Annotated in this window: 55 protein-coding genes and 1 tRNA gene (2 of these 56 only partly in view); 30 read left to right on the forward strand and 26 right to left on the reverse strand. The window is 59.9% G+C overall.

The window, feature by feature from the left end; genetic code table 11:
* The 3 genes in view from glgC to AS026_RS31140 are tightly spaced (at most 20 nt apart) and all read right to left on the reverse strand, a layout consistent with a single transcriptional unit that may run on beyond the window.
* Positions 1-1,248, reverse strand: the 5' portion of a protein-coding gene (gene glgC / locus AS026_RS31130; protein WP_018856600.1) for a glucose-1-phosphate adenylyltransferase. It extends 15 nt beyond the left edge of the window; the window shows 1,248 of its 1,263 coding nt (coding positions 1-1,248); it begins with the start codon at positions 1,246-1,248; its stop codon lies beyond the left edge, outside the window.
* A gap of 20 nt (positions 1,249-1,268) precedes the next feature.
* Positions 1,269-3,476 carry a 1,4-alpha-glucan branching protein GlgB gene (glgB, locus tag AS026_RS31135; RefSeq protein ID WP_062374405.1) on the reverse strand — a complete coding sequence of 736 codons (2,208 nt, stop codon included), beginning with the start codon at positions 3,474-3,476 and terminating at the stop codon, positions 1,269-1,271.
* Positions 3,473-5,935, reverse strand: coding sequence for a glycogen/starch/alpha-glucan phosphorylase (locus AS026_RS31140; RefSeq protein ID WP_062374407.1), 2,463 nt, complete (start codon positions 5,933-5,935; stop codon positions 3,473-3,475). The genes glgB and AS026_RS31140 overlap by 4 nt, the downstream gene beginning before the upstream one ends.
* Positions 5,936-5,973: 38 nt before the next feature.
* Here AS026_RS31140 and AS026_RS41795 point away from each other — a divergent pair, with 38 nt between their 5' ends.
* Positions 5,974-6,414 (forward strand): hypothetical protein, encoded by a 441-nt coding sequence (locus AS026_RS41795; protein WP_131815355.1) that lies wholly within the window; start codon positions 5,974-5,976, stop codon positions 6,412-6,414.
* Here the strand turns inward: AS026_RS41795 and AS026_RS31145 are convergent.
* The 5 genes from AS026_RS31145 to AS026_RS31165 all read right to left on the reverse strand — a co-directional run bounded on the left by AS026_RS31145 (position 6,398) and on the right by AS026_RS31165 (position 15,201).
* Positions 6,398-7,285: a transglutaminase family protein gene (locus AS026_RS31145; protein ID WP_062374409.1), complete on the reverse strand. Its 888-nt coding sequence runs from the start codon at positions 7,283-7,285 to the stop codon at positions 6,398-6,400. The two genes, AS026_RS41795 and AS026_RS31145, sit on opposite strands and share 17 nt — an antisense overlap.
* The gene (locus tag AS026_RS31150; RefSeq protein WP_062374411.1) at positions 7,282-9,699 is read right to left on the reverse strand and encodes a circularly permuted type 2 ATP-grasp protein; all 2,418 of its coding nucleotides are present in this window, start codon (positions 9,697-9,699) and stop codon (positions 7,282-7,284) included. Before AS026_RS31150 ends, AS026_RS31145 begins: the two co-directional genes overlap by 4 nt.
* Before the next feature lie 13 nt (positions 9,700-9,712).
* A complete protein-coding gene (locus AS026_RS31155) occupies positions 9,713-13,033 on the reverse strand; it encodes a transglutaminase family protein (protein ID WP_062374413.1) in 3,321 nt (1,106 codons plus the stop codon).
* Positions 13,034-13,144: 111 nt separating this feature from the next.
* Positions 13,145-14,527 (reverse strand): sensor histidine kinase, encoded by a 1,383-nt coding sequence (locus AS026_RS31160; RefSeq protein ID WP_062374414.1) that lies wholly within the window; start codon positions 14,525-14,527, stop codon positions 13,145-13,147.
* On the reverse strand, positions 14,524-15,201 hold the full coding sequence (locus AS026_RS31165; protein WP_025658939.1) for a response regulator: 678 nt from the start codon (positions 15,199-15,201) through the stop codon (positions 14,524-14,526). The genes AS026_RS31160 and AS026_RS31165 overlap by 4 nt, the downstream gene beginning before the upstream one ends.
* 170 nt (positions 15,202-15,371) lie before the next feature.
* On the opposite strand from AS026_RS31165, the gene AS026_RS31170 reads away from it, so the two are divergent.
* The gene (locus AS026_RS31170; RefSeq protein WP_205634499.1) at positions 15,372-16,439 is read left to right on the forward strand and encodes an ABC transporter substrate-binding protein; all 1,068 of its coding nucleotides are present in this window, start codon (positions 15,372-15,374) and stop codon (positions 16,437-16,439) included.
* Positions 16,440-16,454: 15 nt separating this feature from the next.
* On the opposite strand, the gene AS026_RS31175 is transcribed toward AS026_RS31170, so the two are convergent.
* Entirely contained in the window at positions 16,455-16,643 is a 189-nt protein-coding gene (locus AS026_RS31175) for a hypothetical protein (protein ID WP_025658941.1), read from the reverse strand.
* 315 nt (positions 16,644-16,958) lie between these two features.
* Between AS026_RS31175 and AS026_RS31180 the strand changes: the two genes are divergently transcribed.
* From AS026_RS31180 to AS026_RS31190, 3 genes are read left to right on the forward strand one after another with little or no spacing between them, the layout of a single operon-like run.
* Complete coding sequence (locus AS026_RS31180) at positions 16,959-17,903, forward strand: Bug family tripartite tricarboxylate transporter substrate binding protein (protein ID WP_025658942.1); 945 nt, start codon at positions 16,959-16,961, stop codon at positions 17,901-17,903.
* Positions 17,900-18,391: a tripartite tricarboxylate transporter TctB family protein gene (locus tag AS026_RS31185; RefSeq protein WP_018856612.1), complete on the forward strand. Its 492-nt coding sequence runs from the start codon at positions 17,900-17,902 to the stop codon at positions 18,389-18,391. Before AS026_RS31180 ends, AS026_RS31185 begins: the two co-directional genes overlap by 4 nt.
* An 11-nt stretch (positions 18,392-18,402) precedes the next feature.
* The gene (locus AS026_RS31190) at positions 18,403-19,920 is read left to right on the forward strand and encodes a tripartite tricarboxylate transporter permease (RefSeq protein ID WP_018856613.1); all 1,518 of its coding nucleotides are present in this window, start codon (positions 18,403-18,405) and stop codon (positions 19,918-19,920) included.
* Positions 19,921-20,130: 210 nt separating this feature from the next.
* Here AS026_RS31190 and AS026_RS31195 read toward each other — a convergent pair whose 3' ends face one another.
* Positions 20,131-20,568, reverse strand: a complete 438-nt coding sequence (locus tag AS026_RS31195; RefSeq protein ID WP_245307694.1) for a GNAT family N-acetyltransferase — start codon at positions 20,566-20,568, stop codon at positions 20,131-20,133.
* 215 nt (positions 20,569-20,783) lie between these two features.
* Here AS026_RS31195 and AS026_RS42505 point away from each other — a divergent pair, with 215 nt between their 5' ends.
* Complete coding sequence (locus AS026_RS42505) at positions 20,784-20,951, forward strand: hypothetical protein (RefSeq protein WP_018856614.1); 168 nt, start codon at positions 20,784-20,786, stop codon at positions 20,949-20,951.
* A gap of 125 nt (positions 20,952-21,076) precedes the next feature.
* Here the strand turns inward: AS026_RS42505 and AS026_RS31200 are convergent, their stop codons facing one another.
* Complete coding sequence (locus tag AS026_RS31200; RefSeq protein WP_025658943.1) at positions 21,077-22,168, reverse strand: DUF475 domain-containing protein; 1,092 nt, start codon at positions 22,166-22,168, stop codon at positions 21,077-21,079.
* A 356-nt stretch (positions 22,169-22,524) separates the two neighbouring features.
* Between AS026_RS31200 and AS026_RS31205 the strand changes: the two genes are divergently transcribed.
* The 3 genes from AS026_RS31205 to AS026_RS31215 all read left to right on the forward strand — a co-directional run bounded on the left by AS026_RS31205 (position 22,525) and on the right by AS026_RS31215 (position 23,838).
* Positions 22,525-22,770, forward strand: a complete 246-nt coding sequence (locus AS026_RS31205; RefSeq protein WP_018856616.1) for a hypothetical protein — start codon at positions 22,525-22,527, stop codon at positions 22,768-22,770.
* Positions 22,771-22,817: 47 nt separating this feature from the next.
* Positions 22,818-23,003, forward strand: a complete 186-nt coding sequence (locus AS026_RS31210) for a hypothetical protein (protein WP_018856617.1) — start codon at positions 22,818-22,820, stop codon at positions 23,001-23,003.
* Between the two features lie 136 nt (positions 23,004-23,139).
* Entirely contained in the window at positions 23,140-23,838 is a 699-nt protein-coding gene (locus AS026_RS31215) for a hypothetical protein (RefSeq protein WP_018856618.1), read from the forward strand.
* 24 nt (positions 23,839-23,862) lie between these two features.
* Here AS026_RS31215 and AS026_RS31220 read toward each other — a convergent pair whose 3' ends face one another.
* Positions 23,863-24,342 (reverse strand): hypothetical protein, encoded by a 480-nt coding sequence (locus AS026_RS31220; RefSeq protein ID WP_018856619.1) that lies wholly within the window; start codon positions 24,340-24,342, stop codon positions 23,863-23,865.
* A gap of 246 nt (positions 24,343-24,588) precedes the next feature.
* Here AS026_RS31220 and AS026_RS31225 point away from each other — a divergent pair, with 246 nt between their 5' ends.
* Together AS026_RS31225 and AS026_RS31230 are read left to right on the forward strand one after the other, a co-directional pair.
* Positions 24,589-24,810 (forward strand): hypothetical protein, encoded by a 222-nt coding sequence (locus tag AS026_RS31225; protein ID WP_025658946.1) that lies wholly within the window; start codon positions 24,589-24,591, stop codon positions 24,808-24,810.
* Positions 24,811-24,955: 145 nt separating this feature from the next.
* Positions 24,956-25,276, forward strand: coding sequence for a hypothetical protein (locus tag AS026_RS31230; RefSeq protein ID WP_025658947.1), 321 nt, complete (start codon positions 24,956-24,958; stop codon positions 25,274-25,276).
* Positions 25,277-25,402: 126 nt separating this feature from the next.
* Here AS026_RS31230 and AS026_RS31235 read toward each other — a convergent pair.
* Positions 25,403-25,477: transfer RNA gene (locus AS026_RS31235), tRNA-Val, on the reverse strand.
* An 83-nt stretch (positions 25,478-25,560) separates the two neighbouring features.
* Complete coding sequence (cpdR1, locus tag AS026_RS31240) at positions 25,561-25,923, reverse strand: response regulator CpdR1 (RefSeq protein ID WP_007527565.1); 363 nt, start codon at positions 25,921-25,923, stop codon at positions 25,561-25,563.
* A 188-nt stretch (positions 25,924-26,111) separates the two neighbouring features.
* On the opposite strand from cpdR1, the gene AS026_RS31245 reads away from it, so the two are divergent.
* Entirely contained in the window at positions 26,112-26,993 is an 882-nt protein-coding gene (locus tag AS026_RS31245; protein ID WP_025658948.1) for an N-formylglutamate amidohydrolase, read from the forward strand.
* A gap of 242 nt (positions 26,994-27,235) precedes the next feature.
* Positions 27,236-28,009 (forward strand): histidinol-phosphatase, encoded by a 774-nt coding sequence (gene hisN / locus AS026_RS31250; protein ID WP_026372158.1) that lies wholly within the window; start codon positions 27,236-27,238, stop codon positions 28,007-28,009.
* A 42-nt stretch (positions 28,010-28,051) separates the two neighbouring features.
* Here the strand turns inward: hisN and AS026_RS31255 are convergent, their stop codons facing one another.
* Entirely contained in the window at positions 28,052-29,026 is a 975-nt protein-coding gene (locus AS026_RS31255) for an alpha/beta fold hydrolase (RefSeq protein ID WP_062374418.1), read from the reverse strand.
* Positions 29,027-29,490: 464 nt separating this feature from the next.
* On the opposite strand from AS026_RS31255, the gene AS026_RS31260 reads away from it, so the two are divergent.
* Positions 29,491-29,958 (forward strand): Hsp20 family protein, encoded by a 468-nt coding sequence (locus AS026_RS31260; RefSeq protein ID WP_018859904.1) that lies wholly within the window; start codon positions 29,491-29,493, stop codon positions 29,956-29,958.
* 71 nt (positions 29,959-30,029) lie between these two features.
* Here AS026_RS31260 and AS026_RS31265 read toward each other — a convergent pair whose 3' ends face one another.
* Positions 30,030-31,034, reverse strand: a complete 1,005-nt coding sequence (locus AS026_RS31265) for a bile acid:sodium symporter family protein (RefSeq protein ID WP_018859905.1) — start codon at positions 31,032-31,034, stop codon at positions 30,030-30,032.
* A 91-nt stretch (positions 31,035-31,125) separates the two neighbouring features.
* Between AS026_RS31265 and AS026_RS31270 the strand changes: the two genes are divergently transcribed.
* On the forward strand, positions 31,126-31,983 hold the full coding sequence (locus tag AS026_RS31270) for a LysR substrate-binding domain-containing protein (RefSeq protein ID WP_018859906.1): 858 nt from the start codon (positions 31,126-31,128) through the stop codon (positions 31,981-31,983).
* 16 nt (positions 31,984-31,999) lie between these two features.
* On the opposite strand, the gene AS026_RS31275 is transcribed toward AS026_RS31270, so the two are convergent.
* Positions 32,000-32,497 carry a GNAT family N-acetyltransferase gene (locus tag AS026_RS31275; protein WP_025658952.1) on the reverse strand — a complete coding sequence of 166 codons (498 nt, stop codon included), beginning with the start codon at positions 32,495-32,497 and terminating at the stop codon, positions 32,000-32,002.
* Between the two features lie 269 nt (positions 32,498-32,766).
* Between AS026_RS31275 and AS026_RS44065 the strand changes: the two genes are divergently transcribed.
* On the forward strand, positions 32,767-32,895 hold the full coding sequence (locus AS026_RS44065; protein ID WP_019280707.1) for a hypothetical protein: 129 nt from the start codon (positions 32,767-32,769) through the stop codon (positions 32,893-32,895).
* Positions 32,896-32,905: 10 nt separating this feature from the next.
* On the opposite strand, the gene AS026_RS31280 is transcribed toward AS026_RS44065, so the two are convergent.
* Positions 32,906-33,955, reverse strand: coding sequence for a threonine aldolase family protein (locus tag AS026_RS31280; RefSeq protein ID WP_062374420.1), 1,050 nt, complete (start codon positions 33,953-33,955; stop codon positions 32,906-32,908).
* Between the two features lie 540 nt (positions 33,956-34,495).
* On the opposite strand from AS026_RS31280, the gene gltB reads away from it, so the two are divergent.
* Positions 34,496-39,217 carry a glutamate synthase large subunit gene (gene gltB, locus AS026_RS31285; RefSeq protein ID WP_062374421.1) on the forward strand — a complete coding sequence of 1,574 codons (4,722 nt, stop codon included), beginning with the start codon at positions 34,496-34,498 and terminating at the stop codon, positions 39,215-39,217.
* A 222-nt stretch (positions 39,218-39,439) separates the two neighbouring features.
* Positions 39,440-40,894, forward strand: a complete 1,455-nt coding sequence (locus tag AS026_RS31290; RefSeq protein WP_026372160.1) for a glutamate synthase subunit beta — start codon at positions 39,440-39,442, stop codon at positions 40,892-40,894.
* A 118-nt stretch (positions 40,895-41,012) separates the two neighbouring features.
* Here AS026_RS31290 and AS026_RS31295 read toward each other — a convergent pair whose 3' ends face one another.
* Together AS026_RS31295 and AS026_RS31300 are read right to left on the reverse strand one after the other, a co-directional pair.
* A complete protein-coding gene (locus AS026_RS31295; protein ID WP_062374424.1) occupies positions 41,013-42,245 on the reverse strand; it encodes an SGNH/GDSL hydrolase family protein in 1,233 nt (410 codons plus the stop codon).
* Between the two features lie 61 nt (positions 42,246-42,306).
* Positions 42,307-43,530 carry a lytic murein transglycosylase gene (locus tag AS026_RS31300; RefSeq protein WP_018859913.1) on the reverse strand — a complete coding sequence of 408 codons (1,224 nt, stop codon included), beginning with the start codon at positions 43,528-43,530 and terminating at the stop codon, positions 42,307-42,309.
* A 199-nt stretch (positions 43,531-43,729) separates the two neighbouring features.
* Between AS026_RS31300 and galU the strand changes: the two genes are divergently transcribed.
* A complete protein-coding gene (galU, locus tag AS026_RS31305; protein WP_007797839.1) occupies positions 43,730-44,617 on the forward strand; it encodes a UTP--glucose-1-phosphate uridylyltransferase GalU in 888 nt (295 codons plus the stop codon).
* Between the two features lie 65 nt (positions 44,618-44,682).
* Here the strand turns inward: galU and AS026_RS31310 are convergent, their stop codons facing one another.
* The gene (locus AS026_RS31310) at positions 44,683-46,206 is read right to left on the reverse strand and encodes an outer membrane beta-barrel protein (RefSeq protein ID WP_062374426.1); all 1,524 of its coding nucleotides are present in this window, start codon (positions 46,204-46,206) and stop codon (positions 44,683-44,685) included.
* Positions 46,207-46,460: 254 nt separating this feature from the next.
* On the opposite strand from AS026_RS31310, the gene AS026_RS42510 reads away from it, so the two are divergent.
* Together AS026_RS42510 and AS026_RS31315 are read left to right on the forward strand one after the other, a co-directional pair.
* Complete coding sequence (locus tag AS026_RS42510; RefSeq protein WP_167354924.1) at positions 46,461-46,598, forward strand: hypothetical protein; 138 nt, start codon at positions 46,461-46,463, stop codon at positions 46,596-46,598.
* Entirely contained in the window at positions 46,595-46,927 is a 333-nt protein-coding gene (locus tag AS026_RS31315; RefSeq protein WP_062374428.1) for a DUF2958 domain-containing protein, read from the forward strand. The genes AS026_RS42510 and AS026_RS31315 overlap by 4 nt, the downstream gene beginning before the upstream one ends.
* Before the next feature lie 38 nt (positions 46,928-46,965).
* On the opposite strand, the gene AS026_RS31320 is transcribed toward AS026_RS31315, so the two are convergent.
* From AS026_RS31320 to AS026_RS43770, 3 genes are all read right to left on the reverse strand, one after another.
* Positions 46,966-47,283 (reverse strand): hypothetical protein, encoded by a 318-nt coding sequence (locus AS026_RS31320; RefSeq protein ID WP_131815356.1) that lies wholly within the window; start codon positions 47,281-47,283, stop codon positions 46,966-46,968.
* A 125-nt stretch (positions 47,284-47,408) separates the two neighbouring features.
* Entirely contained in the window at positions 47,409-48,194 is a 786-nt protein-coding gene (locus AS026_RS31325) for a hypothetical protein (RefSeq protein ID WP_062374432.1), read from the reverse strand.
* Between the two features lie 516 nt (positions 48,195-48,710).
* Positions 48,711-49,142, reverse strand: coding sequence for a hypothetical protein (locus AS026_RS43770; RefSeq protein WP_245307696.1), 432 nt, complete (start codon positions 49,140-49,142; stop codon positions 48,711-48,713).
* 102 nt (positions 49,143-49,244) lie between these two features.
* On the opposite strand from AS026_RS43770, the gene AS026_RS31335 reads away from it, so the two are divergent.
* Both AS026_RS31335 and AS026_RS31340 read left to right on the forward strand, forming a co-directional pair.
* A complete protein-coding gene (locus AS026_RS31335; RefSeq protein WP_062374434.1) occupies positions 49,245-49,595 on the forward strand; it encodes a hypothetical protein in 351 nt (116 codons plus the stop codon).
* Between the two features lie 57 nt (positions 49,596-49,652).
* Positions 49,653-50,786 (forward strand): hypothetical protein, encoded by a 1,134-nt coding sequence (locus AS026_RS31340; RefSeq protein WP_062374437.1) that lies wholly within the window; start codon positions 49,653-49,655, stop codon positions 50,784-50,786.
* A 94-nt stretch (positions 50,787-50,880) separates the two neighbouring features.
* Here AS026_RS31340 and AS026_RS31345 read toward each other — a convergent pair whose 3' ends face one another.
* Positions 50,881-51,150 carry a sunset domain-containing protein gene (locus AS026_RS31345; protein ID WP_062374439.1) on the reverse strand — a complete coding sequence of 90 codons (270 nt, stop codon included), beginning with the start codon at positions 51,148-51,150 and terminating at the stop codon, positions 50,881-50,883.
* 151 nt (positions 51,151-51,301) lie between these two features.
* Here AS026_RS31345 and AS026_RS31350 point away from each other — a divergent pair, with 151 nt between their 5' ends.
* Entirely contained in the window at positions 51,302-51,547 is a 246-nt protein-coding gene (locus tag AS026_RS31350) for a hypothetical protein (RefSeq protein ID WP_062374441.1), read from the forward strand.
* A gap of 373 nt (positions 51,548-51,920) precedes the next feature.
* Here AS026_RS31350 and AS026_RS31355 read toward each other — a convergent pair whose 3' ends face one another.
* A complete protein-coding gene (locus AS026_RS31355; RefSeq protein WP_062374444.1) occupies positions 51,921-53,015 on the reverse strand; it encodes a hypothetical protein in 1,095 nt (364 codons plus the stop codon).
* Between the two features lie 252 nt (positions 53,016-53,267).
* On the opposite strand from AS026_RS31355, the gene AS026_RS31360 reads away from it, so the two are divergent.
* The 6 genes from AS026_RS31360 to AS026_RS31385 form a co-directional block, all read left to right on the forward strand.
* Positions 53,268-53,876: an NUMOD3 domain-containing DNA-binding protein gene (locus AS026_RS31360; protein WP_062374447.1), complete on the forward strand. Its 609-nt coding sequence runs from the start codon at positions 53,268-53,270 to the stop codon at positions 53,874-53,876.
* Between the two features lie 15 nt (positions 53,877-53,891).
* Positions 53,892-54,353 (forward strand): hypothetical protein, encoded by a 462-nt coding sequence (locus AS026_RS31365; protein WP_062374450.1) that lies wholly within the window; start codon positions 53,892-53,894, stop codon positions 54,351-54,353.
* Between the two features lie 9 nt (positions 54,354-54,362).
* Positions 54,363-54,704, forward strand: a complete 342-nt coding sequence (locus tag AS026_RS31370; protein WP_131815357.1) for a hypothetical protein — start codon at positions 54,363-54,365, stop codon at positions 54,702-54,704.
* Complete coding sequence (locus tag AS026_RS31375) at positions 54,701-54,925, forward strand: hypothetical protein (protein WP_062374455.1); 225 nt, start codon at positions 54,701-54,703, stop codon at positions 54,923-54,925. Before AS026_RS31370 ends, AS026_RS31375 begins: the two co-directional genes overlap by 4 nt.
* A gap of 780 nt (positions 54,926-55,705) precedes the next feature.
* Positions 55,706-55,993, forward strand: coding sequence for a hypothetical protein (locus AS026_RS31380; RefSeq protein WP_062374459.1), 288 nt, complete (start codon positions 55,706-55,708; stop codon positions 55,991-55,993).
* A 25-nt stretch (positions 55,994-56,018) separates the two neighbouring features.
* Positions 56,019-56,320 carry the 5' portion of a GDSL-type esterase/lipase family protein gene (locus tag AS026_RS31385; RefSeq protein ID WP_062374461.1) on the forward strand. It continues 1,807 nt past the right edge of the window, so the window shows 302 of its 2,109 coding nt (coding positions 1-302); it begins with the start codon at positions 56,019-56,021; the stop codon falls past the right edge of the window.

Raw genomic sequence — 56,320 nt, forward strand, 5'->3', positions numbered from 1 at the left:
GTCGATCATCGGTTGGGTAATGAGGCAAATGCCGCCCTCGCTGCGGCGGAAACGCTTGGCATCTAGAACCGGATCCTCGCCGACGATGAGGCCTTCAGGAATGACGACTCCGTGGTCGATCACGACGTTTCTGAGTTGGGCGTGCCTTCCGATCTTGACGCTCGGGAGAACGACGGCACCTTCGAGCTTGGAGTAGGAATTGGCGCGAACGCCGGTGAAGAGGAGGCTCTTGTTCAGCGTTGCGCCGGAAATGATGCAGTCGCCCGCGACGACGGAGGATGTGGCAGAGCCGCGGCGGTCTTCGTCGTCATGGACGAACTTCGCCGGGGGCGAGATTTCTGCATAGGTCCAGATCGGCCAGGACTTGTCGTAGATATCCAGTTCCGGAACGATCGCGGTCAGGTCGATGTTGGCCTGCCAATAGGCGTCGATCGTTCCAACATCGCGCCAGTAGGGCTCGTGCTCGAAATCCGACCGGACGCAAGAGTTGGCGAAACGATGGGCGACGGCCTTACCGTTCTTGACGATGTAAGGGATGATGTCCTTGCCGAAATCCTTGCTGGAGTTCGGGTCAGCGGCGTCGCGGCGCAGTGCGTCGATCAGGAATTTCGTGTGGAACACGTAGATGCCCATCGAGGCAAGCGCGAATTCCGGCTTGTCGGGAATGCCCGGCGGATCGGCGGGCTTCTCGACGAAGTCGATGATCCGGTCGGTCGTGTCGACGTGCATGACGCCGAAGCCGACGGCTTCCATGCGCGGGACTTCCAGGCAGCCGATCGTGACGTCGGCGCCGGAATCGACATGCTGCTGCAGCATGTATTCGTAGTCCATCTTGTAGACATGGTCGCCGGCGAGGATGACCATGTATTCGACGCCATAGTCCTCGATGATGTCGATGTTCTGGTAGACCGCATCGGCGGTGCCTTCATACCACTGCGTCTCCGAGACGCGCTGGGAGGCTGGCAGAATGTCGAAGCTCTCGTTCCGCTCGGGGCGGAAGAAGTTCCAGCCGCGCTGCATATGGCGGATCAGCGAGTGCGCCTTGTACTGGGTGGCGACGCCGATGCGGCGGATGCCCGAGTTCAGCGCGTTCGACAGCGCAAAGTCGATGATGCGGGTCTTGCCGCCGAAATAGACCGCCGGCTTGGCGCGGCGATCGGTGAGTTCCTTCAGGCGGCTTCCCCGACCACCTGCGAGAACATAGGCCATTGCGTCGCGGGCAAGTGGCTGAACACGTTTTTCTACCATTTTTATCCTCCCACCAGTCGTCAGTTCTCAGGTTCAAGCATGATCGTCGCCAGAGGCGGCAAGGTGATCGATGCGGCGATGGCGCCACCGGCGTTGACGGCCTGCACGCGGCCACCATTGCCCTTGCCGCTGCCGCCATAGATGTCGGCATCGGTATTCAGTATCTCGCGCCAGCGCCCCTCGGTCGGCAGGCGCACGGAATAGTTCTCGCGATAGACAGGCGTCAGATTGCAGATGACGGCGACCGGCTTCTCTCCTGGCGCCTTGCGCAGCCAGGCAAAAACGGAGTTCTCGTGGTCGTCGGCGATCAGCCATTCGAAGCCATCGCCCTCGCAGTCGCGGGCGTGTAGGGCCGGCTTGCTGCGGTAGGTGAAGTTGAGGTCGCGCACCAGCCGGCGCATGCCCTCGTGCATGCGGTACTGCAGCAGGTTCCAGTCGAGCGAGGTTGCCTCGTTCCACTCGCTCCACTGCGCGAATTCCTGACCCATGAAGAGCAGCTTCTTGCCCGGATAGCCCCACATGAAGGCGTAATAGGCCCGCAGATTCGCAAATTTCTGCCAGTCGTCGCCGGGCATCTTGGCGATCAGCGAGCCCTTTCCGTGCACCACCTCGTCATGGGAGAGCGGCAGCACGAAGTTTTCCGAATAGGCGTAGAGCAGGCCGAAGGTCAGCTCGTTGTGATGATGCTTTCTGTGGATCGGCTCACGGCTCATGTAGCTCAGTGTGTCGTGCATGAAGCCCATGTTCCACTTGAAGCCGAAGCCGAGGCCGCCTTCATGCACCGCCTGCGACACCTTCGGCCAGGAGGTCGATTCTTCGGCGATGGTCATGACGCCTGGATGCTCGGCGTAGATACGGGTGTTCATGTTCTGCAGGAAGCGCACAGCCTCCAGGTTCTCATTACCGCCGTACTCGTTCGGGATCCATTCGCCGTGCTTGCGGGAATAGTCGAGGTAGAGCATCGAGGCCACGGCATCGACGCGCAGACCATCGAGATGGAACTTCTCGGCCCAGTAAAGCGCGTTGTTGACCAGATAGGAAACGACTTCGGTGCGCCCGAAATTGTAGATTGCCGTATTCCAGTCGGGGTGGAAGCCCTGGCGCGGGTCGGCATGCTCGTAGAGCGCCGTGCCGTCGAACCAGCCGAGACCGTGTTCGTCGGTCGGGAAATGGGCTGGCACCCAATCGAGGATGACGCCGATGCCGACCTTGTGGCAGCCGTTGACGAAGCGGGCGAAACCCTCCGGCTCGCCGAAGCGGGCGGTCGGCGCATAGAGCCCGGTCGTCTGATAGCCCCAGGAGGGATCATAGGGATGCTCGGTAATCGGCAGGAACTCGATATGGGTGAAGCCCATGTCGACGCAGTAGGGGATTAGACGGGAGGCAAGCTCGTCCCAGGAGAGGAACGAGCCATCGTCGCGCCGCTGCCAGGAGCCGGCATGAACCTCGTAGATCGAGATCGGCTGACGACGCTTGTCGGTTTCGCTCCAGTGCTTCAGATGCGCTGCGTCGTCCCATTCCTGCAGCAGCTCGGATGCCGCGACCGAGGCCGTCTGCGGGCGTAGTTCGCTGCGTCGGGCGAAAGGGTCGGCCTTTAGCGGCAACAGCACACCGTCGTGGCCGCGGATTTCGAATTTGTAGGCGACACCGGTCGGAACGTCAGGAGCGAAGATCTCCCAGATACCGGCGCTGGAGCGGAAGCGCATTACATGGCGGCGACCATCCCAGCCATTGAAGTCACCGACAACCGAGACACGCTGAGCATTCGGCGCCCAGACGGCGAAATGGATCCCCTGCGCGCCCTCGTGCTTGATCCAGTGTGCGCCCATCTTGTCGAAGAGGCGCAGATGGGAACCTTCCCGCACGTAATAGTCATCCATCGGGCCGAGGACGGGTCCGAAGCTGTAAGGGTCGGTCACCGCCCATTCGGCATCGCCGCGTCGAGCGCGATAGCGCACCGGCTGCTGCTTCGTCACCGAAACCTCGCCGGCGAAAAAGCCGTCAGAATGCTGCTGCTTCAATTCGCCGATGACGCTGCCATCGAGCGCCATCGCGGTCACCTCTTCGGCGCCCGGAATGAAGCAGCGGGTGACGTAGGCGTTTCCCGATTTGTGAACGCCGAGAACGGCGAAGGGATTGGAATGCGACCCTGCGAGGATTGCCGCTATCTCGTCTGCCGAAATCTCCCAGGGAAGTCTGACTTCAGGGGTGGCTTTCGGCGCTTTCATCCGGCTCTCCAGATTTCCTTGGCATATTGCCGTATCGTGCGGTCGGATGAGAACCAGCCCATCCGAGCCGTGTTGCAGATCGCTTTCTTGTTCCACGCCGACGGATCGGTCCAGAGCTGGTCGATATCGCGCTGCGCCTGCGCATAGGCATCGAAATCGGCCGCAACCATGAACCAGTCATGCGCGTAAATGCCTTCGATCAGCGCCGCGTATCGGCTTCGATCGTCGTGCGAGAAGACGCCGGAACTGATGGCCTGGAGTGCCTGAGACAGTTCACGCGACGCTTCGATGATGGCGCGGGGATTGTGGCCATCTGCACGGGCGGCGGCGACTTCGTCGGCACGCAGGCCGAAAATGATGATGTTGTCCTCGCCGACATGGTCGCGCATCTCGACATTGGCGCCGTCGAGTGTCCCGATCGTCAGCGCGCCGTTCAGCGCGAACTTCATGTTGCCGGTGCCCGATGCTTCCATCCCAGCAGTCGAGATCTGCTCGGACAGATCGGCGGCCGGCACCATGACCTCGGCCAGGGAAACGTTGTAGTTCGGCACGAACACGACCTTCAGCAGGCCGCGGACGGCCGGGTCGTTGTTGATCGTGCGGGCGACGTCGTTGATCAGTTTGATGATCAGCTTGGCGTTATGGTAGCTCGGCGCCGCCTTGCCGGCAAAGAGCTTGACGCGCGGCACCCAGTCCAATTCTGGATGTGAGCGGATCTGGTCGTAGAGCGCGACGGCTTCGATAATGTTGAGCAGCTGCCGCTTGTACTCGTGGATGCGCTTGATCTGGATATCGAACATAGCCGACGGATCGAGTTTGATGCCCATGCGGCTGGCGACGAGATTGGACAAGGCCACCTTGTTGGCGCGCTTCACCGCCGCGAACTTCTCCTGGAAGCTTGCATCGTTCGCGAACTTGTCGAGCGGCTTCAGCTTTTCGGCGTCATCGAGGAAGTCGTCGCCGATCGTTTCGCGGATCAGCGAGGTCAGGCTGGGATTGCACTGCTGCAGCCAGCGGCGCGGCGTGATGCCGTTGGTCTTGTTGTTGATGCGGTCGGGATAGAGCTTATGCAGGTCGGCAAAGACGGTGACCTTCATCAGGTCGGTGTGCAGAGCCGAAACGCCGTTGATCGAATGAGCGCCGACGAAGGCGAGATTGCCCATGCGTACACGGCGCTCGCCGCTTTCCTCGATCAGGGAAATCGAGCGGATTTCCGTTTCGGAGAAGGTCTTGGTCTTGCGCGCCTCCAGCAGGACCTTGGCGTTGATCGCGTAGATGATCTGCATATGCCTCGGCAGCAGGCGCTCGAACAGTGGGATCGGCCAGCTTTCCAGCGCTTCTGGAAGGAGGGTGTGATTGGTGTAGCCGATCGTGCCGCGGGTGATGTCCCAAGCCTGGTCGAAGTCGAGACCATGCACGTCGCACAGCAGGCGCATCAGTTCCGCGACCGAGACCGCTGGATGCGTGTCGTTCAGTTGGACCGCCACCTTGTCGGGCAGCGAGGTGAAATCGTCATACTGCTGCAGGTGACGGCGCAGGATGTCCTGCAGCGAAGCGGAGGAGAAGAAGAATTCCTGGCGCAGGCGCAGTTCCTGGCCGGCCGGCGTCGCGTCGGCTGGATATAGAACGCGCGTCAGGCTTTCGGCCTTGTTGCTCTCGCGCAGCGCGCCGATATGGTCGCCGGCGTTGAAGGCGTCGAGCAGGATCGGGTCGATCGGCTGCGCGGACCAGAGGCGCAGCGTGTTGACGCGCTTGCCGCGCCAGCCGACCACCGGAGTGTCGAAGGCGGCGGCGATGACACGCTCGGCGGGTTTCCACACATAGCGCGGCTCGCCCTCGGGGCTATTGACCACGTCGACGGTGCCGCCGAAGCCGATTTCGTAAGCGCTCTCGCGACGCTCGAATTCCCAGGGATTGCCGTGCGCCAGCCAGCTTTCCGGCAACTCCACTTGCCAGCCATCGGCAAGCTGCTGCCGGAAAAGACCGTGGACGTAACGGATACCGTAGCCATAGGCCGGGACATCGACGGTCGCCATGCTTTCCATGAAGCAGGCGGCGAGACGGCCAAGGCCGCCGTTGCCAAGAGCGGCGTCAGGCTCGAGGCCGGCGATGACAGAGACATCGACGCCGAGCGAGGCGAGCGCGTCGCGAACCTGTTCCATGAGGCCGAGGTTCGAGACGGCGTCGCGCATCAGGCGGCCGATGAGGAATTCGAGGGAGAGGTAGTAAACGCGCTTGTCGCCTGTTGCGTAGACCTTGCGGGTCGACTCCATCCACTTGTCGATGATGCGGTCGCGTATGACGAGGATGGTCGCCGTCAGCCAGTCATGCGGCTTGGCGACCTTCGCATCCTTGCCGATGCGGTAGGTCAGGCGTTCGATGATTTCTTCGGCGAGAATTTCCGGCTTGGAGCTGCGCGGCGCGGGGGAGGGGATTGTCGGCTTCGAAACGGTGTTCATCGTCAGTCCTCGCCAATTCTGTTTGGTTTCAGTACGTTATGCCAATTTCAATCGGTTTGCCGCGCACTAAACACGCAGTTTATGCATCGTTACAACGCACTTGCAACAAAGGAATTACCCAAACGAAAAAATTGCCGAGGCTTGGCGCACCGCTGCGGAAAGAGCTTGATTTCAATCGGTTTTCCGAATTTGATATGCGCGTTTTTGCAGGCAAACGAAAAGCCGCTCCGGTTTGTTCCGGGGCGGCTTTTGTTGTTTGCGGGTCCTTGCTGTTACCAGTTCGTCAGGCGGGTCGCGAGCTCGTCGCCTTGGCGGCCATGGCCGAAGTCCGCAACCAGCTGAGCCATGCTATTGGGCTGATAGGCGTTGCTGGGGATGGTCCCGCAGGAGGCAAGGAGGTCCTTGACCTTTTGCGGCACCATGAACGCCACGGTAAAGATCTGAATTCTATCGGCTATTCAATTATCCCAACGGAATGACATCCACGGCCTGGACAGCGCGTTGGCCGCCGTAGCTCTTCAGCACGCCGATGACCGGGGCGACGTCGGCGTAGTCGCGGCCATAGGCAACGACGATGTGGTCGGTGCCGGCCGGGATGTTGTTCGTCGGATCCAGTTCGACCCAGCCGATCGTTTCGCCGCACCAGACCCTCACCCACGCATGCATGGCGTCCGCCCCCTCCAGCCGTTCCTTGCCGGGCGGCGGAATGGTGCGCAGGAATCCGGAGACATATCCGGCGGGAATGCCGAGGCTACGCAGAGCAAGGATCATGACATGGACGAAGTCCTGGCAGACGCCGCGCTTTATTTGGAAGGCTTCAAGCGGCGTCGTATCGACGGTCGTCGCTTCGGCATCATAGGTGAAATCCTGATGGATTTTCGCGCATAGCGCAGTGGCGATCTGCAGCACGGTCAATGACGGTTCGGCGCAGGCCTTCGCATAGTCCGAGATCGCGCGTGTTTCCGAAAGGCGGGGGCTATTGCCGAGGAAATGATGCGGGGCGTCGGGCTTCAGCGACCAGACGCCTGCGACCTCATTCGGAAGCTTTGCGAGCACGGGGGAAAAATCCGCTGCGATCGAATGGCTCTCCACCTGCACGCGGGCATGCATGCGGATATCCAGCTTTTCATGCGGCGCGCGCAGCATGAAGGAAGTCGCGGGGTGCTCGAAGAAATCGACGAAGTGCGCCTGTTCATCCGGCGTCGGCGAAACCTTGATCGAGCCGGCCACCAGCCGTTGCCGGTTCGGCAGCGACAGCGGCATCAGCCGCATGATGTGGCGGGCGCCAGAGGCCGGCGTGTCGTAGATGTAGCCCATGTGCAGCGAGAGATCGTAAAGCACCTGGGTCATCCGAGATATGTGTGGGCAAGGAGGTCGGACAGATGCTCCAGCTCGCGTTCGAGGCGGCGGTAGACATCGACGCTCATCGTCTCCGGCGTCATCACGGCAAGGCCGGAGTGCAACCGCATCGCTTCGCGATAGAAGGGCGACATCTGGCCGTTGACGAGTGCGTTCGGGAGCTGCTCCACCTCGCGGTGGATCTCGTTCATCTGGAAAAGAATTGAGCGTGGATTGAGCGGATCGAGCGCGAGCAGATCGGTGACCGTGAGGCGAGCGGTGTTGACGTTGTAGCGGCGGCGATGGGTCATGACGCTGTCGCCGATCTCCAGCAGCATGTCGAGCGCGCCATCAGGGGCGTCCGGCCCCGACATGTGCCCGAGCAGCCGTGTCATGTGCAGCCCGCGCTCGATATGGCGGCCGAGCGAGAGGAAACGCCAGCCGGTGAAGCGATACATGTTTTCGTGCACCAGACCGGCGAAGCCCGCGAGCTTGCGCAGCAGAATCGTCATCGCGTGGCTTGCATCGTCGCCGGGAGAAATCGTCTCGTGGAACCGTCGCGCCGTCTTGGCGAGATCAGTGAGCGCCAGCCAGCCATCCGGCGAGAAACGGTCGCGAATGTTGCTGGCGGAATAGACGGCGCTGTCGATGTTGCGCATTAGCGTATCCGGGACTGCTTCCTCGGTGTCGATGTCGACGGCGGCCAGATAGGCTGTCACGTCGGCCAACAGGGGCTGGTTCGGATCGGCGGCTTCCGCAAAGCGGGCGTGCCAGGCGCGCAGGATGCGCAGCGCCCCTTCGGCGCGCTCGATGTAGCGGCCGAGCCAGAAGAGATTGTCGGCCGCGCGGCTCGGCAGGCTGCCCGGCATGTTGCGGGTGAAGCTGCCTTCCGCCGGCAGCAATGTGTGCTGCTCCACCGGCTTGTCGCTGACGATCCAGACGTCGGCGGCGGCACCACCCGATTGCATGGCGATGGCCGAAACATCGTCGCTGCCGCCGATGCGGGCAAAGCCGCCCGGCATGATCTGCCAGCCATTGGCCGTACGGGCGGCAAAGACGCGCAGCGACATCGGCCGCGGCGTCAGCTTGCCGTCGATCCAGGCCGGGGTCGTCGATAGCGTTACGACTTCCTGCCCGGCAAGTTTGGCGCCGTCGGAGTTCAGCCAATCGCCGATCGAATCCTTGGTCGTGGCGCGCAAGGTCGAGCCGAGCACGGATTCGCCCCTGTCGTCGAAGAACGGTGCGCGCGAATAGGCCGGACCGATCACCATCTTTTCGATGTTGGCCGCCACATGCTCGCGTTCGCCCTTCTGGCCGCACCACCAGGTGGCGATCGAGGGGAGCTTCAACTCTTCGCCAAACAGACGACGACAGATGGTCGGCATGAAGGCGAGCAGCGCGCGTGTTTCAATGATGCCGCTGCCGAGTGCATTGACGATGGTCACGCTTTCGGCGCGCAGAGCCTCGACGAGGCCGGGCGTGCCGATATGTGAATTCTGGTTCAGTTCCAGTGGATCCGAATAGGCCGAATCGAGGCGACGCCAAAGCACGGTGATCGGCTTCAGGCCCGACACGGTGCGGACCATCACCTTGCCGTTGACGACAGCCAGGTCTTCGCCCTCGAGCAGCATGAAGCCGAGATAGCGGGCGATATAGGCGTGCTCGTAATAGGTTTCGTTGGCGGGGCCTGGCGTCAGCACGGCGATGCGGTCGTCGCCGCTGTGCTTCATGCCCTGCAGCGCATCGCGGAAGGCGCCAAAGAAGGAGGCGAGGCGATGAACCGGCGTCTCGGCGTATATATCGGAGAAGGCGCGGGTCGTCGCCACGCGGTTTTCAAGCGCAAAGCCGGCGCCAGACGGCGCCTGCGTACGGTCAGCGAGGACCCACCAGTTTCCGTCAGGACCGCGGCCGATCTCGAAGGCGCAGAAATGCAGGTAGTGACCGCCGGCCGGGGTGACGCCGACAAGCGGACGCTGGTATTCGGGGTTGGCAGCGATCAGGGCCGGTGGCAGCACGCCCTCCGCGACAAGGCGATTTTGGCCGTAGACGTCGGCAACGATCGCTTCCAGCAGGTCGGCGCGCTGGACGAGCCCAGCCGAGACCGCCTCCCATTCGCGCGCATCAATGAGGACCGGAACGTGCGAGAGGGGCCAGGAGCGCTCGGCGCTTCCGGTGCTGCCGTAGGCTCGGTAGAAAACGCCGGCGTCGCGCAGGTAACGGTCGGCGCGGGTGAAGCGTTCGGTCAGCTCCTTTTCGGGCATTCCGCTCAGATGCGAAAAGAAGCGCTGCCAGACCGGGCGGATGGCGCCGTTGGTGTCGACCATCTCGTCGGCGACGCCGGGCAGAGGAGTATAGCCAAGCACGGCATCGTTTCCGGTGCGGATCGCTGGCTCTTCCCTCAGTTCTGCCGTCGGTTTCTTGCCCATTTCGCCCTAGTGCTTAGATTCCCACCGGTCGTCGAAGATCGAGCGTCAGCGGGAATTCCGGTGAAACTGTCTCGGCACGCGGAATGAATGCGCCTGCCGTATGCCCCCACGGCTCGAATCGCGCCAGCCGTCTCGCTTCCGCTTCGTTACCATTGACCGGGAAGGTCTCATAGTTACGCCCGCCCGGATGGGCAACATGATAGATGCAGCCGCCGATCGAACGCTTCGACCATGTATCATAAATGTCGAAGGTGAGCGGCGTATTGACCGGCAAAACCGGGTGCAATCCCGACGCAGGCTGCCATGCCTTGAAGCGAACGCCAGCGACCGAGACGCCCGCCGTGCCGGTCGAGCTCAACGGAACCGTGCGGCCGTTGCAGGTCACGGTGTAGCGGGAGGCATTGCTGGTTTCCAGCCGGACCTGCAGGCGCTCTACGGAGCTGTCGACATAGCGGACCGTGCCGCCGATCGCGCCCTCCTCGCCCATGACGTGCCAGGGTTCCAGCGCCTGCCGCAGTTCGAGCTTAGAGCCTTCGTATTCGACCTCCCCACAGAAGGGGAAGCGGAATTCAAGCTGTGCCTTGAACCATTCCGGGCTGAGGTCGAAGCCATTCTGCTTGAGGTCGCCGAGCACGTCGAGGAAATCGGCCCAGACGAAGTGCGGCAGCATGAAGCGGTCGTGCAGCGACGTGCCCCAGCGCACGAACTTGCCGTCCGCAGGGTGCTGCCAGAAGCGGGCGATCAACGCGCGGACCAGCAGTTGCTGGGCAAGCGACATACGTGCGTTCGGCGGCATTTCGAAACCGCGGAATTCGACGAGGCCGAGCCGTCCGGTTGGGCCATCCGGCGAAAACAGCTTGTCGATGCAGATCTCGGCGCGGTGCGTGTTGCCAGTGACGTCGGTCAGCAGATTGCGGAACAGCCTGTCCACCAGCCAAGGGAGGGGTTGCGCGCCGCGACCCGGCGCGGGGACCTGGGCGAGCGCGATTTCCAGTTCGTAGAGGCTGTCGTGACGGGCTTCGTCGATGCGCGGCGCCTGGCTGGTCGGGCCGATGAACATGCCCGAGAACATGTAGGAGAGCGAGGGATGGCGCTGCCAGTGCAGTACCAGGCTCTTCAACAGGTCAGGGCGGCGCAGGAAGGGGCTGTCGCCCGGATTGGCGCCACCAACGACCACATGGTTGCCCCCGCCGGTACCGGTGTGGCGCCCGTCGATCATGAACTTGTCGGTGCCGAGGCGGCTTTGGCGGGCTTCCTCGTAGATCGTCATCGTAATGTCGACGCAATCCTGCCAGTTGGAAGCGGGATGGATATTGACCTCGATGACGCCGGGATCGGGGGCGACGCGGATGACATTAATGCGCTCGTCCTGCGGCGGCGAATAGCCTTCGATATGGACGGGCAGGCCGAGTTCGGTCGCTGCATTCTCCGCGGCGGCGATCAGTTCGAGATAGTCCTCGATGCGCTCGACCGGCGGCATGAAGACGCAGAGCCTGCCGTCGCGCGGTTCGACCGAGATTGCGGTGCGCACGGCGCCGCCGATCTCGCCGACGGTTTGCTCAACGCGGTTCTGGCTGCTGTCGTCGCTGTGGCGGGAGGCTTCCGGCATGGCGCGGCCGGATGGCACGAAGACTTCGGGCAGCGGATTGCGCGGAATCGACGGGTCGGCGGGGTGGATATAGGGGAAACGCGCCGGCGGCACATAGGGCAGGGTGCCGAGGGGCAGGCGATAGCCGACGGGGCTGTCGCCGGGAACGAGGAAGATCTTGCCGCGGCGGGTCTTCCATTTTTCGCTGACCCAGCGCGTGCTAGAGGCGCGCGCGTTCCAGGCCTGGACCGGCAGGATGTAGCCGGTCGGTACGGTCAGGCCGCGTTCGAAGACGCGGGCGATGCGGCTGCGCTCTTCCGGGTCCTTCAGCTTGGAATTGGATGGGTCGACGTTTTCGGGCAGGCTGCCTTCCTTCATGATCCATTCGGCTGGATCCTCGTAGGCGGGCAGCACCATGTCGGTCTCGATCGCCAGTTCCCTGGCGATGGCATTCAAAAGGTTGGCGGCGTCATCTGCCTTTGCACCGGTGTCCTTGCCCTCGCCGGCGATGAGGTCCGGGTTGCGCCAGATCGGCTTGTCGTCCTTGCGCCAGTAGAGCGAGAAGGTCCAGCGCGGCAGGCTTTCGCCGGGATACCACTTGCCCTGGCCGTAATGCAGGAAGCCGCCGGGGGCGAAGCGCTCGCGCAGCTTGCGGATCAGCAGGTCGGCTTTCTCGCGCTTGGTCGGGCCGACGGCGGCGGTGTTCCATTCCTCGGATTCAAAGTCGTCGATGGAAACGAAGGTAGGCTCGCCGCCCATGGTCAGGCGGACATCCCCGGCCTGCAGGATGCTATCGACCTTGGCACCGAGCTCGTTGAGCTCCTTCCAACTTTCGTCGGAGAAAGGCTTGGTGATGCGCGGGTGCTCCGCTACCCGCGAGACCTTCATCTCGAAGGCGAATTCGGTGTTGGCCTCGCCGTAAAGCGCGCCTGATATCGGCGCGGCATTTCGGTAGTGCGGGGTGGCGGCGAGCGGTATGTGGCTTTCGCCGGTGAGCAGGCCAGACGTCGGGTCGAGGCCGACCCAGCCAGCGCCGGGGAGATAGACCTCGCACCAGGCGTGCAGGTCGGTGAAATCGACCTCGGTGCCGGAGGGCCCGTCGAGCGCCTTCAGGTCGGGGGTGAGCTGGATGAGATAGCCGGAGACGAAGCGGGCGGCGAAGCCGAGATTGCGCAGGATCTCGACCAGCAACCAGCTCGAGTCGCGGCAGGAGCCAAGCGCCAGCTTCAGCGTTTCCTCCGGCGTCTGGACGCCGGGCTCCATGCGGATGACGTATTCGACGTCGTTCTTCAGCCGCGCATTCAGCCCTACGATGAAGTCGGTGGTCCGCATGGGAGTGCGGTCGATGCCGGCGAGATAGGCAGCCAGCGCCGGCTCCACCGGCTGCGGTTGCATGTAGATCTTCAGGTCGTCCCTGATCTCCTCGGGATAGGAGAAGGGCCACATCTCGGCGCTCTCCTCGATGAAGAAATCGAAGGGGTTATAGACCGTCATGTCGGCGACGAGGTCGACCTCGATCTTGAACTCCGTCACCGGGTCAGGGAAGACGTAGCGGGCCAGATAATTGCCGTAGGGATCCTGCTGCAGGTTCACGAAATGGTTCGACGGCGAAACCTTCAGCGAATGGCTGATCACCCGCGTCTTGGAATGCGACGCGGGCTTGAGGCGTATGATCTGAGGTCCGAGGCGGACCGGCTTGTCGTATTTGTAATGCGTCAGGTGATAGATGCTGGCTTTGATCGACATGGACGGCCTTATCCGCTGCCGTATCGTTGTACGGCATTTGCTGTTCCCGAAGGGTAGTGTGTGCAATGCAGCGAAAGAATGCAAGGCGGTAAGGCCGAGCCGGCTAAGCCTTTACGTCGCCTTCGCAAACGTCACGGAGGCCGTGAGACCCCTGCCATGTGCGCCGGGCTCCAGCGTCAGCGATGCGTTGAAGAGGCCGGCGATTTCCTCGACGATCGGCAGGCCAAGCCCGGCGCCCGGCGCGCCGGAGTTGCTGGCGCGCGAGAAGCGCTGCCGGACGGCCGCGAGCTTCTCTGCGGGAATGCCGGGGCCGTTGTCCTCGACTTCGAGGCGGACGGCATCGTCGGTCGCGGATATCCGAACGGTCACCTCAGCGCCCTTGCCGGCATAGGCGATGGCGTTTCCGGCAAGGTTGCGCAAGAGTTCGCCGATCAGCAGCGGCTCGGCATGGACGAGGGCAGGGCGGTCGCCTTCGAAGCCGAGGTCGATGCCGGCCTCGGCGGCGGTCGGGATAAGTTCTCCGGTGATGTCCTGGGCAATGGCTGTCAGGTCGATCGACGATGCGGTCAGCGCCTCCTTCGCCGTTGCAGCGTCGATTTTCGCCATCAGCAGTAATTGCGCGAGGATGCGTTCGGCATGGGCGACGGCCTGATCGCCTTTCAGGGCGGAGCCCTGCGCTTCGGCCAATGTGCTCGCGCGAGCGGAGAGGGCGAGCTGCGTGCGGATGATCGCAAGCGGCGTGCGCAGCTGGTGGCTGGCGTTGCCGGTGAAGTTACGAAGTGCATCGAGCGCCGATTGCAAGCGCACCATGAAGCCGTTGACGGTATCGACGAGCGGCTGGACCTCGCTTGGTACTGCCTGTTCGATCGGGTGCAGGTCGTCGGGACTGCGTTCGCCGATCGCATCGCGCAGCTTGTACAGCGGACGGAGCGCGACCGTGACCGAGATCCAGACGATGACGGCGGCGCCGGCGATCATAAGGGAGAGACGCAGCGCCGAGCGGAAGAGGATGGCGCGGGCGAGCTGACGGCGGGCGATCGTGGTTTCGGCAACGGTCACGGCGAAGGGGACGGAGCGAATGCCTGTTGAGGCTGACCGCTCGAGCGTTGCGACACGGATCGGTTCGCCGCGGAAGGTATCATCGGCAAAGCCTGCCGTGTCGCCTACGGTTTCGGCGAGGACCGGAAGCGCCTGATAGCCGGTGATGAATTTTCCGGGCGGTCCGTCGACGCGATAGAAGACACGGTCCTGCGCGGCCGATGTCAGCATCTCAAGGGCCACATAGGGGATGTCGACCTCGAGAGTGCCGTCTTCCGCCACGACCACGCGTTCGGCGATGGCGAGTGCCGAGCCGGCCAGCACGCGGTCCGAAACGATGTTGGAGGTCTGCACCGCTTCGCGATAAGTGTCCGCGAGCGCGACCATGCCGATGATGGCGGTCGAGATCAGCAGCCAGAACAGGAGTCTTCGTCGGAGCGAATAGGCCGTTGTCATGAGGCCTCTGGCAGTTTGTCGAGATAGTAGCCAATGCCGCGCGCAGTCTTCACCGTCAGCCCATAGGGCGACAGGCGCTTCCTGAGGCGGCTGACATATTGCTCGATGGCATTGGCCGAGATGTCGTCGTCGAAGGCGGTCAGCGACTGAATGATCGCTTCCTTGGCGACAACCTTGCCGGCGCGCATGAAGAGGATTTCCAGCAGGCCGAGTTCGCGGGCGGGAATGTCGAGCGGCGTCGAGCCGGCGGAGAAGGCGCGTGAATTGAGATCGAGTGAAAGGCCGCCGAAACTGACAGTCGCCGAATGCAGACCCGCCTGGCGGCGCAGGAGCACGCGGACGCGGGCCTCGAATTCGGAGATATCAAAGGGCTTGATAAGGTAGTCGTCGGCACCAAGATCGAGACCCTTGACGCGCTCTTCCGGCGTGCCGCGCGCCGTCAGGATCAGGACTGCCGACTGGTTCTGCCTGGCGCGCATGGCGCGCAGCACCTCGAGGCCATCCATTTCCGGCAGGTTCAGGTCGAGCACGACGAGATCGAAATTCTCGGCCGCCGTGACAGCGTTGGCGGAGGCGCCATCATGCACGACGTCGACGGCATGGCCGGTGCCTCGCAGGATGGCCGAAAGCCCGTCGGCCAGCGCGATATTGTCCTCCACCAATAGAATGCGCACGGATGTTCCCTTGATTTTTGAAGAGGATACAGGGTGGCGGCGAAGATGTCATAGCCATTTTTTGTGTCTGGTGAGTGTGCTGCTGCTGCGGTCGTACCAGCAGCCTTCGGGGCGCTGCGGGTGGATGCGGCTCGCTTGCCGGATCCCGGTTGCTGGTGCATTGTCCTCTCATGAGGAGACTTTCTTTACTTGCGTGCCTGTTGCTCTGTCCCGGCTTAGCCACTGCGGATGAGGTGTTCTACCCGGCGCGTTCCGGCAATGCCGAGGCCCCGACGCTGGTTGTCTATTCATCGCTCGACGAGCCACTGGCGCAGCCGATGATCCGTGGGTTCCAGGAAGCCAATCCGGACGTGGCGGTCAGGTACGAGGATATGCTGACCGGGGAAATTTATGACCGCATCGTGCGGGAGACGGATGCCGGCCAACGCACTGCGGACTTCGCCTTCTCCTCGGCCATGGATCTGCAGGTCAAGCTCTCCAACGACGGCTATGCGCAGGTGAGCAACCTGCCGATGAGCGCGCGCTGGCCGAAATGGGCCAACTGGCGCAACACCGCCTACGCGCTGACCTTCGAGCCGGCGGTGTTCGTCTACCACAAGCCGAGCTTCGTGACGGAGCCGCCGCCGAGTTCGCGGGCGGAATTCGTCGATTACCTCAAGCGCAAGGGTGACGCGATCCATGGGCGGATCGGCACCTATGATATCGAGCGCTCCGGCGTCGGCTTCCTGTTCATGGCACGCGACCAGGAACAGTTCGGTGACATATGGTCCGTTATCGGCGCGATGGGGGCGGCCGGCGTCAAATTATACTCCACCAGTTCGGCCATCCTGGAGCGCGTATCGGACGGCCGCTTCGTGCTCGGCTACAACATCCTCGGGTCCTACGCCGCCGATTGGGCCAAGCGTCATCCCGATGTCGGGATCGTGCTGCCGAAAGACTATACGGTCGTGATGTCGCGCATCGGCCTGGTGCCGCAGGCGGCGGGCGAACCGGAACTCGGACGGCGCTATCTATCCTTCTTCATGTCGAAGGAGGGCCAGACGATCATGGCGCGGGAGTTGCAGATTCCCGCTGTCAGCCCGGAGGTCGCCGGCGAGAATACCGCCAACACGATGCAGGAGCTCTTGGGCGCACAGTTGCGGCCGGTGCCTGTCAGCCCGGGCTTGATGGTTTACCTGGACCAGGTGAAGCGCGCGCGATTGATCGCGCACTGGAACGAAGTGCTGCGGACGCAGTAAAATCGCCGTGGATGATTAGCGGAAGATGCAGGGCCGCTGGGCGTTGGCCAGCAGTTCCTGCTTCGTCGCGTATGACCCAAAGAGCGAGCGAAGACGTTTCTCCTCCTGCTCGTCCAACCGGTGCCGGCGTGCAAAATCGTGCACACTCCACACCTGGCGTAAGCCCTCATTTTCGATCTGCTTGTTATCGACGTGAGAACTCATGGGGCAATCCTCCTGAGCGCCATAACGCACAAACCGCCTCCAGGTTCCACGGATGGTGGCATTTTGCGTCTGTTTTCGCCCAGGGTAATTGCGGCAAAAAAGTGTCATCGCGGGCTGGATAGTTGATCGATGTCAGCTAAATGACAGCTTGTTGTGGTCCGCTTTGCAGAACTTCAGCTCCGTGGAGGCGGAGAGGTGAAGTTTCGGGAGGAGCTTGCCAGCCATATCGGACCTTGGAGTCCGTCTGCGGTGTCCTTCCCGATTCCATCGAGAACAACGCGCGGTTTCTAAGCCGCGCACACGGAGGACACACTCGTGAAGCATACTCTTCTTGCAACCATTTTCGCGGCTGCGGTCGCCCTGCCGGCCTATGCGGCGGACTACACCATCATGGCGCCGGCCGCTCCCGGCGGTGGCTGGGACCAGACGGCCCGCTCGCTGCAGACCGTGATGCAGAAGGAAGGCATCTCAGGCAACGTTCAGGTTCAGAACGTTCCGGGCGCCGGCGGCACCATCGGTCTCGCGCAGTTCACCGGCCAGAACAACGGCAACCCGAACGCACTGATCGTCGGCGGCTATGTCATGGTCGGCGCTATCCTGACCAACAAGTCGCCGGTCACGCTGAAGGACGTCACGCCGATTGCCCGCCTTACCGGCGAGTATGAGGCGATCGTTGTCCCGGCTGCGTCCGACATCAAGACGATGGCCGATCTCGTTGCCAAGCTGAAGCAGGATCCGGGTTCGGTTTCCTGGGGTGGCGGCTCGGCAGGCGGTACCGACCACATTGCGGTCGGACTGATTGCCAAGGCTGCCGGCGTCGATCCGACGAAGATCAACTACGTCGCCTTCTCCGGCGGCGGTGAAGCCCTGGCCGCTATCCTCGGCGGACAGGTGACCGCGGGCATTTCCGGCTACGGCGAATTCGAATCGCAGGTGAAGGCTGGTCAGCTCCGGCTCCTGGCTGTCTCCAGCGACAAGCGCATCGAGGGTGTCGACGCGCCGACGCTGAAGGAATCGGGCCTCGATGTCGCTGTCGAGAACTGGCGCATGGTTGCCGCCGCCCCTGGTCTTTCGGCCGAGCAGACGGCTGCAATCACCGCTGATTTCGATAAGCTCTCGAAGTCCGCCGGCTGGCAGGAAATCCTGAAGAGCAAGGGCTGGGCTGACACCTACCTCGCCGGCGACGCCTTCAAGGCGCAGCTTGACAAGGACGTTTCGGCTACCGAAGGCATCCTTAAAGAGATCGGACTTGTTCAATGAGCAGGGGTAACGAACCCTTGGCAACGAAGCGCCGCCCTGACTGGGCGGCGCTGGTCATTGCCATCTGTCTTTTCGTCGTCGCTGCCGTCATGCTTTGGGATGCCTCGCATATGCGCGCCATTGCTCAGTATGACCGCATCGGTCCGGCAACTGCGCCCAAGGTGGTCGCCTTCGGGCTGATCGGCCTCGGCATCTGGACCATCTTCGAAGCCTGGCGTGGCGAGTTTCCCGAGCGCGAGCATCAGGAAATCGCGCCTGTAGTTTGGGTCGTCGCCGGCCTTGCCGCGCAGATGCTGCTTCTCAAGACGGCAGGCTTTTCGATCGCAACCGGCCTTCTCTTTGCCTTTACGGCTGCCGGTTTCGGACGCCGCAAGCTCTGGATCTCGATCCCTGCGGGCATCGCTTTCAGCTTCGTCGTCTGGGTGATCTTCGCAAAGCTCTTGCAGTTGACCCTGCCGGCCGGGCCGTTCGAACACATCTTCTTCTAGGATTGGATGCGATGAGCACCTTCGAATTCCTCTTCCAGGGCATCCTGGTCGCCATGCAGCCGATGAACCTGCTCTATGCGCTCGTCGGCGTGACGCTCGGCACCGCGGTCGGCGTGCTGCCGGGGATTGGCCCCGCCCTGACCGTCGCCCTTCTTCTTCCTGTTACCTACAAGCTCGATCCGGCTGGCTCGCTGATCATGTTTGCCGGCATCTATTATGGCGGCATGTACGGCGGCTCGACGACGTCGATTCTTCTCAATACGCCTGGCGAAAGCGCCTCGATCGTTACGGCCCTTGAGGGCAACAAGATGGCCCGCGCGGGCCGCGGCGGGCCGGCGCTCGCGACAGCGGCGATTGGTTCGTTTGTCGCCGGCCTGATCGCGACGCTCGGCCTTGCCTTCATCGCTCCCTACATCGTCAAGCTGGCCCTGATTTTCGGGCCGCGTGAATATTTTGCGCTGATGGTACTCGCCTTCGTGACCGTCTCGTCGGCCTTCGGGGATTCGGCGCTGCGCGGGCTTACATCGCTGTTCATCGGCTTTGCCCTTGCCATGGTCGGCATCGACCAGCAGACAGGACAGGCGCGTCTTTCCTTCGGCGTCCCCGATCTGCTCGATGGCGTCGAGGTGACGACGCTTGCGGTCGCGATGTTTGCGATCGGCGAGACACTCTATATCGCCGCCCAGGGCAACAGCATCGAGGAGAAGGTCGAGGCGGTCAAAGGCTCGCTGTGGATGACGGCGCAGGACTGGGGCCGTTCCTGGAAGGCGTGGCTGCGCGGCACGCTGATTGGCTTCCCGATCGGCGCGATGCCTGCCGGCGGTGCCGAGATCGGGACCTTCCTTTCCTATGCCACGGAAAAGCGCCTGGCGAAGAACCCCGAGGAGTTCGGTCACGGCGCAATCGAAGGCGTGGCTGGTCCGGAGGCCGCGAACAATGCGTCGGCGGCAGGGACCCTGGTGCCGCTGTTGACGCTCGGCCTGCCGACGACGGCGACGGCCGCGATCATGCTCGCCGGCTTCCAGCAATACGGCCTGCAGCCCGGCCCGCTGCTGTTTGCGAACAACCCGCAGATCGTCTGGGGCCTGATCGCCAGCCTGCTGATCGCCAACGCGATGCTGCTTGTGCTCAACCTCCCGCTGATCGGCCTCTGGGTGCGCCTGCTGACGATCCCGAAGCCGTGGCTTTATGCCGGCATCCTGCTGTTTGCCACACTCGGCACGATCGGCGCCAACCCGTCGGTCTTCGAACTGGGCATGCTGCTCGCCTTCGGCATCCTCGGCTACATCATGCGGCTCTTCGGCTATCCGATCGCGCCTGCTGTTGTCGGCCTCATCCTTGGCCCGCTGGCCGAGCAACAGTTGCGCCGCGCGCTTGCGATCAGTCAGGGCGACGTGACGACGCTGGTGATGTCGCCGATCGCGGCCGGCCTGCTCATCGTTGCTGCGGCCGCCTTCATCATCCCGCTGATCCTGCGCCTGCGTGGACGCGGCGAGGTTCTGTCGCAGCTTGCGGCGAACGAGGACTAAAGAAAAAGACTGCCCGAACCCCACAACTGCGGCCGGCGATGGAAACATCGCCGGCCTTTTCGTCTGGTGACGATAAGGTGTTATTGGTGGTTGCTGCGGACGGCACGGGTGCTTCTGCGGCGCATCCAATGCGGAGTTTCTGCTGTTCGGCAGTCACCTATGCTGGCCGCGCCGTTCAGCTGTTAGGCCGCTCGGCCAACTTCATTTCCATCACCAGGTCGCTCTGCAAAAAATCTGACCGACCACGAAGATCGTATTGCCCGTCACGACAAAGCCGGCCCTCTCATAAAACGCAATGGCTCGTGCGTTTCGCTCGTAGACGGTCAGCTCCAGGCGAGTTGCGCCACGTTGATGCGCGTCGTGCAGGACCGTTTTGAGGAGGGCCATAGCCAATCCGCGTCCCCTCCAATCGGTGTGGACATAAATTCGATTGAGGAAGGCCGATCGTCTGTCGACTGTATCCAGCATGAGGTGAGCATATCCGATGACGCGATCATCAGGCATGGCGAGGAAAACAGCGACTGAGGGGTCGCCAATCTCCGCATTCTGCTGTTCGGCGCTGATATTCGCCTGGATGTAGGACTCGAGATCCGATGCGGGCGTGTCGCTGCCGTAGGTCGCTCGAAACTGCTGGCCGCAAATTCGCAAAGCGCTTCAGCGTCCGATGGGCGCGCGCGTCTGATTGTGAACGAGCCTGTCAATTTGATGCCTCCATTCATTTTGTCGCGTGTTCTCAACCACATGGCGCGTTTTGCGCTCGATCGCTTGTTCTTGCATGGCAGGGCTGAATTTCTGTTGCTTGTGAAGACGCGCTTCCGTTCACATGTATGAGTGGTCAATCATAAAGCAAAGCGAGAGAGAAAATGTCCTTCCGTAAGTCCATTCGCGATGGTTTCCTTGGCCGCGCCTTTGCGATGATCGGTGCTGCGAATGCTGTGAGCGCCACCATCGAAGCTGGCCGCCGCCCGAAGGCGCGCGATCTGCGCGAACTCGGCATCGACCCGAGCATGTTCGGCAGAATCAACCACTAGCTTATCCGCGCCTTAGGCGCGGCTGGCGGTCTCTGATCGCCGGATACGAAACAGCCCGCAACCGGATGGTCGCGGGCTTTATTTTTGTTCTGATGAAGCCGCATCGGTGAATGCGGCTTGCAAGCTCAGGCGTGCAGTTCCTTATGCGCCTCGGCGCGCTCTTCCGCCTGTTCCTTCTTGTTGTAGCGGATGGAAGACCAGAGTGAAATGCCGATCAGGGCGGCACCGCCAAGGCCGGTAATGACCTCGGGAATATGGTACATCGTCTGCACATACATGATCACCGAGAGGATCAGGATTGCGTAGAAGGCGCCGTGCTCGAGATAGCGATACTCCGCGAGCGTGCCCTTTTCGACGAGCATGATTGTCATCGAACGCACATACATGGCGCCGATGCCGAGGCCAATCGCAATAACGAAGAGGTTCTGCGTCAGCGCGAAGGCGCCGATGACGCCGTCGAAGGAGAAGCTGGCGTCGAGCACTTCGAGATAGATGAAGGCACCGAGACCGCCTTTGGCGGCGGCGCTCATCGTCTGCTGCGACGCATCGAGCAGGCCGCCGATCACCTCGACCGCCAGGAAGGTCAGAAGACCATAGATGGCGCAATGCACGAAGGTTGTGGCCTCTTCTTCTCCGAGGAACGACGAGAACACCAGGACCAGCGCCAGCACGAAGGCAATCTCGATGCCCTTGATCGTGGCCGAGCGGGCCATGAGCTTTTCAAGCCCTGATATCCAGTGGACGTCCTTCTCATGATTGAAGAAGTAGTTGAGACCAACCATCATCAGGAAGGTGCCGCCGAAGGCTGCGATCGGCAGGTGTGCGTCGTTCATGATGCGGGCGTATTCCGCAGGGTCGCGGGCAGCGAGCACCAGGGCTTCCCACGGGCCGATTTGGGCGGCGATCGCGACGATTGCGAGCGGGAAGACGATACGCATGCCGAAGACGGCGATGACGATGCCCCAGGTGAGGAAGCGATGCTGCCAGACCGGTGTCATCTCCTTAAGCTTGTTGGCATTGACGATGGCGTTGTCGAAGGAGAGCGAAATCTCCAGCACGGCGAGCACCGTGCAGATGAAGAAGACGGTCGCCATGCCGCCGATCGTGCCCGTCGTCTGCCAGCCGAGGGCTGCGCCAAGGACGAGGCCGAGGAAGGTGACGATGAAGGCCCAGCGGAAATAGCTGAGCGTCGATTTTTGCGGGGAACCGCTGGTCATGGCCGCACCTCGCAGCCACGAAGGTTGTCGAACAAGGATGTGCGGGAAAAAAGCGACATACCACAAAGGGCATGCGCGTGAGGCATGGTGAGCTTTTTCATCAATGAAAAATCCGCCGGCTTAAGCTGCAGGCGGTACCGACATCACGAGAGCGCCGTAAAAACTCTCGCCAGAGGGGCCCGGCACCAGGTTGACCCGTCGGCCGATGTCCGAGGCCTCGGGATAAGTCGAAGGTAGTGAACTTGCCACGCCAGTCAAGGCGGCGCGATGCGGTTTGTTCTTTTCCTCGGAACTATTCGGCGCCGAGGTCGTTAGTCCTTCGTTCACCAGTGGCATGCGCAATAAAAAGGAGGCCGATGATGCACCCCTCGACCCACACTCCCGACACGCGCACGGAAAAATCGGACCGCATGAAGCGGGCGCGCCCCAACCGAATGCAAAAGGCACAAGTGCTGCCGCCGCATCACGTCGACCTGACGCTGCCGCATGGCGTTTTCGATGACGTCCATATCCCCGCTCACTGCACCGGCGGCGATCTTTCGAAAGGCGGGCCGAAGCCGGCCGCCGAGGAGGATTCCACGATCGCAAGGCCGATCCGCTGACCTATTGACGCCTGCTGCCCTGTATTACCGACAACCGGTGAGGAAAGATGAAGACGACTTTGGTGCCGCACGACATTTGCCTGAAGCACGAGATCGAATGGCAGGCGCTTCGCGCGGCCGCTGATATCCAGATCGATCTGGAAAGAATCGAGATCACGAATTCACTGAGGTCTCGTTGGAGCCCGCCGACGCACTCAAGGCCTGACTCCACGTTCCCGGGCGCCCGGCTCTAGATATCTTGTACTTTTGCGACTGCGCGCCCGTTCGCAGGAGCGTCGGATCATCACGTCTGTACCAAAATGACGTGGTCGCCAACCTTTCGGAAAGGATTGCCCGGCGATAATCCGTGTGTTCAGGGGAATCGGATAGATGGCAAAGACTGCGACACGCCGCCGCAAATCATCGGCACGATCGAAGGCAAGGGGAGGCGGAAGCGCTCTCCCCTGGACAATCATCGGCGTCATCGCCGTTGGGGGCATTGCGACTTACGACAATTGGAAGAGCGTGAAGCCGATGCTGGCCACGCATGCGCCAGCCTCGATCGTCTCTCGGGCAGCGCCGGTCGCGCGAAGCGAACCTGCACGCGATCCGAGCCCGAGGCAGACCGCTTCAATCGCGCCAGTGTCCCGCATGGTGCCGCCTGCAGCCGTGCCCATTCCGGCCAAGGCACCTGTCGTCCTTGAAAAAGCGGTGCCGGTTTCCCTCTCCCCCGCGCAGGCGCAGACCGGCAAGGCCGCCTTCGGCTATTGCGGCCAGGGCGAGCACATCAACTGCGTCGCGGATGGAGGCACGTTCTGGTACAAGGGCGAGAAGATCGCCATTGCCGACGTCGTGAGCCCCGGCATTGAGACGGCCCGTTGCGACAACGAGAAGCGGCTGGGCTTCGCCGCGAAGCTGCGGCTCCTGAATATCCTGAACTCCGGATCCTTCGCGATGAACCCGGCAGGGCAGCCTGGCAAGGGCGGCGTCCCGCATGTCGTGTCTCGCGATGGTCGGTCGATCGGCGCGCAGATGATCAACGAGGGATTGGCCCGCAAACCCGGCGCAAATGGCGCGTGGTGCGCCTGAGGCAAGCCCGCGGCGTATGCCGGCCTACTTCTGCTTCGGCGCCTTGCCGTTGGTGCGAAAGCTGCCGGTAAAGGCGGTGTCCTTGCTCTCGGCCGAGCATTCGATGGCGACCGGCTTTCCGCCGTAGGGGTTACCCATCGTGCAGGTGCCGGCAACTTTGACCTGACCTGTCATCTTCTGGCCGACGCCCGTGACCACCAGGTTGAGCGGCATGCGGGCATTGCCGTTGGCAGCAGGCTTGATGGCCGTGCCGTCACCCTGGAAGCCCAGCATCTTGCCGCCCGAGGTGAAGATGAAGGTGACCTGTCCATTCACGAGCGTCACGCTCGCGAGTTCGCCTTCGCAGCCCTTCGTCGCGTCGACCTTGCCGACGACGAGCTTGGCGCATTTGCCGGTGAGCGTCAGTGCCCCCGGAGCGCCGGGGAAGTTCTGCGGGGCTGCGTCCGCTGCGGTTGTCAGTGTTGCGGCGAGCAGCGAAGCGGCGGCCAAAGTTGCCAGTCTCATCTCTTTACCTCGTAGTGCTTATGTCGGCGGTGCAGTGTGTCGGCAGCGGCTTGCCATTCTTCTGTGTTCGAAATTGGTCGATAGGCTTGGCCGGTGGACTTGGCAATCGACTGCCTTCCTGCGCGGTCCTTGGTCCGGACATGAGGGGCATGCGGTGAAATGCCGCTTCGTCAAATTCATCGGGCGCGATAGCTACGCCTTGGTCTGGCAGCGAGACTGCCGGCCGATTCAAGATGGAGGAATGCGATGATCAGGAAAATCGCTCTGAGCGTAGCTATCCTGGCCTTCGGCGTCGCACCGGCGCTGGCCGCAAGCAGCCACTACTACGTAGAACATTCTCCGAACAACAGTAAATGCAGCGTCGTGTCGAAGCGTCCTGATGGCAAGACCGCCATGGCTATCGGCGGCGCGCACAAGACGAGGGCGCTTGCCGAGGCGGCAATGAAGTCCGCGTCCGCCTGCATGTAGCATGGGCTGCTGTTGCGCACGAAAGCCGAACGAAGCGCCCGCCCCTTGGCGGGCGTTCCGCATTGGCAAGGAATGGAGCGCCGTTTTGTTGCTTCGCCGAAAACGAGTATATTCAAGCTTCGGTCACACTTACGGGCAGGGCGAGATGGGCACGCCATTCAATAAGGCTTTCGGTGCGGGGGGCTTGGCCGCCGCGTTGATGCTTCCGTCCGCGGCATGGTCTGCCGGAGCACTGAACGTAGATGCCGGCGCTTACACGTGCAGCCAGATTTCCCAGATCATCCGCCAGAACAAGAAGGTTTTCGTCCGTTCCGGTTTCGGCGGCAGCAGCTTTCGCTATCCGCCCGCCAAATGCGGCTTGGGCTACGCGCGCACCACCGCGAATTTCCGGGATAAGACCGGCAAGCAATGCGCGCTCGACTACGCCTGCACTTACGACAGTGGGTCCTTTTACAATAACCCGTAGGTGCCGACGCAAAGGCGAAGACGGCCATCCGTCTCTTGCCGCGCGTCGGCTGCGTGCAATCAATGTTTGGGCTGTCCCGAAAACGAAAAAGGCTTAGCGGTTTCCCGCTAAGCCTTTGAATTCGAATGGTGGGCGTGACAAGGATCGAACTTGTGACCCCTACGATGTCAACGTAGTGCTCTCCCGCTGAGCTACACGCCCATCCGATGGCGGCGCATAGACCACAAACCCTTTTTGCCGTCAATAGGCTTTTTTCGGTTTTGTGACATGCCTTGCCGGAAGCCTTATGCGGCAAGCATTTTATTTACTTCCTCGACGAGGTCGCGAAGGTGGAAAGGCTTGGAAAGGACCTTCGCGTCCTTCGGTGCCTTCGAATCAGGGTTGAGGGCGACGGCTGCGAATCCGGTGATGAACATCACTTTCAGGTCCGGATCGAGTTCGGTGGCGCGGCGCGCCAGTTCGATTCCGTCCATTTCGGGCATGACGATATCGGTCAGGAGCAGCGAGAAGGGTTCTTCACGAAGCCTGTCATAGGCGCTGGCGCCGTTGTCGTAGGAGAGGACCTTGTAGCCTGCCTTTTCAAGCGCCTTCACAAGGAACCGGCGCATGTCATTGTCGTCTTCTGCAAGAAGTATCTTCTGAGTCATTATCCAGACCGCTAATCAGTAATTTATGCGTTGGGCTCCAGCCATTTACACTAGAGTTCGCCCAGTAAACAACCGGTGAAGAGGCCATCCGGGCCGTCATCCCCATGAGATAGTATGGACTTGGAGTGCTGCAACTGGCAACATGGGCGAAGCAATGGCCTCCTGATGTGGTAAAGAGGGAAAAAAGGGTGCACGAAATCCCTGAATACGCACTTTTCGAGGTCCGGGAGCCTGCGTCGCACGCCATTCCATTCGTCTACAACTCGCCGCACAGCGGGCGCATCTATCCCCCCGAATTCATCGCTCAGTCCAGGCTCGAGGGCATTTCCATCCGCCGCTCCGAGGATCACTATGTCGATGAGCTGTTTGCCGATGCGAGCGCGCTTGGGGCGCCGCTCCTGCTTGCAAACTTTCCGCGCGCCTATCTCGATGTGAACCGCGAGCCCTACGAGCTCGATCCGCGCATGTTCGACGGTCTGCTGCCGCCCTACGCGAACATCAATTCACTGCGCGTGGCAGGCGGGCTCGGTACCATTCCGCGCATCGTTGCCGAGAACATGGAGATCTATGCCCGTCGGCTGTCGGTGCAGGAGGGGCTCGATCGAATCGAAGCCGTTTATAAGCCATATCACGCGGCGTTGCGGCGGCTGATCGCCCGCACGCATGTCCAGTTCGGCTTCGGCGTGCTGATCGATTGCCACTCCATGCCGGGCAACGTTCGCGTCGCCGGCACCAATGCGCGGCCGGATTTCATCATCGGCGATCGCTACGGCACCAGTGCCTCGGCCGAGCTGTCGCGTGCGGCTGTCGCCATCTTGGAGGAGATGGGCTTCACGGCAATCCGCAACAAGCCATATGCCGGCGGGTTTATCACGGAGCATTATGGCCGCCCGTCGCGTGGACTGCATGCGCTGCAGATTGAAGTGAACCGCTCGATCTATGTCGACGAAGTTACGCTGGAGAAGCGCTCCGACTTCGCCTTGGTTGCCGCAGCGATCACCGCCTTCATGCGCCAGATGGCGGTCTATGTGGCGCAGTTCGCGACCGACACCGCCCTCGCTGCCGAATAGGCCTTCAAGACATCAAAAAGAGACCGCCTCGCGGCGGTCTAAGTCTAGGGAGGAAACACCCAAGGAGGGCATTTACAGTCAAAGACTGTGGGCAAAAGCTACTATTGCGGTGCACAATTGTCAATCAAAATTTTGCAGTGCAAAAAAATTGTGCAGCCGGCTAAAAGCTGCCGCTCTCGTTTGCAACGGGCGGCAATTCGGCTATGAAAAGCGGCACTCGCGCGCCACCAATGGATTTCCCCATGTTGCCTGATCGCTCGTTCTTCAATCGCCTGGCGGAGGCCGCCAAGGCCGAAACGCTGCCACGGTTCCGTTCCGGACTTGACGTGACCAACAAGCTATCGAGCGGCTTTGACCCCGTCACCGAAGGCGACAGGGCGGCGGAAGTCGCCATTCGGGCGCTGATCGAGGAGCATTTCCCGGATCACGGCATTCTCGGCGAAGAGCACGGCAATGTTGGCCTGGACCGCGAATATGTCTGGGTGATCGACCCGATCGACGGTACGCGCGCGTTCATCTCCGGTGTACCGGTCTGGGGAACGCTGATCGGTCTGCAGCGAAACGGCCGGGCCGTCATGGGCATGATCGACCAGCCCTTTACTGGCGAAAGCTATTTCGCAGATGCGAACGGTTCGATCTATAACGGCCCGGAAGGGGAGCGGCGGCTGCAGGTTCGCGATTGCGGCGCACTGGCGAACGCCATTCTCTTCACCACCTCGCCGCATCTGTTTGCCGGTGTCGAGATGGAGAAATACCGTGAGATCGAGAGCCAGGTGCGGCTCTTCCGCTATGGCACGGACTGCTACGCCTACGCGCTGCTCGCCGCTGGCCATGTCGATCTGGTGATCGAAAACGGCCTGAAGCCCTACGATGTCGGTGGCATCATCCCCGTCATTGAGAATGCCGGCGGGATCATCACGACCTGGGATGGCGGGCGTCCGGAAAATGGCGGCTCGATCATTGCGGCCGGCAGCCGCGCCGTCTACGAGCAGGCGATGGCGGTCCTCAATCGATAGCATCCACCGGCATTTGTCGCGGTCGCTTGGATAGAGACCGGGCTAGGTACCAAACCCTTCGACTTCCTCGACGGCCTCGGCGTCACTGCCGGGGATGAAGGCGTGAAAGGCCGCAAGCGCCGCCTTGCGGTAGACGTCGCGTTCCTGCAGCACCTCATGCCGCGCACCATTGATCGGCACGAACTGGGCGGCGCGGAAATAGCGCGAGATCCGCTCCTGCGCGATATAGGGCACGATGGCGTCGCGCGTCGGCGCGATGACGACCGTCGGGATGGTGATCGAGAACAAATGGCTCGGAGCGGTTACGCGGTCGATCGTCAGCAGCGAGTCGTGCAGCCAGCGCGCTGTCGGGGGGCCGAGCGTCAGCTCCGGATGGGCGGCGGCAACAGCGACATTGCGCTCGAAACGGGTCTCGTCCGATGTCAGAGGGTTGTCGCTGAACGGCTTCTCCTTGAGCTTGGGCGTCAGCGGGAACGAGCCGAGACCGAGCGAACAGGCGATCCCGGCAAGCGCCCGGATCGTACCTTCCGATGCTGCCTGACCTGAAAGACCAATAAAGGGTGCCGTCAGCACCATCCGCTCGATACGTGTCGATAGGTACGGGGCGGCGGACATCGCGATCAGCGCTCCGGTCGAATGCGCCAGTAGAAAGAACGGCAGGCGGGTATCCGGCAGCACGATTTTCTCGAGGAACGTGTCGAGGTCGTGCTCGTAATCGACGAAGCGGCGGACATGGCCATAGGTGCGCGTCTTCAGAAGCCGGTCCGAGCCGCCCTGGCCACGCAGATCGAAGGTCGCGACCCACAGGCCCTTGGCCGTCAGGTCGCGGATCGTCTCGAAATACTTCTCGATATACTCGTTGCGGCCCTGGAGGAGGACGACCGTACCCTTCGCCACCGGCGCGTCGGAGCGGAAGACGGCATAGCGCAGCCGATGGCCGTCATGCGTTTCGAAGAAGCCTTCGGTTCGGTTCTCCGGAGCCGGATTTTCGGGGGTCGAGAAAAGAACTTGTTCCATGGCCGATCGATCGTGTGCTTCGCGGATTCGCCTATTGAGTAAAACGGATAGCTGATTGGGCTGTCAAATCAAAGAAAAGAGGCTTGGTAACAGGCGGTGAACGTAAGCTGGCCGTTTTGCCGTCACGCCATAAAAAAAGCCGGCATGCTGAACTTGAGGTTCCGCGATGCCGGCTGGAGATCGGGCTGAAGACGAAGGGACGATACACTCCAGCCATCGGGCCAGTGTCACCCGATAGGCACGATTCCTAATCCCCTGCGCATGAATGGCTTCCGAACCGGCTGTTCATGCGGGGTTCACGCTGCGTGAGTTCCCTCCCAACGCCAGGGTCTTGAACTGCGCAAAGGCCATCCCCATCTCAATCCTGCGGGTGCCAAACGGGCCTGCTAAACCGTCCCGAAGCTGCCGATCAAGGGGTTTCAGGGGCAACTATCGCAACACGTCGCTTCCTTAAGGAGGACATCATGCGTCACGTAGACTTCTCTCCCCTTTATCGTTCGACCGTCGGTTTCGACCGTCTCTTCACCATGCTCGACAGCCTCGGCCAGCCTGACCAGGGCCAGACTTATCCGCCCTACAACATCGAGCGTACTGGTGAAAACACCTACCGCATCACCATGGCCGTTGCCGGTTTCGATGAGACCGAAATCTCCATCGAGGCACAGGCTCACGCTCTCACCGTCAAGGGTGAAAAGAGCGAAGACAAGGTTGATGGCAGCGAGTTCCTCTATCGCGGCATTGCCAAGCGCGCCTTCGAGCGCCGCTTCCAGCTTGCCGACCATGTCGAGGTTACCGCCGCTTCGCTGAAGAACGGTCTTCTCCACATCGACCTGCTTCGCAGCATTCCGGAAGCCATGAAGCCGCGCAAGATCGCGATTGCGGCTGAGCCGGTCAGCGCGCCGAAGGCCATCGAGGCACAGGTCACCAACTAACCCAATCGGTCCTCCCAAGACCAAGCATGCCGGCGGCGCTCGTTTGAGCGCCGCCTTTTTGTTGTCTGCCATCAAGCCGGGCTTGCCGCTTCCTCGGTTTCTTCCGTGGTGATGCGATGTGCCGTCTTTGCCGCGTACTTCTGTGCGATGACCGCGCAAACCATCAGCTGGATCTGGTGGAACAGCATCAGCGGCAGCACGATCGCGCCGATCGATTGCCCGGCAAAAATGACGCTGGCCATCGGCGCGCCGCTGGCGAGGCTCTTCTTCGATCCGCAAAAGGTGATGGTGATCTCGTCGGCCTTGTTGAAACCGAGCAGGCGGCTGCCAAACATGGTGAAACACAATACGAAGGCAAGCAGCGCCGTGTCGGCGATGATGACGGCCGCGATGTCGGTGACCGAGAACTCGTGCCACAGCCCTTCAACGATTGCCTTGCTGAAGGCGAGGTAGACGACCATCAGGATCGAGCCACGATCAACAGGCATCAGCAGCGTCTTTTTCGCGCGGATCCAGGCCCCGATCCATGGCTGCAGCACCTGGCCGACGATGAACGGCAGCAGCAGTTGCATGAGGATTTGCCCGAGCACCTCCCATGAGAAGCCGCCATGGCCGCCGACGGAGAACAGCAGTCCGACCAGCAGCGGCGTCAGGAACATGCCGAAGATGTTCGATGCCGATGCAGAGCAGATGGCGGCCGGTACGTTGCCACCTGCCATGGAGGTGAAGGCGATCGACGACTGCACCGTCGAAGGCAGTACACAGAGATAGAGTATGCCGAGATAAAGAGGCTTCGGCAGAATCCACTCCGGCACAAAGCCAAGGCCTAGGCCAAGGATGGGAAACAGGCCAAATGTCGTCAGCAGGATCACGAGATGCAGCCGCCAGTGCAGAACGCCGGCGATAACGACGTCGCGGGACAGGCGTGCACCATGCAGGAAGAAGAGTAGGGCCACCGCGAGGTTCGTCGCTATGCCGAAATAGCCGGCAAAGGTGCCCGTGGCCGGCAGGAATGAGGCGAGGATGACTGTGCAGACGAGCAGGATCGTAAATGTATCGGGCAAGAAGCGGCGCATGGCTTTACTCATCGGATCGGTGGATCATTTCTCTTTCTTCCATTATGATACAGGATGCAAGGAATAACAGTTATCGTATTTCTGGATCACCATGCTCGATCTTACCCAACTCCGCAGCTTTGTTGCCGTCGAACAGATGGGAAGCTTCACGCTGGCTGCCGAACGGCTCGGTCTCGGGCAGTCGACCGTCAGCCAGCACATCCAGCGGCTCGAAAGCGCGGTCGGGCGGCGATTGCTGGCGCGCGACACCCACAAGGTAGTCATGACGACAGACGGGGAAGCGTTGCTCAGCCACGCGCGGGCGATGCTGGCGATCGAAGCGCAAGTGCAATCGCAATTCAAAGGGCAAAATCTGCGCGGCAACCTGCGGCTCGGCGTCTCCGAGGATTTCGTGACCAGCCAGCTTCCGGCGGTGCTCGAGGATTTCGTTCGCTCGCACCCCTCCGTCGATCTCGAGCTGACGGTAGCCCTGTCAGGAACGCTTTACGAAATGCAGGACAACGGCGAGATCGACCTCGTGCTGGCGAAGCGCCGGTTGGGCGATGCGCGCGGACGGCTGGTCTACCGTGAGCCGCTGGTGTGGCTGGCGCGTGATCCGGAGCATGTCCTAAGCGGTGGGCCTCTGCCGCTGATCGCGTTTCCGCCGCCGAGCGTGACGCGCAGCATCGCGCTCGAAGCCCTGGGCCGAAGCCAGGTCGCCTGGCGGATCGTCTGCACCTGCGGCAGCCTCAGCGGACTGACGGCGGCCGCACGGGCCGGCATGGGCGTGCTGGTGCAGCCGCGCAGCATGGCACCTTCCGGTCTGAAGGAGATCGGGCGCGATAGGCTTCCCATCCTCGAGGAGGTGGAGTTCGTCCTTGTGCCGCGCAAGGGCGCCGACCAGGCGCTGGTGCATGCGCTGTCGGAGGACATCCTCGGCAAGGTACGTCGTCTTGGTTCCGGCGGATGAGACCTGTTAAGGCGTCTTAAGTGGCGGTGAAGGCGTCGTGATAGCAGACTTTGCCGACAGGCAGCGGGCCATCGAACCGTTGGCGCATGAAATATTCCGCCGGCACGCCCTCGAAAATCAGATTGACGTCATTCTCGAAGCCGAAGCGCTCGTAGTAGCCGGGGTCGCCGAGAACAACGCAGCCCCTGGCGCCGATATCGGTCAGCCGCGACAGGCCGTCGCGGATGAGGTTTCCACCGATGCCCTCGTTCTGGCGGTCGGGTCGCACCGAAACCGGACCAAGTCCGTACCAGCCGTAGTCGCCACCATCGATCGTGACGGGCGAGAAGGCGACATGTCCGATGACTGCGCCACCGTCGACGGCGACGAGCGAAATTTTCAACGCGTTGGCCTTGCGGAGCGCGTCGATGATTTCCGCCTCTGTCTGGCTACTGTATTCCATAGGCGCGAAGGCCGCCTTTGTAATCTGGCGGATCGTCGCGATGTCGCTCGGCTGTTCAGGACGGATTTCCATCGGCGTTCTCTCGTCGTCTTCAGGTATCAGGGCATGGCCGGTGATAGCGCGACCTCGGCATGGTGGCCAGCAGATCGGCAATCAATCATGGTCCGATCACGCAATAACGCTTCGTTGCCGCGCAATGTTCATTCGCTGCCTCGCCCAAAAGTTAATGGCCTGCTTGCCATCTTAAGGTGCCCTCAACCGTGTCACTTAGGCATCTGGTTAGGTTCGGAGCCTAGGCTCGGATCACCATGGTCGATCTTCGGGGCAAGGAGAACGGACCGATGACGTATGGTGTACTCTTCGTATCCGGGCTGGTTGCCTGTGTGATGCTGATTGTCGTGGCAGGACACGACGCGAAAACGACGGATGGTGGCAAGCCGCAATCCGCCGTGACAGGCCATCAAAATTGAGGCTCATAACTCAGTTTGCGAGGCAGTCCAGGAAACCATCGACATCTGCCTCGCTGGTCGCAAAGCTGGTGACGAGGCGGATCAGCGTCTCATCCCGGCCGACAAGCTCGGGTTTGGCCGGTGGCACCGGCCATTCATAGAACTTCGCGCCCTTTTCTTGTGCCGTTTTCGCCGCGCCTTTCGGAATGACGGCGAAGACTTCGTTGGCCGAGGTCGGCCACGCCAGCCGGGACGCGTTGCTCGCGGTGATGCCTGCGCGCAGACGATCGGACATACCGTTCGCATGGCGGGCGAGATCGAGCCAGAGATCGTTCTCGAAGTAGGCATCGAACTGGGCGGCGATGAAGCGTGACTTCGAGAACAGCTGGGCGGCGCGCTTGCGGATGAACAGCATCTCCTTGGCCCGCTCCGGGTTGAAGAAGACGATCGCTTCCGCACACCAGCAGCCATTCTTCGTGCCGCCGAAGGACAGCATGTCGATGCCGCGCTTCCAGGTCATCTCGGCCGGGCTGACACCAAGGGAGACGAGGGCATTGGCAAAGCGCGCGCCGTCCATATGGAGGGGCAGCTTGTCCTTTCGGGCGATCGCAGCGATCTCGTCGATCTCCGTGAGCGAGTAGACCGTTCCGGCTTCCGTTGCCTGAGTGATCGTGACCGCCGTTGCCCGCCCGTGCTGCACTGCCGTTTGCGGGAAGGCCGCGATCTTCTCCTTGAGCTTTTCCGGATCGATCTTTCCCTCCGTGCCGGGAACGCCAAGCAGGCGGGCACCGCTGAAGAAGTCGGGCGCGCCGCATTCGTCCGCAATCACATGTGCTTCAGAATGGGAGAAGGTGATGCCGCCCGGCCGTTGGACGCTCGCGAGCGACAAGGAGTTCGCTGCCGTGCCGGTGCCGACGAAAAGAACGGCGACTTCACGCTCGAAGACTTCTGCAAAGCGGCGCTCGACACGCCGGTCGAGATCACTTGCGCCATAGGCCGCGGCAAAGCCGTCGGATTCCCGGAGCAGACGTTCGGCGATGGATCGATGGGCGCCTGCCCAGTTGTCGGATGCAAAATACATGAAAGGAGACCGCTTGGGATGTGGTGGGGGGATCAGGTTCGGCGGCGACATTACGCCAACACTCCGGCTGGTCAAAGGGGCGGCGTGGAATCATCACAAAAATTGACCTCGGCAATCAATAAACAAAATAGTGCGTAATCGTGTAATTTTATGTCTCTATGGTAGCTATTTTCGGTAATATTAAGTCGTAAACCGCCGATTTTTTGAATCTGCACTCTTGCGAAGGCTGGATGTTTCTGGCATAGATCAAGTGAATTAGGACAGTGTTGTTGTCCTATTTTGGCCGCGACGGCCGAAGAGGCGCCAAAAAACCTTACACTCGTGGGGTTTCACGCTATAGTTCTTCAAAAGCGGGTAAAAGCCCGCATGCGGAGGCGGATGGCAGGCGCGGTAGCGCAACGGTGCTTTCCCTGGAGAGCCTGCCGCCGGCGACCGGATCTTCGATAATGCAACAGCGCTGTCACGCGTCGAACCTAGGATCAGGGACGGCGCGGGACAAGAAGCCGCCCGCGGCCCCGCGGGCTCTGACAGGAGGGAAAGATGACGAAGACGCCATCCACGGGTTTTGACCAGTTCGCAGCAGCAACGACGCGCGCGACGGCCAATACGCGTAAATTCGCCTCCGGTCTGCCGCGAAAACAGGGGCTTTACGACCCACGCAACGAGCACGATGCCTGCGGCGTCGGCTTTGTCGCCCATATGAAGGGTCAGAAGTCGCACCAGATCGTCAAGGACGGTCTCTTCATTCTCGAGAACCTGACGCACCGCGGTGCCGTCGGCGCCGACCCCCTTATGGGTGATGGCGCGGGCATTCTCGTTCAGATCCCGGACCGCTTCTTCCGTGAGGAAATGGCCAAGCAGGGCATCACCCTGCCGAAGGTCGGCGAGTACGGCATGGGTCACATCTTCATGCCGCACGACGAAAAGCAGATCGCGCATTTCAAGAAGGTGATCCAGGACGTCATCACCGATGAAGGCCAGGTCTTCATCGGATTCCGCGACGTGCCCGTCGACAACTCCTCGCTGTCGAAGGCGCCCGACATCGCCGCCACCGAGCCGCATCACGTTCAGGTCTTCATCGGCGCTGGCAAGGACGCGGCGACGAACGACGAGTTCGAGCGCCGCCTGTTCACGCTCCGCAAGGTGATCTCCAACCGCATCTACGACGAGTTCGACGGCGAGGAGAGCAACTTCTACCCGGTGTCGCTGTCGTCGGCGACCGTCGTCTACAAGGGCATGTTCCTGGCCTATCAGGTCGGCGCCTACTACAAGGACCTGTCGGACCCGCGCTTCGAGTCCGCGGTTGCCCTCGTGCACCAGCGCTTCTCGACCAACACCTTCCCGTCCTGGAAGCTGGCGCACCCTTACCGCATGGTCGCCCACAACGGCGAAATCAACACGCTGCGCTCCAACGTCAACTGGATGGCGGCGCGCCAGGCATCGGTGTCTTCGCCGCTCTTCGGTGAGGATATCTCCAAACTCTGGCCGATCTCGTATGAAGGCCAGTCGGACACTGCCTGTTTTGACAACGCGCTCGAGTTCCTCGTGCGCGGCGGCTACTCCATGGCACATGCCGTGATGATGCTGATCCCGGAAGCCTGGGCCGGCAACCAGTCGATGGCGGCCGAGCGGAAGGCATTCTACGAATACCATGCGGCCTTGATGGAGCCGTGGGACGGACCGGCTGCTGTCGCCTTCACCGATGGCAAGCAGATCGGCGCGACGCTCGACCGTAACGGTCTGCGCCCGGCCCGCTATCTCGTCACGTCAGACGACCGCGTCATCCTCGCTTCGGAAGCCGGCACGCTGCCGGTGGCTGAAGAGGATATCGTGCAGAAGTGGCGCCTGCAGCCGGGCAAGATGCTGCTGATCGACATGGAGAAGGGCCGCATCGTTTCCGACGAGGAAGTGAAGTCCGAACTCGCGACCAAGCATCCTTACCGCAACTGGCTGGATCGCACTCAGCTCATCCTCGAAGACCTGAAGCCGGTCGAGCCGCGTGCGCTGCGCCGCGACGTGTCGCTGCTCAACCGCCAGCAGGCTTTCGGCTACACGACCGAAGACACCAAGATCCTGATGTCGCCGATGGCGACCACGGGCCAGGAAGCCGTCGGCTCGATGGGCACGGACACGCCGATCTCGGCCATGTCGGAAAAGTCGAAGCTGCTCTACACCTACTTCAAGCAGAACTTCGCGCAGGTTACCAACCCGCCGATCGACCCGATCCGCGAAGAGCTCGTCATGAGCCTCGTTTCGTTCATCGGGCCGCGTCCGAACATTCTCGACCATACCGGCATGGCAAACGCCAAGCGCCTGGAAGTGCGTCAGCCGATCCTTACCAACGGCGATCTCGAAAAGATCCGTTCGATCGGTCACACGGAAGACCGCTTCGACACGAAGACGCTCGACTTCACCTATGATGTCGAGCGTGGCGCCGAAGGCATGCCTGAGATGCTCGATCGCCTCTGCGAGCGCGCGGAAGCGGCCGTCAAGGGCGGCTACAACATCATCGTTCTCTCCGACCGCCAGATCGGGCCTGATCGTATAGCGATCCCGGCACTGCTGGCGACGGCTGCCGTGCACCATCACCTGATCCGCAAGGGTCTGCGCACCTCGGTCGGCCTCGTCGTCGAGACCGGCGAGCCGCGCGAAGTGCATCACTTCTGCCTGCTCGCAGGTTACGGCGCCGAAGCGATCAACCCTTATCTTGCCTTCGACACGTTGCTCGACATGCATGCCAAGGGCGAGTTCCCGAAGGAAGTGGACGCCTCCGAAGTTGTCTACCGCTACATCAAGGCGGTCGGTAAGGGCATCCTCAAGGTCATGTCGAAGATGGGCATCTCGACCTATCAGTCCTATTGCGGCGGTCAGATCTTCGATGCGATCGGCCTGCAGCAGGAACTGGTTGACAAGTACTTCTTCGGTACCGCGACGATGATCGAAGGCGTCGATCTCACGGCGATCGCCGAAGAGACTGTTGCGCGTCACACCTCCGCCTTCGGCAAGGATCCGCTGCTCGCGACCACGCTCGATATCGGTGGCGAATATGCCTACCGCATGCGCGGTGAAAGCCATGCCTGGACTCCGGATGCGGTGGCCACACTGCAGCACGCCGTTCGCGGCAATGCCGAGGACCGCTACCGCGAGTTCGCCGAGATGGTGAACACCTCGGCCTTGCGCATGAACACCATCCGCGGCCTCTTTAACATCAAGAGCGCCGAACAGCTCGGCCGCAAGCCGGTTTCGGTCGACGAGGTCGAGCCTGCTGCCGATATCGTCAAGCGTTTCTCGACGGGCGCGATGTCCTTCGGCTCGATCTCCCGCGAGGCGCACACGACGCTCGCGATCGCGATGAACAAGATCGGCGGCAAGTCCAACACCGGCGAAGGTGGCGAAGAGTCCGACCGCTACATGCCGCTGCCGGATGGTTCGTCGAACCCCGAGCGTTCGGCGATCAAGCAGATCGCGTCGGGACGTTTCGGTGTCACGACCGAATATCTCGTCAACGCCGATATGCTGCAGATCAAGGTCGCGCAGGGCGCAAAGCCCGGCGAGGGTGGCCAGCTGCCCGGCCACAAGGTCGACGCGACCGTTGCCAAGACACGTCACTCGACCCCGGGTGTCGGCCTTATCTCGCCGCCGCCGCACCATGACATCTATTCGATCGAAGATCTGGCGCAGCTGATCTACGACCTGAAGAACGTCAACCCGACGTCCGATGTCTCGGTCAAGCTCGTCTCGGAAGTCGGCGTCGGCACGGTTGCCGCCGGCGTTGCCAAGGCGCGCGCCGACCACATCACCGTCTCCGGCTTCGACGGTGGCACCGGCGCATCGCCGCTGACCTCGCTGAAGCATGCCGGTTCTCCGTGGGAAATCGGCCTTGCCGAGACGCAGCAGACGCTTGTCTTGAACGGCCTGCGTTCGCGTATCGCCCTGCAGGTCGATGGCGGTCTGAAGACCGGCCGCGACGTCATTATCGGTGCACTTCTCGGTGCCGACGAATTCGGCTTCGCGACCGCGCCGCTGATCGCCGCCGGCTGCATCATGATGCGCAAGTGCCACCTGAACACCTGTCCTGTCGGCGTTGCCACGCAGGATCCGGTCCTGCGCAAGCGCTTCAAGGGCACGCCTGAGCACGTCGTCAACTACTTCTTCTTCGTCGCCAACGAAGTGCGCGAAATCCTGGCCTCGCTCGGCTTCACCAAGCTCGATGACATCATCGGCGCTTCGGAGCTGCTCGAGAAGGACGAGATGCTGGCGCATTGGAAGTCCAAGGGCCTCGACTTCAGCCGCATCTTCCACAAGGTCGAGGCGCCGAAGGATGCGACCTACTGGACATCACGCCAGAAGCACCCGATCGACGACGTTCTCGACCGCAAGCTGATCGCGGAGGCCGAGCCGGCACTGTCTTCGAAGACCCCTGTGTCCTTCGAGGTCGATATCAAGAACGTCGACCGTTCGGCTGGCGCGATGCTGTCCGGCGAAGTCGCCAAGCGCTACAACCACCGCGGCCTCAAAGACGACACGATCAACGTGACGCTCAAGGGCACGGCCGGCCAGTCGTTCGGCGCCTTCCTGGCACGCGGCATCACCTTCAATCTGGTCGGTGACGGCAATGACTATGTCGGCAAAGGCCTCTCGGGCGGCAAGATCATCGTCCGGCCACCTGAGAATTCGAAGATCGTCGCGGAAGAGTCGATCATCGTCGGCAACACCGTTCTCTATGGTGCGACCGAAGGCGAGTGCTACTTCCGCGGTGTCGCGGGCGAGCGCTTCGCGGTCCGCAACTCGGGTGCGATCGCCATCGTCGAAGGTGTGGGCGACCACGGCTGCGAATACATGACGGGTGGCGTGGTGGTCGTTCTCGGCCAAACGGGCCGTAACTTCGCGGCCGGTATGTCCGGTGGCGTTGCCTACGTACTCGACGAGGCCGGCGATTTCGCCAAGCGCTGCAACATGGCGATGGTCGAGCTCGAGCCGGTTCCTGAGGAGGACGACATGCTGGAGAAGCTGCATCATCACGGCGGCGACCTCATGCACAAGGGACGCGTCGACGTCTCCGGTGACATGACGCGCCACGATGAGGAGCGCCTCTACCAGTTGATCTCCAACCATTTGCACTACACGGGCTCCACCCGCGCCAAGCAGATCTTGGACAACTGGGCCGACTACCGTCCGAAGTTCCGCAAGGTCATGCCGGTCGAGTACCGCCGTGCGCTTGAAGAAATGGAACGCGCCCGCATGGGAATTGCGGCCGAGTAAATACGCTTACTTCCGTTGCGCCGGCGAAGGCTGGCGCGGCGGATGACCGAAATATCTCAATGACCCACGGATCGGCAGCAGCCTCAGGCAGCGCAGACGCGTGGATAGCACTCAAGGGATATGCTGGATGACGGTCGAAAGAAGCAACTTGCCTCCACTGTCGAGGCTGACGATGGACAACTGGCCGCAGGCGAGGCGGTCATGAGTGTAAGGGACGAAAATATGGGTAAGGTCACAGGGTTTCTGGAAATCGACCGGCAGGTGGCAAAGTATCAGCCTGCCTCGGATCGCATCCGGCATTTCCGCGAATTCACGATCCCGATGTCGGACCAGGAAGTGCAGAAACAGGCAGCGCGCTGCATGGACTGTGGCATTCCCTATTGCCATGGGCCAACCGGCTGCCCTGTTCATAACCAGATCCCGGATTGGAACGACCTCGTCTACAACAACAACTGGGAAGCGGCGATCCAGAACCTGCATTCGACGAACAACTTCCCGGAGTTCACCGGCCGCGTCTGCCCGGCGCCCTGCGAGGAAGCCTGCACGCTGAACCTCGAGGACACGCCGGTTGCGATCAAGACCGTCGAACAGGCGATCGCTGACAAGGCCTACGAGCTCGGCTTCATCCGTCCGCAGCCGGCAACGGTTCACACCGGCAAGAAGGTTGCGATCGTCGGTTCCGGCCCGGCCGGCATGGCGGCTGCACAGCAGCTCGGCCGCGCAGGGCATGAGGTTCACGTGTACGAACGCGAAAGCAAGCCCGGCGGCCTGCTGCGCTACGGTATCCCTGACTTCAAGATGGAAAAGAACTTCATCGATCGCCGCGTCGAGCAGATGAAGGGCGAAGGCGTCACCTTCCACTGTGGCGTCAATGTCGGTGTCGACGTGAAGGTCGAGCAGCTGCTCGCAGACCACGATGCGGTTCTCTATTGCGGCGGTTCTGAAACGCCACGCGAAGCGGGTATCCCGGGCATCGAGCTTTCGGGCGTCCATGACGCGATGCCCTACCTCGTGCAGCAGAACAAGCGCGTCGGCCGTGAAAACATCGACAGCGTCGGCTGGGCCTCTGACCCGATCCTCGCCGGCGCCAAGCATGTCGTCGTCGTCGGCGGTGGCGATACCGCATCGGACTGCGTCGGTACGGCGTTCCGCCAGGGCGCGGTGAAGGTCACGCAGCTCGACATCCGCCCGCAGCCGCCGGAGAAGGAAGACAAGCTCGCTGTCTGGCCGTTCTGGGCAACGAAGATGCGCACGTCGTCCTCGCAAGCGGAAGGCGCAATTCGCGAGTTCCAGGTGGCAACACTCGAGTTCGTCGGTGAAGATGGCGTTCTGACCGGCGTGAAGTGCTGCGAAGTCGACGAGCGTCGCAAGCCGATCGCCGGCACCGAGTTCATCATCAAGGCCGACCTTGCTTTCATCGCGATCGGTTTCAGCGGCCCGTTCAAGGACAGCGTGCTCAAGGAACTCGACGGCAAGCTCACGCTCAACACCGACCGTCGCGGCTCGACCAACGTCGTTGCCGACGACCGCGACTACAAGACCTCGGTCGACAAGCTCTGGACGGCAGGCGACGTGCGCCGCGGTCAGTCGCTGGTGGTCTGGGCGATCCGCGAAGGCCGCCAGGCCGCCCGCGCCATCGACGAAGCCCTGATGGGCTCGACGGTTCTGCCGCGGTAAGCGACACAGTTGATGATTGGATTTTGGGCCGCTCTGAGCGGCCCTTTTTCGTTTGGTGAGCCTCGCGTTCGACTGAGATCAAGAGCGCGTTTTTGGAGCGCGGCTTCATGCAGCCGGGCTATTTGATGGTGACCTGAGCGGTGGGCTTCACAGGAGCCATGCGATAGTCATCGACGCGGCCAACAGGGGGAGCCGCCATCTCGCCATCCTGAACCAGAAGATCACGTGGCGACTTGGTGGCACTGACCGGGAGTGCCCTGCCGCCAAGAAGTTCCGCGCCGCCATCCAGGTTGGGATCGGAGAGGCTGATCGGCTCGGTGCGGCCGGGCATTGCCACAGCGTCGATCACCGGCGCATTGCCCGTGTCAAGGCGGACGAGGTCCGGGCTTGCCTGTACCCCGAGAATGCGGCGCACGGGCTTTTCGACATAGAAGGCAAGCTTGCGTCGGCCTGCTTCCGTGAGGTTTATGCCATCCGAGGTGCGTAGGCGGACCTGCTGGCCGTTGATATCCGAGCCGGTGACGATGAAGTCGCCGCCTTCGCTGACGAAACCGTCCCAGATGTCGACGAACTCGCCGCCGACGCTCTCCATCTGCTTGCGGAACAGCTGGTTAAGCTGCACGGCATCGGCGGTCATCGCAGGCGAATCGAAGGCGGGCAGTCCGACCCAGAGCAGCGGAATCTTGCGGCTGGTGACCTGCTGGCCGAAGGCCACGACGCGGCGCTGATATTCGGCATACCAACCGTCGGTCCTGAATTTCTCCTTGCCGATATCCGTCACCATCTGCTGGCGGTCATTCGCGCCGAGCATGACGATGACCATGGCGGGCTTCGCCTCGTCCATGAATTTTGTCAGCTGTTGCGGCCAGTCATAGTAGTCGTCTCGGACCAGACCCGAGGCGACGTTGCTATGTGTCTCGACCACGACGCCGGGAGAATCCTTGAAAGCAGCGTCCATGCCGACGCCAAGACCGCCGGCGAGAAAATCGCCGACGACGAGGATCTTCTGGGCGTTGGCAAGCTTCTCGACCGCCTTTTCCTCAACGACGACGGGAGCGGCGGGACGGGGAGCCGCAGCCGCCTTCGGCGACGGCGCTTTCCTTCTCGGCGCAGGCTGTCGCTGCGGCGCGTTCTGAGACGGTGCCTGTGGCGGATATTCCTGGATGTAGCGACGGCCAAAGAAAAAATCGAGAATCGAGCGGCGATAGTAATACCGCTCCTGCGCATCGGCCACGTGCACCGGCAGCGCGCTGAAGACGAGCACCAACGTTGCGGTGCCAATCGCACCCCAGCGGAGCGTTGCCCAGTGTACTCGTTTACGCATAATCAGCAGCCTCGCATCTGCCGGCATTCTCGCATGGAGCGGGAACTCGCGTCCACACCACAAAAGTGTATGTTGCCGATTATTCCGTCTACTTGCGAAGCGCGTTCAGGAGCGGCAGCGATGGCTCACCGTCCTGCTGCATTCCGATGCGAGCCTGGACCGCGGCAATCGCGGCCTTGGATCCGCTGCCGAAGTTCCCGTCGACCTCGCCGTCGTAATAACCGAGTGTCTTCAGGCGCGTCTGCAGTTCGAACTTTTGCTTCATATCAAGCGTACCGTTCGGTCGTGGCCAGGGCTGCTTCATGCCGCCGTAGCCGGCGATCTCGTCCGCCAGCAGTCCGACCGCAATCGCGTAACTGTCCGACGCGTTGTAGTTCTTGATGGTGAAGAAATTGCTGGTCATCAGGAAGCCCGGGCCATCGGGGCCGGCCGGCATCTTGAGCACGGCCTTGCTGCCGCCATCGCGGAAGCTCTTGCCGTTCGGCCGGCTAAGGCCGAGGGAGGCCCACTGCGCCAGTGTATGCGTTTTACCGACCTGTTTTCGGGCATTCGGCGGCACCACCACTTCATAGCCCCAGGTTTTGCCGGCATCCCACCCGTTTTTCCGCAGCAGGTTGGCGGACGTGGCGAGAGCATCAGGCACGGAGTTCCAGATGTCGCGATGTCCGTTGCCGTCGGCGTCGACCGCATAGAGCAGGTAGCTTGTCGGAATGAATTGGGTGTGGCCCATGGCGCCCGCCCAGGAGCCGGTCATGCCATCGGGCGAGATATCGCCATTCTGCAGGATCTTCAGCGCCGCAATGAGTTGCTTCTTGGCGAACTTCGCGCGGCGTTCGTCGGCATAGGCGAGGGTCGCCAAGGCGCGCGGCACGTAGTGCAGGCGGTCGTCCTTGTCGAGAACTGCGCCATAATTGGATTCCATCGACCAGATGGCCAGGAGAATCGTCTTGTCCACACCGAACTGGCGTTGGACCGCATTCAGCGTCGAGGCATGTTTGGCGGCCATCTGACGGCCGATCTGCACCGTGTACGGATTTACACGGGAATCAACGTAGTCCCAGATTTTCGTTGTAAATTCAGGCTGATAGGCAGCCTTTTCCAGCACTGTCGGATCCGGATCGCTGACGCCTGAGAAGGCTTTGCGATAGGTTGCCTTGCTGATGCCATTTTGAGCGGCAGTTTGATAGAAGTCCGCGATCCACTTCTGGAACCGCTGATCTGCTTTCGCGTTGATGGGGGCCAGGCCGGCGGACGCGGTCACGATGAGTGCAATAGCAAGACCACGAAGGGAATTTCTGTGATTTTGAGTCATCGGCGGTCATCCGTCCTTTCGTTTCAGGCACAGCGGAGCGCAAATTTCCGCTCAGGCCTGAGACTACCTGAACGAAGTCAACAAATTCTTTACCATGACGTAGGAACGCAGTCACCATTTGCAAAACTGTAGCAAATCGCATCTAGTTCAATCAAAAATGCCTTTATTTCAAGCGGTGTAGTTATCGCAGGAGGATTGTGTGGCAGAGCATAAAAAAGTTCGCAAAGCTGTATTTCCGGTCGCGGGTCTCGGGACTCGCTTTCTCCCGGCCACCAAAGCCGTGCCGAAGGAAATGCTGACTGTCGTCGACAAACCGATCATTCAGTATGTGGTCGACGAAGCTTTGGAAGCGGGCATCGAGCATTTCGTTTTCGTCACAGGTCGTAACAAACACATCATCGAAGACTACTTCGATATCCATTTCGAGCTTGAGCAGACGCTGCGCGAGCGCAGCAAGCAGGCGGAAATGACGCTGCTTGCTGGCCAGCTTCCCAAGGCTGGTACGGTCAGCTTCACTCGTCAGCAGGAGCCGCTTGGCCTCGGCCATGCCGTCTGGTGTGCTCGCGAGATCGTCGGCAACGAGCCGTTTGCGCTGCTCTTGCCCGACATGATCATGAAGAGCGAAGGCAAGGGATGCATGAAGGGCATGATCGACCTTTATGCCCAGAGCGGCGGCAACATCATCGCCGTCGAGGAATGCGCCCCGGATCAAGCTCACAAGTACGGCATCGTCGGCGTCGGCGAAGCGATCGGTGATGGCTTCCGCATCACCGGCATGGTCGAGAAGCCTGCCAAGGGCACGGCACCGTCGAACTATTTCATCAACGGCCGCTATATCCTGCAGCCTGAAGTCTTCAAGATCCTGGAAACCCAGGAACGAGGCGCTGGCAACGAAATCCAGCTGACCGACGGCATGCTGAAGCTGCTGAAGGACCAGACGTTCGCGGGCTATCACTTCCGCGGCACGACCTATGACTGCGGCGCCAAGGACGGCTTCATCCTGGCCAACGTGGCCTTCGCCCTGGAACGTGCGGACATCCGCCCGACCGTCGAGGAAGGCTTCAAGGCGCTGCTGAAGGGCCTCTGAAACCAGCCTGCCTGTCAAACGAATCAGTCCGCCTCCAAGGCTCCCACTTGGAGGCGGATTTCGTTTCAGTGCTTCAGTTTCAGACCGACGCCGGCCCGCCATTGCTCGGAATCGCTGCTTGTCTTGCGGGACGTCAGCTCGTAGCCAATGGTGCTGGTCATATCGAGGTAGCGGTTGATGTTCCAGGTCAGCCCGGCGCTCGTGGTGTAGACCGTCTCGTCGCTGGTCGGGCTATCCGACGGATAGTCGCGATAGATGATGCCGCCGAGGACAGTGCCTGTCAGATTATCACGCAGTTGATGCGTGACGCCCGTCGTCAAAGCATGCGAAACGTAGCCGGATTCGCCAGCTGTCGTCGACGGGTTGATGCTTGTCAGCAGGCCGATGTTGACGTCCGTACCTCTGAGCGGCGACCAGAATAGCTGAGCATCCACCACGGCCGCGTCGATGTCCGAGAGGCGGTCGTCGTCGAAGGTGGCAGTCTGATAGCCAACCCCAACCTCGCCGCGGAGCTTTTCACCCAAATCGAGCTCGACGCCGACCTTGGCGCCATAGCTATCTCCCGACCTGCGGAAGCCGGCGGAATCGATACTCTCGTCATAGACCGTCTTGCCGACATTGCCTTCGATGAAGGGGATGAGAGCCGGGGAAAGCTCGTAGCCGATGCGGCCGCGGATCGTGCCGCTCGTCTCGTTGCGATCGGCCAGCGAAACGGTCGTTCCATCGGACAATGTCGCGTCGGAATAGATCGTACGGCTGACATCGATAGCGGTGCTGCCGCGCAGGATGCCGAAGTCGCGTTCGATCGAGGCGCCGGTGCTGAATTCCTGAACATCCGATTGCTGGTCCGCGTTCTGGATGGCATTCGGATCATCAGTGTCTTCGCGGTAGAAATGGTAGCCGCCGATGATATGTGCGGTCGTATCCTCGGGAAGATCGAGCCGCAGGTCGCCGTCGATCCTGAAATCCGGCTGTTCCTCGCCTTTGCCGCTGACGTTCTTCTGCCAGGCGCCGTCGGTGGTCACCGTGAGTTGGTGCAGCGCCCAGTCGGAGGTCAGCGTGGCGTGCAGATCCGTTTCGAGGAAGCCACGCGTCTGTTTGATGCCGGCGTCCTTCTGCGTCTCGGTGTTGATGCTCTGGGTAACGGTCGGACGCAGGACGAAGGTGCCGATGCGGATGCCCGGCGTTTCCTCGGCCGCCGGATTCGGCTCCGGCTTGCGGGCCGGCAGCCGCTCGTCGAGCGGCGCTTCGCGCGTGTTGAGGCGTATCATGTCCTCATCGAGGATCGCACCGGTCGTCTCGTCGCTCGGTTTTTGATCGGCAGCCGCAATCGGCGCAGCAGTGGCTGCTGGCGCCGCATTGTCGGCCGGTGACATAGTGCCGGCCGGTGTTTCAGGGATATCGCCTTCATCCTCCACCGCCGCAGCAGCAGGTGCGGTCGACGAGCGGATCGAGCTGTTGGAAACGGGCGTCGACTGCGCAAGTACGGCGTGGGGCGCGAGGAAAGTGCCTGCCATCAGAGCCATGGACACGGCAAAGCCCGTCGCGCGGAGCGGCGTGAGACTGCTCGTGTCCTTCCAATGGCTCATGTGTATCCTGGCATGCGTCGAAGCGTTACCCGAACGTAAAGTCTATTGCTGTTTTACATACACAACGAGAAACTTCTAAGCGTGTGAAAACAAATAGAAAATACGCTTCAGATGTATGCAGCGCATAATGCGCGGGAAACGTTATTTTATGGTTAATCCTTCGTAAAAAAGAGTTGGCGTCCGACCAACTCTGCGCTCGCAATTCTGGACAACGGCAATAGTGTTCTCGTGTTAGTTGAGTATGGAGAACGCAAATGCAATTCAAAGTATGGGGCAAAATTGATGGCGTGGAGTTTTCACAGACCTACGCAACCGTAGCTGAATGGAAGGCCGAGCGTAGATTGATCGAACAGCGTTTCACCGTTGAGGTGAAGGGGATGGCATCGGTATGATCCTGTTGACCCCGGAACTACGTGCGCAGTTGATCCGCAATAATGTCGAGGCACGCGAGGCCGATCATATCCCGGTCGTCAAATGGTTCACCCCCTGGGCGAATGCGACATGGCTGGTAACCGAAATGGAACCTGATGGCCGTTGCTTCGGCCTTTGTGATGTAGGCCAAGGCACTCCCGAACTCGGATACGTCAGCGTTGAGGAGTTGGAGAGCATCAAAGGGCCATTCGGGTTGACGATCGAGCGCGATTTGCACTTCCGCCCAACACGCCCACTATCCGAATACACCTACGCTGCTCGTGCAGCTGGCCGTATCGTAGAAATCTAAGAACGAGGATGGCCCGATTAGCTCGGGCCACTTCCATTTCACCTTTCAAGATCGGATAAGTCGATCTGCCACATCCCGAACTCACGATCTTCATACCAACTTCCTTCAAGGGTTTCCGCACCCTCGAATCGATGCAGCGTGGCGCTACCTGTGGCGTTTTCAGTTGAGGTCAACTTGAAATGTCCCGGCTGTAGTTCAGTGCCTTTGTAAACGACATGGCCTTCGGGAGACGAGTACGACACGACAATAATTCCTTCGTCGATGCGTACATCACATGGCCATCTCTCTGAGACCGTCTCCTCGGGAAAATACATGGTCATCTGCGAATTGCGATACAGCGGCAAGGTTTTCTCCACGAATCATCCAACCATAGCCTAGTCGGCGCAGTTGGATATTCAATGATCGACTATGTAGTTGTTGCGAGCGTATCAAGACTCTAAAGGCCGGGGTTCTGACGCCCCGGCCTTTCTTGTCAGTCACATTACACGATAGCCTTGAAGCCGTCGCGAACGCCCTTCATTACGAACTTGTCGGCCAAACGAGCATCGTAGAGGACTTCTGCGATGTCATTAGCACCCTTGCGGACAACGGCCAGAGCGAAGCCTTCCGAATTGAAGTTCAACTCGATAGGCGTTGCACTCTTCAAGATCGGAGGCAGAACCTCGATCTGTCCCTTCGTCACGGCTTTCCCATACGGCGAGGACTTCTTCAAAGTGGACGACTTCGGCTTGTGAGCCTGCTTGTCCAGTTCGTTGAGCGCGAGCAGTCTCGTAAGAGTCTGACCGTTGCTGTCCCTAGCCACAGCCGCTGTGATCGTCGCAGGTACGTCTTGTGGACGCACGTTGCTTTCGACCAGATATCGAACAGCGCGAAGGTTGTTCCTCCACTTGCCATCCAACTTCGGCGTCTGACCCACCCGATGAGTGCCCATGAGCAATTCAGCGTGGCGGATATACAGGTTAGCGTCCTCCTTCGGAACGCTTACCCCCTTCTGGTGGCACGCGTCGTTGAAGGCCTGCCAAACGTTCGGGTTCTTCTGCACTTCCTGCGCCAAGTGGACGATGCGAGCAAAGTCCCAATAGAGCAGTTTGGTGCTGAGCCCGGCGCTTGCCAAGTTCGCACTTTCCATCTCCTCCCCGAACGCAATCGCGTCCGCGATATCCTGAGCCGAGGTGATCGGCTTGAAGGCCATCGTGAAATCAGTGTCCGCGAAGGACTTGATTGCAGCTACGTTGTTGAGGTCGATGGTGAGAGCATTGGTAGTCATTTGAGAGTCCTTTCCCTTTTTCTGCCGCTCTCGGAATTGAGAAACGACCCCCAGTCACACCAGCATTTGCGCCGTGCTGTGCGTAGGCTAGCCAATGCCCCTACGCAGCCACCTTTCGGTAAGCGGGAAAGTCAATCCGGGAAACTCCAGGTCGGCCGAACCGCTACCAAGAGAAGGAAAAGTCTCCATCTGCACATCATGTGCTGACGTTTCGGTTCTATCCGATGTGTCTGATTTCGCAACACAATCAGGTTTGCGTAGTCAACGAGAAGTGAATTCACTCGTCGTTCACTACCACATGCTCTGTGATGCAAGGTCGATTAGAACTCGGTGATATTTCCAGCACGATTCATGCTGACATGGAAAACCCTTCCCAATGTGAAGATCGGGAAGGGCCGAGGAGGAATATCAAATGAGAAAGCCCATGCCTGAACCTTCCACGTATTTAGCGGATGAGTAAGCATCTGGTGAGCACCGCATCAGGCTCTGATGCGTAGATTTTAGCTGTGTTCCCTCTCAGAGGTCTGGTCGGAATGCAGCGACTGCTCTTGCTGCCTTGTCGCAACGTTCTGCCAGTTGTGTATACGAAAGCCCCATATGCTCCGTCGCGATTTTGAAGAGATACTGAGCAACGTCATCAACGGAGGCGTTTTGGTTGACTAACATGCTGAAGACGGTGTCGGCATAGGCATCATACTCGTCTGCCGCTTCAGGAATGTCCGATACCCCGATCGGGTCCCAATCGGAGAGCAGTGTCTTGCGAATGATAGCTCGGTTGGCTTTGCGGTCCATCGTTGATCCTATGCCGCAACGGCTGTTGTCGGTGTCAGTTTCCAATTCCACGGAAGCAGTTGTTCCAGCCTGGTGATCGGCGTGTCGGCGCGACTTCTCACCGTAGAGCAGTGGGTTTCCGAAATCAGGCAATAAATACGTTGTGGTCTTGGTCATGGGATCACAACTCCAAGCAGCCCCTTCTGTCAACGCTCCGACAGGAGGGGTTTTTCGTTGGTCTGATAAATACGCAACAACAACAAGAGGAGCGAAATCCCAATGACCGACAAGCCCGAATTCACCCGCAACGATCAAACCGCTGTCGCCTTCCTCAAGAAGATCATGGATCGTCTAGACACTGAGCGGCAAGCCTACGAGGATCGTGTCCAACAAGCGGTCCTCACCTTGAACTCCTTTAGCGCCCCATATGGCCTGACCTACCAGAATGCAGCTATAGCAGCGCAGTACGGCAATCATTCTCACCGCGTTTCGACGCCCGGTCATTCGCACAGCATCGGCATATCCGTTCCACAGTGGGAACCGTATCTGACACTTGCTGAATATGACACGCTCCGTGCGTGGGCCAATGGCGAAGACATTCTCGTTCATATCCTCAGCACTGAGCGATAAACCGAATTTTATTCAATTCACCGATACCTAGAGGGACATTCAGGTATCGGTGTTTTCATGGCAAACAATCCTCGCTGGCTCTACCTTCTCGAAAAGATCGCTGAGAGTTGGGACGACGGCGACAGAAGTCTTCGGGATAATCGCACGGACAAGGAAGTGCATCGCACGATCCTCGATACGCTCGTTCTCGGGAAGCCACTCAGCCCCAAGCAATCGGCTGCGCTGATCCGCAGCATTCAGCGGCGAGTGCCGTTTCAATCGAAATTCACGTGGACTGGCGAAATCGTATTGACCCGGAAGCAGGTCCGATACGCGGATAAGAATACCCTAGCACGAATCCGACAGGCATTCTCCGTCGAGCCACAAGGCTTTTCCAGTACTGGAAATGGCCCGGATTTGTCACCGAATAGTCAGCCATTTGTCACGCAAATGTCCGCGAATAGTCAGCCGTTTGTAGCGGATTCGCCATCGATTTCTCCCGATTTTCCGCTGAATGAGCTGAGCCACAAGGATTCTGGCGATCCTACGCAACGTTACCCTCATTTCGCTGCGCTCTATTCAGATACAAAACGACACGAGACGAGACCAAGCGAATACCAGCAAAGTGATGTCCCTACGGGCCATGATGCTCCTTTGTCGCATCATGACACCGGCACTTCCACGCTTACGCGTGTAGTGCATGAGGCGGCTTCGCCTAAGGGGATTGGGGATTCCAGTGGTGGAATTGAAAAGGCGCGGCACAAAATCGGCGAGGTCGCGCTGTGGCTCGATCAGGGACTAACCGGCACGATCAATGTGAACGGCATCAAGGCGCAGCTGGTTTTCGGAACCTACTACGCGTTCGAGCACCGTTTCTATCAGCGGCATTCTAATGAAGGCTATCGTGACTGGTGGCACCTGTATTCGGAACTCATCGCTGATCTGGTCGCGATTTTCGAATCCGGGAAACGGGATGACAGCATGGGCTATCAGTTCGCCGTGAGTGCGATCTTCAAGGATAGGGCAGGGTCCGAGCTGCTGGATATGCGACTAGCTGCGCGGCTCCTCTATGGCGCAAATGGCGAGCCTGATCGAATGCTGCTCATCTATGGGAGAGAAGTTTACAAGGTCTCGATCTCCGAGAACAAAGGTACCGGCACAAACGCTCCGCTTTGGCGAGGCGGCAAATGGGAACTGTTAGAAGCCCTATAGAGTGTTCGCAGCACGAATCCTGTAGCTGTAAAGCGTAGTGCGTTTTCGGCTGCGGCCGCGTTCCTGATGCATCTGAGCGTCTAGCTGAACGCGTCTAGTACCCCGCCTTACGCCATCCCGCAGCGCGTGCCTCTTGCTCGGAGCAGAACCATCGCTCGCCATATTCGTACCGGATAACAGTATCCGCATAATAGTGCTGGCCTGGAACGTGAAAAATGCGTTCGCCCGAATTGATGCTGATATTGCCCTTGATGTTGCAGGCCGGATTGAACGCGTTGGTGACCGCGGTCGGCAAGACCGTGTAGCCACCGGCTCCCAAGAACGCCGCTGCCGAACTCAATGCTACAACCGCTGGAAACTTCATATCTCAACCCTCTGACTTCTCAGGGTTGTAACACGTGAATTTTATCGGCTAGTGTATGGGATCGCTAAAATTCGCCGGACTGCAATTTTGCACGTTGATTGATCGCATAGTGACCGCATGATCGGCTTGTTGATTCAGGAGAGGCACAACAATGACCAAACTGAAAACACCCGCCGATGTCCCGGCGCTCGTGGATGCGCTGATTGCGGAAAGTCCCGACGTCGCGGCGATTGGCGATGACAGCTATTGCGTTGTCGATCTGGACGAAGAGGTGAATGCCCGTATCCAGAAGATCCTCAATGACTTCGGGCCGCGCGATCATCTCTTCTTCGATATCATCGACCGCCTAAAGGCAAAGGGGCGCGACTACGTGCTACCCGAGAACATGCGGCATTGAGGCGGCGGGGTCCGGTTCTTTGCGCGCCCATCTTTCTCGATAACCCAATGGCCGACGAGCCTTTCCCCAAGAACCCAAAACGGGAACGCGGAGCGTAGCGACCAAGCCCCAACGGCTATGCCAAAAACTCCAATTGGGAATTCCCAATTCGGAAGGAGCGTTAGCGACCGCGAGTAGTCCGAGCGAGCGGGTTTGAGTGCCAACGAAAAACGCGAAGCGAGGCGTCAGCCGCCGTTGAAGTACGGAGTAGTAGTAGGGGCGTTGCGTCTATCTACTACTACGTAGTAGATGGATGTAATGTTCTTATTACTTCTTCGTGCTACTGCGTAGAAATAATATATGGGACCAGAGTTCTAATTATTCTTGGCCGCATTCAAGGTACGTTTGAATCTAAATCCAGGCATGCAACGATGTAATAATCTATGCCGCAACCTGCGTAGGCAAAGGACTGGTCGGGATTTCGGATTCGGAAATACCGGCTTCCACCACAAGCCGCTTGAGAGCGGCTATCCTTCTCAGCATCGCTCACGCAGCTCCATCGATATCCCGGGAGACCGCCATCGTCGCCTTTGTTTGCATTGTAGAATCGAAATACGCGAACTTTTGCATTGGAGATACGATCCTGCAACGTGGCGAAACGACCCTGCTCAGTGGTGAACCGCTCTGTCTGTTTTGCAACTTCTGTTTGCAGTCTGTCATTGAGCTCCTTCGCTTGGTTGGCGGTAAAGAAATCATTTAGAGCATCGCCATCGAAGGAAGCAGAATAGCCACCTTCATTCGTTTCAAGCCTTACTGAAACGGGAGGATAGGTGATATTTTGGCCGACCTTGATGCCTTTTCGGTCGCAGGTAATCGCGAAGTTTTTGTTGAGTTCAAATGCCTCTCGCCTCTCCAGGTTTGGCGAGCGAGTTAGACCCTCGGCGCTAACGCGGCAAGACAACAGGTTGGGATCGTAAACGACAGCATTGACGTACAGGTTAGTCGTTCGGTTCTTAAACGTCGCTGCAATTGTTCCACTGGAAATGCCTACCTGCGAGGCTGCAAATTCGATCCCTCTCGTGGCGAAATTAACGCACTCGTTTAACGATTGCAGAGCTGCAACTTGGACGTCATTCTTATAAGAGGTGTAACGGCTGAAGTTGTACCGATCGTGAGCGTACGCTCTGCAAAATTCCTTCTTTCGCTCTTCAGTAGCCCCTTTATTGGAAGTGAAGTTGAATTTCAGATTGTCGAACGTGAAGCCTGCGCCTGTGTTATCGGTAAAGTTGCGAGCCGTTCCCTCTCGATCGCAGTATTTGTCAAATGTCCAATCTAATTCTTGATTGGTTGCAGTTTCGTATGAGATATTTCGAATGGCATTCTGATAAGTTGCTCTACAAATCTCTTGTGACATTACATAAGTTGGGAAAAACGTTGCCAATGTGAGAATAGCCGTCCCAGCAAAGAGTGATAATGCTTGAGTTCGCATCAACGGAACCTCCCAACGAAGAATTGAGGTTTCGTTGTATACTATAATAAATTGTATATTGGAAGATGCTAAAATAGGTTTTGTTTAATTTTATAAATAGTTCGCCGCAAGGCAAGTCATAAATCTCCGCCCGGATCGATGGCCCAACCGTTGATCCGGGTTTTCTGTGATTCCACCAAAGGATGACACCTCCAGGCATAAATAGAACTGAACGCAGCCGTTGGGAATTGGTGCTGCCGACAGGAGTTTATGATGACAATGCATTTCAATCCGCGAGATGTCCTCGCGTCTATTCAATCAGATTTTCAAGGTCACTCGATCAGCAAGCCGCTGATGACAATCCTCTGCCGCATGTATGAGAGTTCGCACCGCCGACAGGTGGCTGCTGGCATTGGCTTTGAGCTGACCTTCGATCAATATCTTTCACTAATCACCAAGGCTCGTCGCCAGCGCATGGAGCAGGAGTTCAAGAGCGGCACGTTCAAGCAGTTCATGGAAAGCGCGACCGGCTACGTGCTGACATGGAGAAATCGCGAGGCGAGGGCGACCGGAACCCTAAATATGGAAACGGCAGTATTCGTGAACCGCGAGCAAAGCCGTCGCAACCAGCATTTCAAAAAGGGCGACAAGCATACACAGGAATCGAAAGATGCGATTGCTCTGGCGCGTACTGGCACGAAACATTCCGAGGAAACGAAAGCCCGCATCAAGCAAAGCAACCTTGGTCAGACGCGCTCAGAGGAGACAAAGGCGAAAATCAGTGCTGCCCGAAGGGGGCGCACGATGAGTGAAGAAACTAAGGCGAAGATGGCCGCGAAGCGTGCAGCGTATTGGGCCGCGAAGCGTGCCGAACAACAATAAGAAGGAGAAAATCCCATGCAAACCCTAGACACAGAACTTTTCGAAACAGCCCCGGCAACGTCCAGCACGAATAATGCTAATGGCATCGTCAACTCGGTTGCGACCAGTTACATCATCGAGCGGCCATCGCAGACCGGCAAGTCCAGCGTCTACTACGTGCGTCTTTCTGATGACGAACATGCCGAGCTATCGGTTTCAGTTCGTGCTCTTGATGTCCTGCGCACGAGCAAGGACGATCCAGCAACCTATGTCAGCGTGAATCTGATCCTCGACAAGAACAGCGGGATTTGGGGCTCGAAACTGCGCAAGTACAGCACGCTTCGCGAAGTCCTGGAGGGCGTGGCTGCGAAACTGAGAAAGCCCCACAAGTACGTTCGCGGTCGTGTTGGCGAAGACCTCAGCGTGAAGCAGCTAACAGCGATCAATCAAATCCTCAGTGCAATCGGCGTGTCTCAGATCGCCGTTCCAGCGAAGTGAGGTGCGATGATGGCAACGTTCAAAACTACATCGGTTAGGAATGTACGCGAGGATTTCGAGACCTTATGGAACTCGATCATCGCAAGCGGTGGTGCGCCATCTCCTTTAATGGTCGTTATGGCAAATAAAAAACGGCTAGATGAAAAGTTGAGTGAAACAGATTTCCGCAATCGCTATCCGACCCGCAAGGATGCTGATCATTGGGCAACACTCGACAGTGATATCAGCGCACAATTTACCAAAGGCATGATTACGGAGCGTACCGATTTCTTCGTTCACATGCTAACCGCGTTTGCGAATGGCGAACGCTTCATCGTTGCGAAACTCGCCTGGAATGGAGGTGCACAGTGAATTTGAACGAGGCGAGGGCGGGACTATCAGCCCTTATCCATATCCGCGACAACGGCAATCAATCGCAGTGGGTGCAAACGTTGATTCAGCAATACGAGGAAGAAATCACACGCCTCATGCTTCTCGACGGTCAACCAGATCCTTCCGTTCTCGACGCGGACGGCCTGCTTACCTATTCGGAAGTGCTGAAACGCACAGAGTCGGAAGACGAAGGTATCTGAGGTTTTTCATTTATTCGCCGATCTTCCACGACGTACCGGCTTCGAAGCCTGTCTGTGCCACAGAATAGTTCTCGTGATCAGATACAGAGCTAGCAGCCCTAAGAGACCCGCAACAGGTAACGTACCCAAAGCGGTTGCTTTGACGCCAAAGCCTTCAAACATAAGGGAGTTTTGTTCCATGCGCGCACTTTTCCTTAAAAAAAGAAAATGTGCCGCTGCTGCTGCTGCGCAATATGAAAGATTCAGGGAGTCAGCGCAAGGGGTTGTCGAGTCGTAGGCTCGCGTATTCGATATGTTCTCGTAAGTGTTGTGGGTCGGTTTTCGCGCTTACACATTGTTTTCGTTTGGTGATTCCGACTTACTAACAAGTCTCGTTGATCCCGACAAATCTCAGTAAATGTCCAGCATTTTGGGGGAGTTTTACCGAATCAATCTCGGAAACCTAATAACCCGCCGATCCCGCACGAAGGATCGATAGTAATCCGGGTAGGTAATCTGGGGCACTTATAGTAGCGGCCACAAATCCGACAAGGCCGAGCGCAAGTCTCGGAGTAACCGAGAACTTAAACCCGACGCCCTTTTTCCATATGATTTCCATATGCAGACCTCATCATAGAATGCTTCTCCGTACCTTGTGGTGATGATGGCTGCAAACACGAAATATAGTAGTAGCGGATTCTTAACGCCAGCCCCGAATATCGCTTTTTCTCCGATGTCAACAACCGACTGAAAATTCGCAAAACCTAATAAATACGTGCACACAAATTCAGAGGTGCACTAATGGCAACAAACACATCAATCTCAATCTCAGCTACGAATACGGAGTGGACACTGGTTGCCGATGGCGCAGCGGTCGCCTCGATCAGCATTCAAGTAGACCCCACGACACCAAGCATTTACGTGGCAATCGCCGTAGCTGAACCGGAAGTCGATTCCGACGACTACATTGTCTTGCAGCGCGAGCGCGACACGTCCTTTAGCCTGAACCTGAACGCGACGGACAAGGTTTACGTGCTGACCCCATCCTCGAATAACTCCAAGATTCGCGCGGTTCTGGGCTCTCGCTAACATGGGTTTCGGATGGCACTTTTCTATGAGCCCGACTGGCGCGTATGTGCCACCGGCTCCACCGACAGAGGTTCCCGTTAATTCGGTAGTCCCTTCGATCACCGGCCTAGCGCAGAGCGGCCAGAAACTAACGGCAAGCACTGGCGTATGGGCACAAAGCCCAGACGGCTATGCGTACCAATGGAAGGCCAATGGCACGAATATTCCAGGCGCTACAGCCCGCACGTTCAACGTTACGGATACACAGATCGGCACCACCCTGACCGTCACCGTTACGGCAACGAACTCGTTTGGTTCAGCCGCAGCTAGTTCCGCAGCTACGGTTGC

The organism is Rhizobium altiplani (assembly GCF_001542405.1).
Classification (GTDB): Bacteria; Pseudomonadota; Alphaproteobacteria; order Rhizobiales; family Rhizobiaceae; genus Rhizobium; species Rhizobium altiplani.

Coding starts and splice junctions, on each gene's coding strand:
- glgB (WP_062374405.1), bottom strand. CDS start 3,476: ATGAAAGCGCCGAAAGCCACCCCTGAAGTCAGACTTCCCTGGGAGATT.
- AS026_RS31140 (WP_062374407.1), bottom strand. CDS start 5,935: ATGAACACCGTTTCGAAGCCGACAATCCCCTCCCCCGCGCCGCGCAGC.
- AS026_RS41795 (WP_131815355.1), top strand. CDS start 5,974: ATGCCAATTTCAATCGGTTTGCCGCGCACTAAACACGCAGTTTATGCA.
- AS026_RS31145 (WP_062374409.1), bottom strand. CDS start 7,285: ATGACCCAGGTGCTTTACGATCTCTCGCTGCACATGGGCTACATCTAC.
- AS026_RS31150 (WP_062374411.1), bottom strand. CDS start 9,699: ATGGGCAAGAAACCGACGGCAGAACTGAGGGAAGAGCCAGCGATCCGC.
- AS026_RS31155 (WP_062374413.1), bottom strand. CDS start 13,033: ATGTCGATCAAAGCCAGCATCTATCACCTGACGCATTACAAATACGAC.
- AS026_RS31160 (WP_062374414.1), bottom strand. CDS start 14,527: ATGACAACGGCCTATTCGCTCCGACGAAGACTCCTGTTCTGGCTGCTG.
- AS026_RS31170 (WP_205634499.1), top strand. CDS start 15,372: ATGAGGAGACTTTCTTTACTTGCGTGCCTGTTGCTCTGTCCCGGCTTA.
- AS026_RS31175 (WP_025658941.1), bottom strand. CDS start 16,643: ATGAGTTCTCACGTCGATAACAAGCAGATCGAAAATGAGGGCTTACGC.
- AS026_RS31185 (WP_018856612.1), top strand. CDS start 17,900: ATGAGCAGGGGTAACGAACCCTTGGCAACGAAGCGCCGCCCTGACTGG.
- AS026_RS31190 (WP_018856613.1), top strand. CDS start 18,403: ATGAGCACCTTCGAATTCCTCTTCCAGGGCATCCTGGTCGCCATGCAG.
- AS026_RS42505 (WP_018856614.1), top strand. CDS start 20,784: ATGTCCTTCCGTAAGTCCATTCGCGATGGTTTCCTTGGCCGCGCCTTT.
- AS026_RS31200 (WP_025658943.1), bottom strand. CDS start 22,168: ATGACCAGCGGTTCCCCGCAAAAATCGACGCTCAGCTATTTCCGCTGG.
- AS026_RS31205 (WP_018856616.1), top strand. CDS start 22,525: ATGATGCACCCCTCGACCCACACTCCCGACACGCGCACGGAAAAATCG.
- AS026_RS31210 (WP_018856617.1), top strand. CDS start 22,818: ATGAAGACGACTTTGGTGCCGCACGACATTTGCCTGAAGCACGAGATC.
- AS026_RS31215 (WP_018856618.1), top strand. CDS start 23,140: ATGGCAAAGACTGCGACACGCCGCCGCAAATCATCGGCACGATCGAAG.
- AS026_RS31220 (WP_018856619.1), bottom strand. CDS start 24,342: ATGAGACTGGCAACTTTGGCCGCCGCTTCGCTGCTCGCCGCAACACTG.
- AS026_RS31225 (WP_025658946.1), top strand. CDS start 24,589: ATGATCAGGAAAATCGCTCTGAGCGTAGCTATCCTGGCCTTCGGCGTC.
- AS026_RS31230 (WP_025658947.1), top strand. CDS start 24,956: ATGGGCACGCCATTCAATAAGGCTTTCGGTGCGGGGGGCTTGGCCGCC.
- cpdR1 (WP_007527565.1), bottom strand. CDS start 25,923: ATGACTCAGAAGATACTTCTTGCAGAAGACGACAATGACATGCGCCGG.
- hisN (WP_026372158.1), top strand. CDS start 27,236: ATGTTGCCTGATCGCTCGTTCTTCAATCGCCTGGCGGAGGCCGCCAAG.
- AS026_RS31255 (WP_062374418.1), bottom strand. CDS start 29,026: ATGGAACAAGTTCTTTTCTCGACCCCCGAAAATCCGGCTCCGGAGAAC.
- AS026_RS31260 (WP_018859904.1), top strand. CDS start 29,491: ATGCGTCACGTAGACTTCTCTCCCCTTTATCGTTCGACCGTCGGTTTC.
- AS026_RS31265 (WP_018859905.1), bottom strand. CDS start 31,034: ATGCGCCGCTTCTTGCCCGATACATTTACGATCCTGCTCGTCTGCACA.
- AS026_RS31270 (WP_018859906.1), top strand. CDS start 31,126: ATGCTCGATCTTACCCAACTCCGCAGCTTTGTTGCCGTCGAACAGATG.
- AS026_RS31275 (WP_025658952.1), bottom strand. CDS start 32,497: ATGGAAATCCGTCCTGAACAGCCGAGCGACATCGCGACGATCCGCCAG.
- AS026_RS44065 (WP_019280707.1), top strand. CDS start 32,767: ATGACGTATGGTGTACTCTTCGTATCCGGGCTGGTTGCCTGTGTGATG.
- AS026_RS31280 (WP_062374420.1), bottom strand. CDS start 33,955: ATGTATTTTGCATCCGACAACTGGGCAGGCGCCCATCGATCCATCGCC.
- gltB (WP_062374421.1), top strand. CDS start 34,496: ATGACGAAGACGCCATCCACGGGTTTTGACCAGTTCGCAGCAGCAACG.
- AS026_RS31290 (WP_026372160.1), top strand. CDS start 39,440: ATGGGTAAGGTCACAGGGTTTCTGGAAATCGACCGGCAGGTGGCAAAG.
- AS026_RS31295 (WP_062374424.1), bottom strand. CDS start 42,245: ATGCCGGCAGATGCGAGGCTGCTGATTATGCGTAAACGAGTACACTGG.
- AS026_RS31300 (WP_018859913.1), bottom strand. CDS start 43,530: ATGACTCAAAATCACAGAAATTCCCTTCGTGGTCTTGCTATTGCACTC.
- AS026_RS31310 (WP_062374426.1), bottom strand. CDS start 46,206: ATGAGCCATTGGAAGGACACGAGCAGTCTCACGCCGCTCCGCGCGACG.
- AS026_RS42510 (WP_167354924.1), top strand. CDS start 46,461: ATGCAATTCAAAGTATGGGGCAAAATTGATGGCGTGGAGTTTTCACAG.
- AS026_RS31315 (WP_062374428.1), top strand. CDS start 46,595: ATGATCCTGTTGACCCCGGAACTACGTGCGCAGTTGATCCGCAATAAT.
- AS026_RS31325 (WP_062374432.1), bottom strand. CDS start 48,194: ATGACTACCAATGCTCTCACCATCGACCTCAACAACGTAGCTGCAATC.
- AS026_RS43770 (WP_245307696.1), bottom strand. CDS start 49,142: ATGACCAAGACCACAACGTATTTATTGCCTGATTTCGGAAACCCACTG.
- AS026_RS31335 (WP_062374434.1), top strand. CDS start 49,245: ATGACCGACAAGCCCGAATTCACCCGCAACGATCAAACCGCTGTCGCC.
- AS026_RS31340 (WP_062374437.1), top strand. CDS start 49,653: ATGGCAAACAATCCTCGCTGGCTCTACCTTCTCGAAAAGATCGCTGAG.
- AS026_RS31345 (WP_062374439.1), bottom strand. CDS start 51,150: ATGAAGTTTCCAGCGGTTGTAGCATTGAGTTCGGCAGCGGCGTTCTTG.
- AS026_RS31350 (WP_062374441.1), top strand. CDS start 51,302: ATGACCAAACTGAAAACACCCGCCGATGTCCCGGCGCTCGTGGATGCG.
- AS026_RS31355 (WP_062374444.1), bottom strand. CDS start 53,015: ATGCGAACTCAAGCATTATCACTCTTTGCTGGGACGGCTATTCTCACA.
- AS026_RS31360 (WP_062374447.1), top strand. CDS start 53,268: ATGACAATGCATTTCAATCCGCGAGATGTCCTCGCGTCTATTCAATCA.
- AS026_RS31365 (WP_062374450.1), top strand. CDS start 53,892: ATGCAAACCCTAGACACAGAACTTTTCGAAACAGCCCCGGCAACGTCC.
- AS026_RS31370 (WP_131815357.1), top strand. CDS start 54,363: ATGGCAACGTTCAAAACTACATCGGTTAGGAATGTACGCGAGGATTTC.
- AS026_RS31380 (WP_062374459.1), top strand. CDS start 55,706: ATGGCAACAAACACATCAATCTCAATCTCAGCTACGAATACGGAGTGG.